Below are 54,914 nucleotides of genomic sequence, written 5' to 3' on the forward strand. Positions count from 1 at the left end.
CCTGTCGGCCAACTTCCACCCCGACGCCCTGGACGGCCTCGCGCCCGACGCATCAACCATGATCTCGGACCTCCACGGCTCAGGAACCTACCGCGCACATCTCGTCACCGTCATGACAAAAAGAGCCCTCAATAACGCGTGAGAAACATACCGCGCCCCGAGAAACGATCGGGGCGGGAACCACCCGAAGGCCTACGACCAAAGGATCATTTGCCAGAATCGGGTCTGTGACTAAGCTGACGGCAAGATAATCTGCCATGGGAGGTAAAATATGGCCTGGACTGCACCGACACTGAAAGAAGTTAACTGCGGCATGGAAATCAATATGTACTCTCCAGCCGAGGGTGAAGGCCGCGAATACGAGCCTGATCTGTACTGAAAGACAACCGCCGCCCTTGACGGGCTGCGATAAAGCATACCACGCCCGGCGCACGGAGATTCCGCTGCCCGGTTTTTTTGTGTCAAAAAGGCAAGAGAACTGCAGAGGCCCCGCTGCCCTTTTGGCAGGTTTGCTTTAGCCGCGACGCCGGCGTCGGCGCCCCCCATCCGTATTGTCGCCGCCGCCGGTGTTGAAATTCACATCCGGCAAGGTGACAACGGTGGCCAGAATCGGAAACGGCTCGACCGCGTTGGGGATGTTGGAGGCGTTGACAAAATGTTCCTGAAAGCGCGGCTCGATCGCGGTTTCGATCTTGTGAATGCGCTGCACCGTCTGTTCGATCTCGGCCCGCGCGTCGGTGTTCAACAGGGCGATCCGCGCGCCGGTGCCCGCGGCATTGCCCGCGCTGGTAACCTTGTCCAGCGGCGCGTCGGGGATCATGCCCAGAACCATAGCATGTTTGGGGCTGATATGCGCACCGAATGCCCCGGCCAGCACCACGCGATCCACCTTGTCGACACCGAACTTATCCATAAGCAGCCTTGCGCCTGAATAAAGTGCTGCCTTGGCCATCTGGATCTCGCGGATATCGCGGTTGGTCACGGTAATGGTTGGCCCAGCCTCGGCGCTGCCATCCCAGACCATGTAGGAATAGGTGCGGCCGTCGAGAAAACAGCGATCCGTACCGGTCTGGTCGGGCGATCCGATCAGGCCGGGGCCATCCACAATCCCTTGCATGCGCATCTCGGCGACCATCTCGATGATGCCGGACCCGCAGATACCGGTGATACCCGAGCCCGCAATTGCCTCGGCAAATCCGTCATCATCCGACCACAAATCGCTGCCAATGACCTTGAACCGCGGTGCTTTGGTGACAGGGTCAATCTCGACCCGTTCGATGGCTCCCGGTGCCGCGCGCTGGCCCGAGCTGATCTGTGCCCCCTCAAAAGCGGGGCCAGTGGGGGATGAGCAAGCCAGTACCTTTTCCTTGTTGCCCAACAGAATCTCGGCATTGGTGCCCACGTCAACCACCAGCACCAGATCTTCGGATTTATCCGGCGCCTCTGACAGGGCAACCGCGGCGGCATCCGCGCCCACGTGGCCCGCGATGCAAGGCAGGATATAGACCCGGGCAGAGGGATGAATTTTCAGATCCAGCTCGGCAGCCGTTAGATTCAGCGACGAAGACGTCGCCAGCGCAAAGGGGGCCTGCCCCAACTCAAACGGATCGACGCCCAGAAACAGGTGATGCATGACCGGGTTGCAGACAAAGACTGCGTCCACGATCAGCCCCTTGTCGATCCCGGCCTCGCCTGCAATCTGATCAAACAGGGTGTTCATGCCCTCGCGCACGGCGCGGGTCATTTCGGCGGCGCCATCCTTGTTCATCATCGAATAACTGACCCGGCTCATCAGGTCTTCGCCAAAGCGGATCTGCGGATTCATGATGCCGGAAGACGCAACAACCTCGCCACTGTCCAGATCGCACAGATGGGCCGCGATGGTGGTAGAGCCCAGATCAACTGCGAGCCCGTAGATTTTGCCTTCGTAGTAGCCCGGCCAGATATGCATGACCTTGGCCGGTTGGGTGGCGTTGCCATGATGCACTGCCACTGTCACCTTCCACTGGCCCTTGCGCAGGGCAGGCTGCATCGTGTGCAATATATTCAGATCGGCCTTGACACCCTCAAGCCCCCACTGATCCTTCAGCGCAAACGCAAGCCTTTCCAGATCACCCGATGGTTCGTGCATGTCGGGCTCCTGCACCTCGACATAATACATCCGTATCGACGGATTCATGATGATTTCGCGCGCCTCGGCTCGTTTGCGCACCACCTGCTTGTGCACCTGGCTTTCTTCAGGCACGTCGATGACCACATCGCCCATGATCTGTGCCTGACATCCCAGACGACGGCCCTTTTTCAAACCACGCTTGTCGTCATAGCGTTGTTCAACCGAATTCCACTCGGACAGGGCATCGTCTGCAACGGTCACGCCATGCTTGGAAAATTCGCCGTAGCTGGGCGTGATCTGGCATTTCGAGCAAATACCCCGCCCACCACAGACCGAATCCAGATCGACCCCCAGCTGCCGCGCGGCGGTCAGAACCGGCGTACCGGCTGGAAACCGGCCCCGTTTTCCTGAAGGTGTAAACACCACAAGAGGATCATTGGACATGCGTGCACCTTGTTCCTAAAATGCCTGTTTCAGGGCGAACATAGGGCGTAATCAGACAGGAAACATCCCGCAACCGGCAGAAAAATGCACCTTGGCGGCATGTTTGCCGACTTGCGCCTAAAGCGTTTCGACTTATTGTTGGTTCAGCACAAAAAGTCGAAATTCCCTGGCCCTATCAATGCTGTGGCTGTTTCAAGTTCAAGCTGCGGATCAACTTGATTTCGAAACGCTTTAATACCAGGGAATCTTCCAGCCAAAGAGCCACACTACCAACGGGACCGGGGCTGTGGCCAGCGCGATGGTCAACAGCGCCTGCGGCACCCGAAAAACCCCCGACATGCCCGATATGAGGGCAATACCCCCACCGCCGCCAATCAATGCGTTACCGGGAATATTGATTAGGATGGCCAAGTTCAGGTAGCGGTATTTCACAACCCATTTGCCCCATCTTCTCGGTACGCGCGAGATCAGGAAGTTCACCCTTTCATCCAACGGCAACTGTTCAAACCGTTCCAGCAATTGACAGGCCCCCGTCATGTGCAGGTCAAGAAACACCCGGTGCAGCCAGCGAAAGGGCACTTTGCACCCAACCATGTAAGCCAGCGACAGGCCCAGAGTGGTTGCCAGCCAGACCGCAGGCGCCACATCTGCCCCGTTGATCATCAATAGGGACAATCCGATCTCGACTCCCGGCACAAACGGAATGGCAATCAGCAGCGCATAGATCAGCAGCACCGCAAACGTCAGCCAGGGCACTGCCCAGTCAAACTGGCTGGCCGCAAGCCACGCTTCAGCCCAGCGCATCAACTGCTGCACTGCCACAGCAAACAGGACGATCGCCAAAAGCCGCGCAAGCGTTCGAAAAACCGCAACCCGCAAGGGCGGCGGCCTGGGAGCGGGCGCAGATTCGGGGGGAAACGCGGATTTGGCCATGTATCAGCCTAGACCGTTGCGCCTACCGGCTCCAAGTGTATTCAACACCATATCACAAGTTATTCACCCATTGCGAGATTTCGTGCCTGTCGCCATCCAGCGTTGGCGCCGGACGTCGCGTGGTTGGATCCGCCATGCCAGACAGCTTGATCGGATTGCCTGCGGCCACGTATTTAGGCATTCCATCCGCCCCCAGAACATCCACCACCATGTTGCGCGCAAGGATTTGTGGATCGCGCAGAACTTCGGTCAGGTTCTGAATCGGGCCGGTGGGTACGCCTGCGGCTTCCAGCACCGTGATCCAGTGTGATTTGGGGTGCTCCAATGTCAACGCCTCGATCAGACGCTTCAGCAGGCGGGCATTTTCGCAGCGCGCCGGGTTGGTGGCAAATCGTGGATCCTGCGCCAAAGGCAAGCCCAGCACGTCGCACAGCCTTGCAAACAGCACATCATTTCCAGCCGCAATCACGAACAGGCCATCCGAGGCATTGAATGTTTCGAACGGCGTAATCGACGGGTGTCGTGCCCCCGTGGGCGCAGGCGGTATACCTGTCACGGTGGTAATTGCGATGGCGTGCACCAGAATGGCCAGCTGACTGTCCAGCATGGCCACATCCACCTTGCGGCCCAGCCCGGTCTTTTGTCGGTCTACCAGTGCCGCCAACACGCCCTGCACCAGATACATGCCCGCCACGATATCGCCGATGCTGGCACCCACGCGCACCGGGTCACGATCCTTTTCGCCGGTGATCGACATCACCCCGCCGCGCGCCTGAACAACCATGTCATAGGCGGGCCGGTGTGCGTCGGGCCCGGTATGACCAAAACCGCTGGCCGCGCCATAGATCAGGCTAGGGTATTTCCGGTGCAAGTCTTCCCAGCCATAGCCAAGCTTTTCCATCGTGCCGGGGCGGTAATTTTCCAGAACCATGTCCGCTCGCGCCAGAAGCTGTTCAAATATTGCGCGGTCCTCTTCGGCCTTCAGGTCCAATGCGATTGACTGCTTGCCATGATTCAATGCCGCGAAATAGGCGCTTTGCCCATCCTTGAACGGCGGAAAGGCGCGCGTGTCATCCCCCAATCCCGGGCGCTCCACCTTGATCACCTTGGCCCCAAGATCGACCAAGGTCATCGAGGCAAAGGGCCCCGCCAGAACATGCGTCATGTCCAGCACAAACAAATCCTGCAACGGGGCTGTCATGGGTCTCTCCTTGTCTAGTCATTTTACAGCCTAAAGGACTGACTGCCGAAGTCTCTGACCAAGATCAAGACGCCGGTCCAGTTAGCGGAATTTCAGCGTGGACTGGTCCACCCGATCCCCATCCGGCAACTTATAGTAGTCGCCTTTTGTGTCAGCATGAATGTGCCTCTCCATCAACAACCCTGTCGGCCCGTCCAGCGTACCCGCCATTACTGAAATATGATCGTTTCCGTCTTCCTGCCAGAATAGCGAAATGCCGCAAGTTCTGCAGAACCCGCGCTGCGCGCCGGGGCTTGAACGGTACCATTTCAGGCCGGTCTTTTCCAACAGATTGCGTTGCGGCAACGTAATGACCAGATGTCTTGCGGCACTGGCTGCAATGACAACCCACAACCTGCCGCAACGGTCCGGCGACCTCATACCGAACGGCACCACACTGGCAACTTCCCCGCATGTATTTCCCTTTCTCTTTTCTGCCAGGGTATAGGCAGCCCTTTTCCGCGCGTCCTCGGCTGCGACCATCCTGGTTTGGATTTCGTCAGCATGACGTTATTTGACAATCAACATGTCAATATGACAACCTATCTGTCATGAGTAAAACCCATACCCTTTATGATTTCATCTGGATGACCCGACCGCTTGTCACCCAGCTTGAAGAGGCTGTGGCGCGCGGTCTGGCAGGCACAGGCCTGAGCGTCCGGATGCGTGCGGTGCTTGAAATCCTTGCCCGCGATGGCTCGCAACCTGTTCCGGCGCTAGCCCAGACCCTGCAGATCAAGCGGCAATATGTGCAGGTGATGGTGAATGAGGTGATAGCAGACGGGCTAGCCGAAAAGCGCCCCAACCCGCGCCACAGCACCTCGCCGCTGATCGTGTTGACCAAGGCAGGCGGCGACCTGATACAGGATGTCATGACACAGGAAATGGCGGCGGTCGAGCGAATCGCTGACCGGCTGAGCGCCAGTGACGTTGATACCGCGCTCAGCGTGGCACAACACGTTCTATCCGGGCTCCGGCAGATAAACGATGGCCGGGAAAAATGACCCCTGCTGCGCTGATTCTTCTAATCTTCGGCGCCCTGACCCTTTGGGTGACGTTCACCATCCGCTACATCCGGCGCCCCACCCAGGGCCCGGCGATCGCGCCGCGCCCGGGCAGCGCCCTGTTACTGGTGGACTTGCAGGGCGTGTTCTGGAACGACGCACACTATGATGCGCAAACCCGCGCGCGGGTTGAAGCCGCAGTTCTGCGCGAGGTCGCGCTGGCACGCCAGAAAGACCAACCGGTGATCGTGCTGCGCCATGAATGGTCAACCCTGAGCACCCGGCTGCTGGCGCGCCTTACGATGAATGGTGAAGCGATACGCGGCACCGCTGGGACCGGTTTGGCCCCGCCCTTTTCCGAAGTTGCCGACCAGTTGGTGATCAAACGCGTGCAAGACGGTTTCGAAACCGGCGAGCTGGATGTGGTACTGCGGGTGCTGCGCATCGGAACGTTGAAAATCGCCGGATTGGACGGTGAACACTGCGTGGCCAAAACCGCACAGGCCGCACTGAACCGCGGCTATGACGTGGCCCTCATCCGCGACGGAATTGCCAGCATACACCCTGACCGGTTTGCCGCAGCAACCGAGGCCCTGAGCGGACAGGGGGCACGTCTGATCTGAGTTGGCGAGGTTTTACCAAAGGGCAAACAAAAATTTTCGCGCCGAGGACGAAGAAGCGCCGCTCACGCCTTAAGCGGCCGCACCCTCGCGGGATTTGCGAACATTGATAGCAATCTCTTTCAAATGCCGTTCATCCGTTCCGCAGCAGCCGCCGAAAATATCCATATGCGGTAGTCGTCGTGCCACATCCGCCATTTGCTGCCCCAGTTCTACGGGATCCCCGTCTTCAAGGTGGCCCAGCTTGCATAAGGCGATTTTCTCCATCGCGGATGCGTTCGGGCGGATGCAACGAAGCCTCTTCATCCAGTCTCCCCCGTCCAGCGCCGGTTCAAACTCCAGCGGGTGGGAACAATTGCAGGCATAAAAATCTGGCCCTGAATCGGTTTTATCATCAATATGAGAAACTGCTTCAGCAAGCGTTGGGCCGGATTTCAGTTTGCAGCTGCTATCAAGGGTCAGCCCCATCGCAAAGGGTAACCCGGCAGACTTTGCAGCACGCGTAACACCGACACTTTCAGGCAGGTTGTTGAATGTCATGGCCCAGGCCATATCAACGCCGGCCTCTTTTAACGTAGATAATTGGACAGAATGGTACTCTTCTGCCTCATCTTCGGTGATTGCCTTGTTAAGTGAATAGGCATCACCGCGCGGCCCTATGGTACCCGAGATATGGATCGTCTCGATGTCGTGTTCGAATTCCTTCGCGATATCGCGCAGAAAATCAATTGAACGATGCTGCATAGCCGCCAGTTCTGCAGGCGAATATCCCAATAATGCCCCCCAATCCGGACTGGCCCGATAATCCAGACCGTTCATGATGGCGCAGCAACCGGTTTCCGCAGCCACCAACAGGGACCGCCGCCAAATGCCTTTCATGGCCGCGACGGCGTCAGGATCATCCAGAAGCGGAAACATCGCAAAATGCGGTAGCTCAAAACCATCTTTGTACATGATTTCAGTCTCAATACCGCCTTCAGTCAGGTAAATGCGGCCAACTCTTTGAGGTGGGAACATATCCAGCAATTTAAGATCCTCCTGAGCTTTTTGTTCTATGTCTCTTGATCGCGCACGCAATTGTAGGCCCGGCCCGCAAACGCGAGCAAGGATCCCAGATTTCAGCCAAAACGTGTTGTTTCAGAATCGGGCTATTCAGCCTTTAATCATCCCTGCCGGATATCGGCCCCCAGGGACGACATCAGCGGTTCGAATATCGGGAAGGATGTCGCAATAGGGCTGCCATCATCTACGCTGACAGGCGCCTGGGTGGCCATGCCCATCACCATGAATGACATGGCGATCCGGTGGTCCAGGTGGCTGGCACAGACCTGTCCGCCGGGCACATTCCCATGGCCGCGGCCATGTACGATCCACCAGTCGGGGCCATCTTCGACTTCGACTCCGCCAGCGCGCAGGCCGGATGCCATTGCCTCGATCCGGTCGCTTTCCTTGACGCGCAACTCCTTTACGCCGCGCATCACGGTCTGGCCCTTTGCAAAGGACGCCACCACGGACAGCACCGGATACTCGTCAATCATGCTGGCAGCACGCTCGGGCGGGACTTCGATACCTTTGAGATCAGGCGAGAACCGGGCACGCAGATCGGCCACCGGTTCACCGCCTTCTTCGCGCTCGTTTTCATAGTTCAGGTCCGCCCCCATCTCGCGCAGCGTGGTAAAAAGGCCAGCGCGTGTCGGGTTCAGCCCGATATTGGGCACCAGCACATCCGAGCCGGGCGTGATGATGGCCGCACAAACCGGAAAGGCCGCCGACGACGGATCACGCGGAACAGCGATGGTTTGCGGCCTGAGTTCGGGTTGGCCGGTCAGGGTGATCACCCGGCCTTCATTCGTCTGTTCGGAAGATATTTCGGCACCAAAACCGGCCAGCATCCGCTCGGTATGGTCGCGCGTCGCCTCGTGTTCGATCACCACGGTCTTGCCCGGCGCATTCAGTCCGGCCAGCAAGACCGCTGATTTCACCTGCGCCGAGGGCACCGGCACCACATAGTGCACCGGCACCGGATCAGCGGCGCCAACAATCGTCATTGGAAGCCGCCCGCCCGAGCGCCCCACCGCCTGCGCACCAAACAGCGCCAGCGGGTCGGTCACCCGTGCCATGGGCCGCTTGTTCAGGCTGGCGTCCCCGGTAAACGTGGCTGTGATCGGACATGTTGCCATCGCCCCCATGATCAGCCTCACTCCTGTGCCCGAGTTTCCGCAATCAATCACGTTTTCAGGTTCGGCAAAGCCGCCGACACCAACGCCGTAAACGCGCCATTCGCCGTTTCCATGATCAGTCACCTCAGCCCCAAACGCCCGCATGGCCTTGGCGGTATCCAGTACGTCTTCACCTTCCAGAAGGCCGGAAATACGCGTCTCGCCTACCGCCATCGCCCCCAGTATCAGCGACCGGTGCGAGATCGACTTGTCGCCGGGGACTTCGGCGGTGCCGGACAAAGGCCCGGACTTGTGGGACGTCATCGGTGTGGGAGTGCCGTGGCCGGACATGGGCGCGCCTTTCTTCAATCGGTGTTACCCGCCTGATAGCGCAATCAAAAGGGCGCGTCCATTGGCCTTGGACGCGCCCCGCGCAGCCCTGATTTCAGGACCATCCTGGCGTTGGTTCAACAAGTTGGGTGCGCTTATTAGCCCGCAGCTGTCACGATGAATTCGACCAGATGTGCCGGTGTGGCCAGCTTGGCCTCGCCTGTGGCGCGGGCCGGGGCATGACCCGGGGCAACCCATCCGTCCCAAACAGCATTCATCTCGGCGAAATCCGACATGTCCGCCAACCAGATGATGGTTTGCAGGATACGCGTTTTATCTGACCCTGCCTCGGCCAGCAGTGCATCAACCTTTTCCAGACAGGTTTTGGTCTGATCGGCCACGCTGTCGCCGGGGTTGCCGACCTGACCGGCCAGATAGACAGTGCCGTTGTGGGTGACGATCTGGCTCATGCGGTCGCCAACGTGGTGGCGGGTGATATCTGACATCTTGGAAATCCTTTGGTTGAGGTTAGTAAAATCGTTCAGGTGACAGGGCCGCAATGGTCCCTGCGTCAAGTTCAGGTTGTTGGCTTGCAACCAGCGCCGCCATCAGGCGCGCCAGTGCCGGGGCTGTTTGTACGCCATAACCCCCCTGCCCTGCCAGCCAGAAAAATCCTTTTGCATCAGGATCAAAGCCAACCACCGGAGTGCGGTCCGGCGCAAAGGTGCGCAAACCCGCCCAACTGTGTTCGACCCGCCTGACCGAAACGGTGACCGCCTGTTCAAACCGGTACAGGCCTTCGGCCAGAACCATATCATCGGGCCAGGCATCGTGCGGGGCGACCGGATCTTCATCGGCAGGGGACACCATCAGTTTACCGGCCTCGGGCTTGGCGTACCAGGTTTCGGCAATTGAGCCGAACACCGGCCAGTTTTCCGAAGCATATCCTTCAGGTGCCGGAATCAACGCCGCCGAGCGGCGTAAAGGTGTCAGACCCACCGAGGCTACACCCGCCAGTTTTGCGATCTCATCTGCCCAGGCCCCCGATGCGTTAACGACAACCGGTGCACTGAAGTCGCCCAGCGCGGTGCGTATCTGCCAGACGCCGCCTTGACGGTGCAGGTCGGTCACTCCTGCGCCAGTGAGCGCCTGCCCGCCACGCGATTTCAGCAGTCGTACATAGCCCTGCAGCATCCGGTCCACATCGATATTCTGCGCCGCGGGCTCCAGCATCGCCGCTGCAATCCGGTCACCACGCAGGATCGGCACAAACTCCACCGCTTCGGCTGCAGTCAGCCGCTCAAGTCCTGAAGAGCCTTGCGCAAAGGCGTCCAGTTTCGGCAATTCGTCCTTGTCTGCCACAAACATCACCCCGCGCGGTGACAAAAGCGATGTTTCGCTGATTCCGGTGGGGGTCATGAAAACCGGCTCGGCCGCTGCATTTATCGCGCGCAGCGTGGCATTGCCGTAGTTGCGAATGAAAACCGCAGCCGAACGGCCGGTTGAATGATAACCAAGCTGCTTTTCACCTTCCAACACCACAACTTTGGCATGCGCCGCCAGTTCCGCCGCAGCCGAAATACCGGCAATGCCGCCCCCAATTACAATGACATCTGCTAGGGTCATGCGCCCGACTCTCCTTGGAATTCAGGTCAGGTTCACACCCGGCAGGTCACCGTGGCAACAGAATATTTGAATATGGGCGGATGTTAACCTGCCGTGTAATCTCTGATCACAAAATGCTTGGTTGTCGTTTCAAGAACATGCCAAAAGCCGCGAAACCCGTTGGGGATCAGAAAACTGTCACCTTTGCGGAATTCCTGTTCCGTGCCTTCTTCCGAGATCAGCTTGACGTGGCCCGTCAGCAGCACGCAAAACTCATCGCGGTCTGCAAAGGCGATCCATTTGCCGGGTGTGCTGGTCCATGTCCCCGCCAGCAAAGTCCCGTCCGTGCTGGTAAATCGCATTTGTGTTTCATGGTGCGGATCCCCTTCAACAACCCGGTCCGGCAGGTCTGCAAGGCGGCGTTTGGCGATGGGGCCCTCGTCTTTGAAATCAATCACGCGCATGGTGGTATATCCTTTCCGGTTTAGCTGGCGAAATGAGTGATGCCATAAAGAATGAACCCAGCGATAAAGATGGTCTGAGCGACGATCAGAACAATCGCCTGCCCGCCCACATCAAAGATCGTCTTAAGCGATGTTTTCATTCCCACGGCGGCGATGGAAACCAACAAAGCCCACTTTGACACATCCGCAAGGAAAGACTGAGCGAACTCTGGAATAAACCCAAAGGAGTTGATTGCGGCCAGCACCAGAAACATCACTACGAAAAAGGGCATCAATGGCGGGCGTTTGCCATCCTTTCTTGCGTCATCTTCGGCAAATGCACGGATCAACAAGGCAAAGGTCAATACAACGGGCGCCAACATAGTAACCCGGATCAGTTTGACCAAGGTAGCTGTCTCTCCGGTCTCATTGCTTACGGAAAAGCCCGCGCCAACCACTTGTGCAACGTCGTGAATCGTGCCGCCAAGGAATACACCTGCCGCAATGTCATCAAGCTCAAGTGCGGCGGTGATGATGGGGTAGGCAATCATGGCTATTGTCGACAATACCGTCACGCTGAGGACGGTAAAAATCAGGTTTCGCTCGGAATGCTCATTCTTGGGCAGAACGGCCGCGATTGCCATGGCGGCGGAAGCACCACAGATGGCAACCGCGCCGCCCGTCAGCAGCGCAAATCGCCAACCACGCCCCAGAAGTCTGGCCCCAAGAAGGCCAAAAAGGATGGTCAGGATGACACCGGCCACGACAAGCCCGATCAGTTGCGGACCCAGACCGATCAGCAACTCGACACTGATGCGCGCGCCCAGCAGGGCAACGCCAATGCGCAGTACCGTCTTTGAAGTGAGCGCGATACCCGGCACACAGCGCCCTTCTTCAGCAAGAAAATGGAAGGCGATGCCCAATAGCAGGGCCATCAGCATCGCGGGCGCACCGTAATGATCGGACAGGAATTGGGCCGCTGCTGCGACAACAACCGAAACTGCAAACCCGGGCCCATTTTCGGAAAGGAACGTCGGAATGCGACCAAAGAAGTCACTGGGAGAGGTCAATGGTATGGCCATCGGACAAAAGCTCCTTGGCCGCGCGCATGGTATGCGTCGCGGCACTGATAAATGGTGGAAGTTGGATCGGACGTGTAAAGAGGACGCGGTTTACGCGTCCCCTTTGTTTTTTGCAATTAGCCGATCTGTTGCTGCTGCATGTCAGCGGCGCTGATACCGGCGACAGAGACCGGCTTTTTCATCGCGTCGCGACGGAAAGGCTCGCCCAGTTCCTGGTTCAGGATGACCTCGATGAAGGTGGTTACACCGTCTTTCATCTGCTCTTTGACAGCGGTGTTCAGTACCTCTGTCAGCTGTGCCATCGACGTCACCTGCACCCCTTTAAGGCCACAGCCTTTGGCAATCTCGGCATAGTTGACGCCTTCGTTCAGCTCTGTCCCGACAAAGTTGTCTTCGAACCACAGCGTGGTGTTACGCTTTTCAGCGCCCCACTGGTAGTTGCGGAAGATGATCATCGTGATCGCTGGCCAGTCGCCACGACCGCATGCCGTCATCTCGTTCATCGAGATACCAAAGGCGCCGTCCCCGGCAAAGCCGACAACGGGTACATCCGGGCAGCCAATTTTAGCCCCCAGGATCGCGGGCAAGCCATAACCACATGGGCCAAACAGGCCGGGTGCCAGGTACTTGCGCCCTTTGTCAAAGGACGGGTACGCGTTGCCGATGGCGCAGTTGTTGCCGATGTCAGAAGATACGATCGCATCCTTGGGCATCGCCGACATGATCGCGCGCCAGGCTTGACGGGGCGACATATGGTCGGGCTGACGATTGCGTGCCCGCTCGTTCCATGTGACGCCTTCGTCCGCGTCATCTTCATGGTCCATTGACGACAGTTCCTGAGCCCAGCGGGATTTGGTCAAACCGATCAGATCAACCCGCTCCTTGCGGCCCTTGTCACCCGCGCCATCTCTGAGTTGCGCCAACAACTGCTCGGCCACAACCTTGGCGTCGCCCTGAATTGCAACGTCGACCTTCTTGGTCAGGCCGATACGGTCAGAATTGATGTCCACTTGGATGATTTTCGCATCCGTTGGCCAATAGTTGATACCGTATCCGGGAAGCGTGCTGAACGGGTTCAAACGGTTGCCAAGGGCCAGAACAACGTCGGCTTGCCGGATCAGTTCCATCGCTGCCTTCGAACCATTGTAGCCCAACGGGCCAACAGCCAGCGGGTGCGAACCGGGGAACGCATCGTTGTGCTGATAGCCACAGGCCACAGGAGCATCCAGTGCTTCTGCCAGTTTGGCAGAGGCGTCGATACCACCAGACAGGATTACGCCCGCGCCGTTCAGGATTACGGGGAACTCTGCCTCGGACAGCAGTTTTGCCGCTTCCTTGACCGCTTTCGTGCCGCCTTGCGGGCGCTCAAGACGGATGATCTGCGGCAGTTCGATGTCGATGACCTGTGTCCAGTAATCGCGCGGGATGTTGATCTGTGCAGGGGCACAGCCGCGCCATGCTTTTTCAATCACACGGTTCAGCACTTCGGCCATGCGGGACGGATCGCGCACTTCTTCCTGATAGCAAACCATGTCTTCGAACAGTTTCATCTGTTCGATTTCCTGGAAACCACCCTGACCGATGGTCTTGTTCGCGGCCTGCGGTGTCACCAGCAGCATCGGTGTGTGGTTCCAGTAGGCGGTTTTGATGGGCGTCACAAAGTTGGTGATGCCGGGGCCGTTCTGCGCAATTGCCATCGACATCTTGCCGGAGGCGCGCGTATAGCCGTCCGCGATCATGCCGCCGGATGTTTCATGCGCACAATCCCAGAACTTGATGCCTGCAGCAGGGAAGAGATCAGAGATCGGCATCATCGCGGAACCGATGATCCCAAAGGCGTTGTCGATGCCGTGCATTTGCAGGACCTTAACAAAGGCCTCTTCAGTGGTCATTTTCATTTTGGTTATCCAATTATCAGGGGTGTCAGAGAATTTCGTCGCGAAGATGGTAGTAGGGGTACATCATCCGTTGGCCCAACCGCCGGAAAGGCGTCAGGATGCCGTGGCTTGGCAGAGCCGAGGTGAAGATCGGCAGATCGAGCTCTTTTCCTTCGCCGGCGACCAATTGTGCTAAACGCTTGCCGGCCTGGGCAGAATACATCACGCCGTTGCCGCCATAGCCCAAGGCATAAAAGATCGTCTGCTTCTTATCTGGCTGGAAAATACGCGGCATCATGTCATGGCTGACATCCACCCATCCCCACCAGGAATAATCAAGGTCGATGTCCGTCAGGGCCGGGAACTTGCGGTATAGTCCGTTTTGCAAAAGCGCCAGGTGCTTGGGGTTCTCGGCGTCCAGACCCGTGATTGCGCTGCGGCTTCCGATTTGAACGCGGTCGTCAGGCAAAAAGCGGTAATAGTGGCGCAGGGTACGCGTGTCGGTCAGCGGCGATTTTGTCTGAAACCCGCACTCGGCCTTTTCGTCTTCCGTCAGCGGGCGGGTGACGATCGAGTTTGACAGGATCGGCATTAGCCGATGCTTTGTCTTTTCGTTCAATCCCGGTGGTGTGTATCCCGCTGTCGCCAAGGCCACGGCACGTGCGCGAACGGTGCCGCCGGGCGTCGTCAGGTGATGCACGCCGTTCTTGATCTTCCAGCCCATAACGGGACTGGCCGTATGGATCGTCGCCCCCAGTTTGCGGGCAAGACGCACATAGCTGAACGCCAGTTTGGCGGCATGGATCGAGGTGCCGTCCGGTTCCCACATCGCACCATGCGCTTCTTGATCGCGCACGTGATGTTCGTGCAGTTCTTCGCGCCCGATGATCCGCGAGCCATAGCCGAACACCTCGTTCATCAAGGCGCTCTCTTTTTCAAGCTTCGGCATCACCTTGGCACGGTGGGCTATGTAGAAGTGGCCACCGGTTTGCGGATCGCACTCGATATCCTCGGATCCGATCAGATCGTTGAACAACTCAAAGGCTTCGGTCACTTCGCCGTGCATCTTCTTGGCGACATCGACGCCCCAGCGTTGAATCCACTGGGATCTTTTGAGACGCCCGGACGAGATCTGCGCCTGGCCGCCGTTGCGTGTGGAACAGCCCCACGCGACGGTATTGGCCTCTAGAACCGTCGCTTTGATGCCGTGTTCCTTGGCCAGATGGATCGCTGTAGACAGTCCAGTGTAGCCTGATCCGATCACGACGACATCCACATCCATGTCACCGGACACGGGCCCATCATCTTCGGGCGGTGTCCCGGCGGTGCCTATCCAATAGGTTGGCGCATAGTCCCGGTTATGGCCGGGGCCTGCATCTATGATGGGATCATAGCGCGGATCATAGCTGGCCTTGGGCCAGTGGCGGGGTCTCTTTGAATCAGGCATCGAAATGCTCCGGTAACCAGTTGGGTGTTATGCTTTGAAGGGAGGGCGGGACTTGCGCAGCGCCTGTTTGACGATAATTTTGCCATCTCTCAGCGTGAACAGGTCGGCCCCCTGCGCCTCGACGCGCATTCCGTCTGCGCCGGTGCCGGAAAAGGTCCATTCCGATACGGCGCGATCCCCGTGCACAAAGTGGCTGTGGTGATCCCAGTGGGCGTCCTTCATACCGGCCCAGACTGCTGAAAATGCTTTGGCGATTGCAGCAGCACCTTCAACTTTGCCGCCATATACTTCGTCTCCACCGACGGTGTAGAAAACGCAATCATCAGCAAAATGGGTCATGACGCCGTCAACGTCGTGGCGGTTGAACGCATCGAATGTATCGGACAGGTCTTGCGCAGTAAGGGTCTTGGACATTGTAGTCTCCGAAGTTTTGTAAGGGTTAGGAATGAGCATCGTCGTCCCGGTAAGGAACGACCAGTGTTGGAATAGATGAACGGCGCAGCACACGTTTTGCGACGGTGCCAAGGAAAGTCTGGGAATAGCCGTGCTCATGCGCGCCAATGACGATCAGATCGCACTTAAGCTCAGCCGAACGGCGCAGGATCACTTCGGCAGGATAGCCATCGATTAGTTCGATGGATTCGACCTGCTTTTGTACTTCCTGGTCTTCGTCATGTACGTGCGCCCAAAATGCCTTTTGCCGCTCGGCCATCACCGCTTTGGCGTGGTCATGTCTGGCCTTCATCGCTGTTTCGCCTGCACCGGTGGTCTGCATAAACATCTGCAAGGTGATCTTGGCATCGTCACTCATTGGCTGCACGGCATGCACCATGTGCAACTTGGCCCCGGTTGCGGCGGCCAGGCTGGCAGCATGGCACATCGTGTAGGCCGAATGTTTGGACAGATCCGTGGCGCACAGAATATGTGTGATAGTCGATTTCATGGGAAACTCCTTTCCGACCTGCGATCAATATCCAAGGAGCCTGGGCAGCCAGAGCGATATCTCGGGCACAAAGGCAATGATGAAAATCGCGATCGTATTGATGAAGGCGAATGGCAGGGCTGCAACAGATATGTTTTCAATCGAGATGTTCGAGATTCCCGATGCGATGAACAGGTTTTCACCCAGTGGTGGGGTTTGAAAGCCAATCCCTAGGCAACATATCATGACCACGCCAAAGTGGATCGGGTCGATGCCAACGCTGTAGGCAACCGGCAACATGACCGGTACCAGGATCAGGATGGTTGCGAGCGTTTCCATGAACATACCAACGAAGAGAAGGAAGAAGATCACCAGCGCCCAGATGATGTAGATGTTGTCGGTGACCGACAGCATGCCGTTTGCAATGACGGCCGGAATCTGATTCTCAACCAAAAGACGTCCAAACACGGTTGCGGTGAACATGATCAGCAAAACCCGGCCCGTGAGCCATGTTGTGGTCTCAAGCGCTGTGAACAGTTTCTGCCAGTTCAGTTCGCGGTAAATGAACGTACCGACGATCAGGGTGTAGAAGATCGCGACAATAGCGGCTTCTGTCGGCGTGAAGAAACCGGAATAGATTCCACCCAGAATGACCACAGGAGCCATAAGCGCCCAGAAGCCCCGGTACATTTCGCACCAGATTTGGCGCGCAGACCAGCCTTCGGCGGATCCTGTATAACCACGCTTCTTGGCGATGATATAGTTCATAAGCAGCAGGCTGCCCGCGATCAGGAAAGCAGGCATAAAACCCGCAATAAACAGTTTTGGGATCGAAACGGTTTGAAACTGGCCAAATTTTTCCACAGCTTCCGGCGGGGCCGGCATGCCCAGGGCTGCAATGCCAAAGATGATCAATGGGATCGACGGAGGAATAACGATGCCCAAACCACCCGACGAAGCCGTGATCGCAGCTGCATAGGGGCGGCCGTAACCGCGTTCGATCATGGCAGGGATCATCAACATGCCGACAGCGGCCGTGGTTGCCGGACCAGAGCCCGAGATGGCACCAAAGAACAAGCACGCAAAGACTGTCGCTGCGGACATTCCGCCTGTAAATGGTCCCGCGAAACTCTCAGCCACATTAATTAGCCGTCGTGACAGCCCTGCGGCCTCCATCAACGCACCGGCAAGAATGAAAGCAGGGAGTGCCATAAGCGGGAAAGATCCCACCGACGTGAACGCGATTTGGACAAACTTGATCGGGTTTTCGTCAAGGTAGAGAAACGAGATCAGCGTAGAGACACCAAGGGCAACCGTAATAGGAGCCCCGATGACCAGCAAAAGAAAAAAACCGCCAAAAAGGATGAGGATGATTTGGGATTCCATTATTTAGTCTCCTGCTCAATATCTACAGTTTCAGCACGAATTTCTTCCAGATCGACGGCATCAGGGTCACGAAGGTTTTCACCCAGTACGATCTTCTTGTAATTCACTTGCAGGACCCGGAACGTCATCAAGGAAAAGGCGATGGGCAGAACGATGTAGACCCAGCTGAGGTGAAACCCCATCGTCTGGGACGATTGAAATCTGTTCATCTTGTTGAAGATGAAATCGATCGACAGATAAACGAAATAGACGTTGAAAAAGACCCAGAACAAGTCGGCAAAGGCCTCGATGTATTTGATGGCACCGGGGGGCAGGAATTTGAATTGAAAGGTCACCCGGTTATGCGCGCCCATCTTGGCCGCATAACTCGCCCCAAAGAACACAAACCAGACGAACATATAGATCGACAGCTCTTCGATCCATGAGAACGAGAAATCGAACAAGGTACGAACGATCACCTGCAAGAACAGCAGGCATACAAATATCGCAAGTAAGGTGCGACAGATGTAGCTTTCTATATTGTCGATTACGTGCCAGAATTTCGTCATGAGCCCCTCCCTTTCAGTCAAGGGAAGCGCCAATAGACGCCTCCCTTTTTCTTGATTGCGAATTATTCAGAGACCGGGTCGCGTCCGATTTCTGCAAGGACAGCGTTCAATTTTTCGATGCCGCCGATGCTGTCGTAAAATTTGGGCCACACAGCTTCGGTTGCCAGCTTGATGAACTCTTCCTCGTTGTTCTCGGGGTCAGAGATCTCCATGCCTTCGTCGATCAGGATTTGCTTGATCTCGGCTTCTTTCTCACGCAGGAATTTTGCCGAGGCTGCTGTCGCCGCCTTGCCTGCTTCCAGAACGATTGCCTGATCTTCGGCTGACAGTTCCTGGAAGACCTGTTCAGAAATGATCAGCGGCTCGATCGAGAAAATATAGCGGATGTTCGTGACGTACTTTTGTACCTCATAGAATTTCATGGCGTTGATGGTGGTGTAAGGATTGTCCTGACCATCAACAACCTTGGTCTGGAGACCTGCAAAGGTTTCGGACCATGCCATCGGCGTCGGGCTGATGCCCCAGGCCTTGTAGGTGTCGATCATGATTTCGTTCTTGGGAACGCGGATCACCAGACCCTGAAGGTCAGCCACGGATTTGACCGGCTTCTTGGAGTTCGTCAGAACCCGGAATCCTGTGTAAGTCCAGGCGATGATACGCACACCCGCGTCGTTGATCGTATTCTCGGTCAGCTCTGCGCCGATGGGGCCCTGTGTCAGCTTTTCCGCATCTTCAAGGCTCAGGATCACGTAGGGCAGTGAAAACACGCCGACAGTTGGTGAAAACGGCGTCACGTTGTTGATCGCGAGGAGCGACATGTCCAGCGTGCCGATCGCGGCTTCGTTTACAGTGTCCTGCTCGGAGCCGAGTTGCCCGTTCAGGAACATGGTCGCCGTGTGCTTGCCGCCGGACAGCTCTTCGAGCGCCGCAATGAAGCCCTTGCCCGTTGCTTCCTGGCTACTGCCACCGCTGTCGCCCACTGCAATCTTGAAGTTTTTCGCATCGGCCATGCCAACACTCATGATTGTTGCACTTAGCGCGATCGCTGTCGACGCCAGGATCCGTGAAAAATATGTCATAAAGTACTCCCATTGTTGCTTGCGCTTCTGAGCGCGGCTTGCAGGTAAGGATTGGCCCCACCCCCAAGCTGGATGTGCGATAGATGGAGTCTGCGACCCAGTGTTAGGGCCAGAATCTTTATTGACTTAGACCAGTTTTGCCTGAAACATTCGGGGAATGGCCAAAATTCGCATCGCAGCTGACGTTTTCTTTCTTGACCGCACCTCAAAACGGCCTTTGCAGACGCAAATAAGAGAGGCCGTCATCGCGTCGATCCTTTCGACTCAGGCCTTGCCCGGCTCTATCATGCCATCTTCGCGCAAACTTGCTGAGCATCTTGGTGTTGCGCGCATGACAGTGACCTTGGCCTATCAGGATTTGGTCGATCAGGGGTACCTGGAGACCAAGAGCCGTAGCGGATATCTCGTTGCTGACACTGATGCGATACCGCGACTAAAGATCGGGGATTTCAAGGAACCGATCACAAACAGCGACGTCTGGAAGGATTTGCTTTCGGAAAATCTCGCAGAGCGCCGACGCATTATAAAACCCAAAGATTGGCGGACGCTGCCGTATCCATTTGTTTTTGGAGAGATGGACAGCACTATTTTCAAGCACTCGGCTTGGCGTGAATGCGCGCGACAGGCCATGGGTAAACGCGATTTCGATCTTATGGCAAGTAACGAAGCCACCGATGACCCGGTACTCGTAAACTACATCTTGTCCAGGATGCTGCCTCGCCGTGGTATTACGGCAATCCCGAGCCAGCTTTTGATAACTGTCGGTGCACAACACGCGATCTGGCTGGCCATTGAACTTCTGACCCGCACGCCTTTGAAGGCGGTTTGTGAAAATCCTGGCTATCCTGACACCCTCCAAGCCCTGCGGTGGTGCGGTGCTGATGTGACAACGGTTGACGTCGATCAACATGGGTTGCCACCCGATGACATTCCGGTTGGGACCAAGGCCGTATTTGTGACGCCCAGTCACCATGCGCCAACAGGGACCACGATGTCGCGTTCGCGGCGTGCCCAACTACTTGAGCAAGCCCAGGCCCGCGATTTCGTGATTGTTGAAGACGACTACGAGTTCGAAATGAGCTTCATCGAACCGCCGAGCCCAGCCCTCAAAGCAAACGATAAAGACCAGCGTGTGCTGTATGCAGGCAGCTTTTCCAAAGCGCTGTTTCCGGGCCTCAGGCTGGGGTACCTTGTCGGACCCGAACCGGTCATCGCGGAAGCGCGGGAACTGCGCTCGATGATGCTGCGTCATCCGCCAGGTCACCTGCAACGCACAGCCGCATATTTTTTGGCGCAGGGGCACTATGATTTGCTCATTCGCGATATGCGCCGGAAATTTGCGCAACGTCGGAAAGCAATGATTGAGGCGCTCGGTAAGACCAATCTGGAGATCGCTGGCGCCGCCCAATTTGGAGGGTCCAGTCTTTGGATCAGGGCGCCCTCAGGGATTAACACGGAAAACCTGGCCAGAGAGCTGATAAACGACGGAGTCGTAATCGAGCCGGGCGCGCCATTTTTTAATGGCGATAACGCTCCCACGGAATTTTTCAGGCTGGGCTATTCTTCGATTCCGGTCGAACGGATCGAGGACGGTATTCGCCTGATCGCCGAACGCATCCAGAAGAGGTAGAAACTCAGGTATCGAACAGTGCACTTTTTCCTCAGGCAGCGATGCCAAGATTGCTGATCCTAGTGCGCGCGTGCAAATTGCGTATTGTTTCGTTGAGTTAACTTCTGGCCAGCAGTCGCGTGCCCTGCTTGAACAGGCCGGAAAAACTTCTGCTTCTGATCATTGCTGGATTTCTGTAAAAAGTCTTGCTGTGCGGGAGCGACCCATAAAGATCACATTTGCAAGGCGGAGCAAATGGATCGTGCGGATATGTGCCAGTGAAAATCTTGATGATTCAAATTCAGTGACCCAGCCGGGCGTACATGGCGAAACTATGTGTCGACCCACACCTGCCTGAAACTGGTGATGCACAGCCATCCCTGCAGATTTCAACGTCATAATAACGTTACGTCACCCAGAGTAATGCGGACAATCCAGCGCCGTCAGAGCGGCCCGCACCACGTCTTGCGCTTGTCCGATTCGCAGACGTTTCAGACGGATTCCTCTTCCAGGTGCAGCTTCATGTCGATCAGCACCTGCTGCAAATTTGTCGTCTCGCGCAGCAACCGCTTGGCCTCGTTCACGGTAATGACTCCATCCTCGATCGACTGCTGATACTCGGCCATAAGCATGGCAAACCGTTGGGAAAGCGCGATGACATCGCTGTTCACGCTGGCCTTTTCATTTGCGTTCCGGCGGCGTTCGTCAAACGACAGGCTGATGCCCTTCAACTCGGCCAAAGCGCTTGTTACATGGGGGTATGAGGCCGCCTCTTCCAGCGCTGCCACGGCATCTATTGGCATGAAGCGATCCGCATGCTCTGCGTGATCGGAATAATACCGCCCCAGCGTCGCCTTGGACTTGCCGGTCAAAACGCACGCTGGTTCGATACCCACGTCCTTGACCAGTGCCTCGGTGTGCTTTTTCAAATAACTACCCATCGTTGACATACATCCATCCCTGTAAAGGGCCCGCCGTGAAGCGGGGAAATCCCAAAGTCTTTTCCCATTAATCGCTTTATCCCGAAATGTCATTTGTAAAGCAATCCCGGTGTTTTCGGGGGGGTAACAAGTGTTCTGCGTCCCCAGCGCGGGACAAAGGGTGAGACCGGATACAACAAGAGTGTCCTTTACTGTTGTCAAGCAGTCGGAAGCGGTGCCATCGCATTCCATCCCCGGAAGTTCGCTTCCAACCGGTGGCGCCAGGCAAGCTGCAACGGTCTCACCCGTCCGTTTTCTTGTCATCGCAACAAAACAACGCCTTCGTTAAAGCGTTGGCGGGGCTCAGGCTCGTTCAACCAACACTGACCCAACTGAATATCCCGCACCGAACGAACAGATCAGACCGCTATCACCCAGCTGTAAATCATCCGAGTATTTGGAAAACGCGATGATTGAACCGGCAGAGGATGTGTTGGCATAATCCTGCAGAATATTGGGCTGCTCTCCCGGTTCTGGCGCCCGACCCAGAACCTTTTTACCGATAAAATCATTCATCGCCTTGTTGGCCTGATGCAGCCACAGGCGCTTGAGTTGATCTGGCTCGATACCTTCTTCGGCCAGATGACTGGCGATGTGTTTCGATACCAGCGGCAGCACCTCTTTGAATACCTTGCGGCCTTCCTGCATGAACTGCATATCACGCCTGTCCACCACCCCCGCCGGGCGGGTGCGGCGCAAATAGCCGTTGTTGTTTCGGATGTTATTGGAAAACTGCGTTGCGCAACGGGTGGACTGGATCAGAAAATGGGCGCCTTGCGCATCTTCGGCCCGCTCCAGTACGGCGGCCGTGCACACATCGCCAAAGATGAAATGACAATCGCGGTCACGCCACTCAAGATGGCCTGAACATATCTCGGGGTTCACCACCAATGCACAGCGAACGCTGCCCGACCGGATCATGTCGGCGGCCGCCTGCATCCCGAATGTGGCCGACGAACAGGCCACGTTCATATCAAAAGCAAAGCCGCCTGCGCCCAGCAGTTCCTGTATCTCAATGGCAATCGCCGGATAGGCGCGCTCGTGGTTTGACGCGGCACAAATCACCAGATCAACCTCGGCGGCGGTCCTGCCCGCCTTTGCAAGTGCCTTCTGGCAGGCTTCCAGCGCCATTTCTGCCATGATCCCCGGTTCGTCATCGCTGCGCTGGCGCAGATGCGGATGCATGACATCGGGGTCCAGCACTCCGGTCTTGTCCATCACATAACGCTGATGGATCCCCGACGCATTGACAATGAATTCAGACGATGACGGCTGTTTTGCCTCGATCTGACCTGCCGCAATCGCCGCCGCATTCCGGGAGTTGAACTTTTCGGCATAGGCATTGAAGGCGGCAACCAGTTCGTCATTGGTGATGACCTGATCGGGGGTGAAAACCCCGGTGCCTGTGATGGCGGGTTTATGCATGTTCTGCCTCCAATGCGTTCCAGCCAGATCAGCCCAACGCGGCCCCCGGGTCAAGACTGACGGCGCGGCACAAAATTCCGGGCCCGGGCGGAGCGACGGGCGGGTGGGTGGGGTCGCTCTGCCCGGGCCTTGCTCAGTTCACCTTGTTCGGCGGCGCCTTGCCTGCAAAAAAGGTCCGCAGATTCCGAACCGCCATCATCCCCATCGCTTCTCGCACTTCCAGCGCAGCCGTTCCCAGATGCGGCAGCAGGGTCACGTTGTCCAACGCTTTCAGTGCATCAGGCACTTTTGGTTCGTGTTCATACACATCCAGCCCGGCCCCGCCGATCTGACGGGCCTGCAATGCCCTGATCAACGCGGCCTCATCCACCACGTCGCCGCGGGCGATATTGATCAGATGCGCATGTGGCGCCATCAGACCCAGTGTTTCGGCATTCATCAGATGATGTGTTTCGGGTGTTGCCGGAACACTTAGAACAACAAAATCCGACCGCGCCAGAAGCTCTTCCATTCCTGCGCGCTCGGTTGAAAAGTTCAATTCCTTCTCGCTGCGGTTCATGTAGATGACCTGCATGTCAAACCCATAATGACAGCGCCGCGCGATGGCCTGCCCGATGCGCCCCATGCCGACGATTCCGACCGTCTTGCCAGTCATGTGCAGCCCCAGCATCTGGGTCGGGTTCCATCCGGCCCAGCGGCCTGCGCGCACCATCCTTTCGCCTTCGCCAGCGCGGCGGGCAGACATCAGCATCAGAGTCAGGGCAATATCTGCCGTGGCGTCGGTCACCGCCCCGGGCGTGTTCGTGACAATCACCCCTGCCGCCGCAGCCGCCGTGGTATCGATATGGTTATAACCCACACCAAAATTCGCCAAAATCTTACAACGGGAGTTTTCATTGCCCGCGAAAACCTCGGCCGAGAACTGGTCGCCCAGCGTTGGTAAAACCCCATCATATAGCGCCAGTGCGGCACGCATCTGGCCCACTTTCAATGGCGCAACTTCGTCGCGCACTTCCACTTCAAAGCTTTCGCGCGCAGCCTTGATCACGCGTTCCGGCAAAGGCCGGGTCAACAGCACTCGTTTCAATGCATTCGTTCTCCAACAGGGACGTCCTGATCGGGGCTTAACAGAACGATATCGCCCTGACCATCGGACAACCCCAACACGAGAACTTCGGACATAAACCTGCCGATCTGGCGTGGTGGAAAGTTGACAACGGCAATCACCTGACGACCCGTAAGGCTTTCGGGTGTGTAATGGGCGGTGATCTGCGCGCTGGTTTTTTTCTCGCCAATTTCAGGTCCGAAATCGATCCACAACTTGATCGCAGGTTTGCGTGCCTCGGGATAGGGTTCGGCACGCACAACCCGGCCGACACGGATATCCACCTTGAGAAAATCATCGAACGTGATCTCAGCCATTTGCCAACTCCCTTGAGCGATCCGAGGCAGCGGCTACCGTTTTGGCCATCAAAGGGGGCAATCCGGATTCTTCATTCATCAGCACCTCTAGCCCGGCTTGCGTTGTGCCATTGGGACTGGTCACATTCACCCGCAACTGTGCGGGGCTCTCTTCGGCAGCCTCAGCCAATGCGCCTGCGCCCGCAACGGTGGCCTGCGCCAATTGCATCGCCAATTCAGGTGGCAACCCCTGCGCCTCTCCTGCTTTGGCCAGACATTCGATCATGTGAAACACATAAGCCGGCCCTGATCCCGAAACCCCGGTGACGGCATCCATCTGGCCCTCGTTCTGCAACCGCACGACCTGCCCGACGGCGCATAGCAACGCCTCGGCCAGATCCATCTGTGCATCACTGGCGCAGGAGTTGCCGATGATAGCCGTGATACCGCGCCCTACAGCGGCAGGGGTATTGGGCATGGCACGGATGATCGGGCTTTCTGCCCCCAGCGCCGCTTCGTAAGCCGCAATGGGCGTGCCTGCTGCTACCGAAACGAACAATGTGTCGCCATTGCCCATCGCGGCAATCGCCGGCAAGGCCGCGCCCATCATTTGCGGTTTCACTGCGATCAGTACGATAGCAGGAGACTTGGGCAGATCCGCGTTGATATGAACGCCTGTTGATCGCAGCCAGTCAGAAGGGTTCGGATCAATAACCCAGACCGATGTGTTCGGCAAACCATCCTTCAGCCAGCCTTGCAGCATGGCCGACCCCATCTTGCCACAGCCCAGCAATACCAAGCCACTTTCGGCCACATGTCTCATGTCCATCAGAAATTTCCCCGTACCTGTCTTGGATTACGGGGGACAGTGTTACGCGCGCCCGTACGCCTCTGCAATGGCGACCTGAAGCGCGTCCTGAGGGGTTTTGTCACCCCAGACCACAAGCTGGAAAGCCGGATAGTAACGCTCGGCGCTCATGACGGCCGCGTTGATCATTGTATTGATCTGCTCTGGGCTGGCATCCTGCCCGCCGGCCATCACCAGACCATAACGATAGACCATCAGTTTCTGTTCGGCCCAGTAAGTAAAGGCACCTGCCCAGCAGTGATCGTTCACATCGTTCAGCATGTGATACAACACCGGCAGCTTGTCTTCAGGGGGCTCCATTTCAAAGGTGCAAACCATGCGCAGGGTTTCGTCATAGCCTGACCAGGCAAGGGTGATCGAGTAGGTGCGCCACTGCCCTTCCACGGCCATGGCGATCTGATCGTCGCCGATACGATCAAAATCCCAGTCGTGATGTTCGGCAATATGCTCGACGATATCGATGGGGTGAAGGTCTTCTTGCAAAAACTGCTCTGACAGTGCCATAGCGCCACCTCGTTTTTTGTTTTAGCGCCGGGGTCTGGCAGCGCCCCAAGCGCTAGGTGCCTGCTCTACAAGCGGGGGCTGATCCCCTCGCCCATACAAGATATGGTGGAACCTTTCCGGCGACCTGTAAAGCTATTTGTTGGGGATAGCCGCAATAAGTTGTGGATAGACTTGAAATTTAATCAAGATGGGCACGTGCCGCGCAAGCCCGGTTTTCAGACGACAAACACAGGCTGTAAGCCTGCGGTAAGTTTCAGGTCCCATCCCCCGGTTTCTGGATCAGAGCACTTTCACAGCGGAAATACGCATGCGCTTAGCAACAGGGATTGCTGGATTTTCCCCGGCGCTGGCCAACCTGCGAAAGGCCGCCTTGCCCCCCGCTTTGGGCCGTGAAGACGATATTGCATATATGCCTGTAAGGTCGGATGATCGTTCAACCGTGGCATACCTTTTGAATTAGGACCCTGGATGCGACTTCTTTATGTTGAAGACAACGAGAAACTGGCGCTGAACACCAGCATCAGTTTACAGCAGAACGGTTTTACCGTTGATGCTGTCACCACAGGCGAAGATGCGTTACATTCGGCAAAGACCTATGATTACGATGCGATCATTCTTGATCTGGGGCTGCCGGATATCGACGGGCTGTCGGTGTTGGAGGCCATCAAGCAGGCCAACAACGAAACACCCGTAATCATCTGCACCGCGCGAGATGCGTTGGAAGACCGGATTACCGGCCTGAACGCCGGGTCAGATGATTATCTGGTCAAGCCATTCAATGTGTCCGAACTGGTTGCGCGGATCAAAGCAGTCTTGCGCAGACCCGGCGGGGCCCTGGGCGTCAAGCTGTGCGCAGGCAATATACGCTTTGACACGATCGACCGCTCGGTCCAGATTGATGATGAAACGGCGCGCTTCTCCCGCCGCGAACTGGATTTGCTGGAACTTTTCATGCGACGCAAGGGCCGGATCCTGTCAAAAGACGCGATTGAAAATGCGCTTTATGGCTTTGATGAACCTCCCACCCCAAACGCGATCGAAGTTGCCACCCACCGCCTGCGCAAAAAGCTGATTGATAGCAATGCATCCGTCGGCATTCATACGCTCAGGGGGATCGGGTACATGCTGGAAGACGACGGCAAGTGACTATTTTCTCAGCGGTTTTCGGCAAGCGCTTGTCGCTCAGGCGGAATCTTATCTTCAATATTGTCACGGCGCTTAGCATCTGCATTGGCATTGCTGCAATTGTCATGATCTCGGAGTTTTTCGAGCATCTTGAAACAAACCTGGAAAATGCGCTGATAGCTGAGGCGTACGAGGTGGCCGGGCAAATCGACCCGGAGGAAAAAGACCTTGGCCTAAATCTGGATGGGCTGCGTTTTTCCGGGGCGGAGGGCATTTATCGTTACACTATTTTTGAAGATTCAGGCGCAATGCTGGCGGGGGGCGAAAGATACGACCATCTGCCGCTGTTGCTAAAATCGCTGCGTCCCGGGCGCACGGCAAAAATCACGATGCCATCTGGCCGGATAGGCGTGATTTTGAGAGCGCCGGTCGAGGGGCAGGATTTTTATATTCTCGTAACAACCTCCAAGGCCGAAACCGAGAGCAAGAAGCTGCCCGAGTTGCTACATGAGATAGAGGAGCAAATTCAATGGATTCTTTTGGGAATAGTAACCGTCATTGTGGCCGCAGTACTGGCGGCGCGCCGATCGCTTAAACCATTGGATACGATTTCAAGGCAGGCACACGATATAGGGCCCAATACCACCAGGCAACGCTTGTCAGTCGAACGGCTCCCTGCTGAAATTGTACCTCTAGTAGCTGCCGTGAACGGTGCATTTGACCGTTTGGAACAAGGATACAAGGCTCAACGCGAGTTTTCGTCAAATGTAGCCCACGAGGTGCGTACGCCATTGGCGGTGCTTCGTTCCAGCATCGACCGCATTGAGGACGCTGAACTGCGAAAAGGGCTGACAGAAGACATACAGCGCCTTGATCAGATGTTTGAACAGTTGATTGACCTTTCGCGGGCGGAATCCCTTGGGCCCACTTTGTTCGAACCCGTAAATCTCCATGATATTGCGGTGCGCGAGGCGACCGAGAGGGCCAGCTCCGCGATCCGCAGCGGCAAGATGCTGGCAGTCACCGGGGACACCGACGCTATGGTTATGGGGCATCTGGGGCTTTTGTCGATTGCCCTTGGCAATCTGGTCAGAAATGCGCTGAATTATTCCCCCGAAGGCACAGAAGTTGAAATCGAGGTGCTGTCAGGCCCTCCCGGTTGGCGGGTACTGGACCGGGGTATCGGGGTGCCTGAGAAAATAAAAGAGGGCCTGTTCGAGCGCTTCAATCGTGGCGAAGACTCTTATGGAAAGATCCAGGGATCGGGGATCGGGCTGGCGATCGTCAAATCGGTGGCCGAGGCCCATGGCGCGGTAGTCGACATAAGTGATCGTGACGGCGGCGGAAGTGTTTTTAGCTTCCGGTTCAACGCCTGAATCGCGGCGAAACCTTGCCCGACCCTGACAAATAATAAGTCCGGTAAGTCTGCTGTAAGGCAAGGACTGCCCAATGCGAATCTTAAGACAGCAAATCGGGCAAAATATGCGAGTAGAATTTATCACCGGCAATTGCGCCGAACGGCAAGAAGCGCAAAACCATATCTCCAGAGTTTACCATGATGTTTACGGCGCGTCGCTGACCAGCTTTGCGCCCCTTCTGGTGACAGCGCGAAACGTGCATGGAGAGATTGTTTGTGCCGCTGGGGTCCGTACCGCAAAAGACGGGTTTTTCTCGGACACCTATCTGGGCAGCGATTTTGGCAAAGCGCTGATCGGGCCCGATAACACGACTGTTCCGCTGACCCAGGTGATGGAAGTCGTCTCGCTGGCGTCGACAACGCCGTTTCCGGTGTTGCCAATGCTGGATACGGTTATCAGCTGGGGCCGAGCCCAGGGTATGACCTGCGGTGTATTCACCGCAACCGCGCCTTTGCGCCGGTTGTTACAGCGTACAGGTCTGGCCTATATTGCGCTTTGTCCGGCGGACAAGGTGCAAGTGGCGGACCCCAAAAGCTGGGGCAGGTATTATGACCAGGATCCGTGGGTCTGCGCCTGCACCGATGATGTTTTCACGCCAATTTCCCTGTCTCCGCGCAGTCAACGTGTTTCAACACCGCTGCGATCCGAGGCCTGTTGATGCACGCCGTATTCGAGGCTTTGTCGCGCAATGCCGCCGCGACTCCCCAAGGTGTCGCGTTTCGCGATGATGCCACCCAGATCACCTGGGCCGGTCTGGCCGCAAAGGTAACGCGGCTGGCCGCAGTGCTGAAGGATGCGCCTGATGTGGTTGCCATCGCGCTGACTGGTGGCGCTGACTGGTGGCGTTGACTATGTCGTTGCAGATCTTGCCACAACGCTTTGCGGAAAGCGTCAGGTCCCGCTGCCGTTCTTTTTCAGTCATACACAAAATGCACACATCCTGATGGATGCTGGTGTCGGGGCGGTGGTTACCAGCACGCCCGAGCTTTTCACCGCCTTGCCGAAATTGCAGATTATCGATCCGGTCGACATCCCGGACGGCCCCCTGTCCTTTCCAGACTACCTGGGAGGAGCCGACCGGGTGATCTATACGTCCGGATCATCCGGTCGGCCCAAGGGGGTTATCATAGGAGACCCTCAGTTATCGGCCTCACTGACGGCTCTGGCGTTGGTGATTAATGCCGGGCCACAGGATCGGCATCTGTCGATTCTGCCGCTGGCGCAGTTGCTGGAACAGATATGCGGCATCTTCCTGCCTATTCTGGCGGGCGCGGAAACCGTCATGCGGTTTGAGGCGACGAAAGCCCTTTTCGGCGCCCCCATAGCCGCGCTGACCGACGCCTTTGAGGAAGTCCAGCCAAGCACAAGCCTGCTGGCCCCTGGCCTTTTGGGCCGTTGGGTGCAGGATTTGAAAGCCGCATCCCGGCATGCACCCGCAAGCCTGCGTTTCGTGGCCGTCGGCGGCGCGTCCTCGTCCCCTGCGCTGATTTACAAGGCGGCGTCCGTACGCATTCCCGTGCACGAAGGCTATGGCCTGTCGGAATGTTGCGCGGTGGTGGCCATGAACCGCCCCGGTCAGAACCGCGCTGGCAGCGTCGGGCAGGTGCTGGACGGGCTGGAGGTTGAAATCATCAACAACGAAATCACCGTGACCGGACCAACCATCATGGCCGGTTACCTGAATGGCACGCCTGCACCCGAGCGTTGGTACACCGGTGATCTGGGGCATTTCGACGGTGACCGCCTGGTGATCGATGGGCGCAAGTACGCGCTGCTGGTCACTCCTGCAGGGCGCAACATATCACCCGAGTGGATTGAATCGCGCGTCAATGCTGACCCGCGCATTGTCAGTTCGGCCCTGGCGCTGCGGCAGGACGGCACGCTAATTCTAATCGTCGTGGCCGTGGCCCCCATCACCGGACCCGAGATTGTGGCCTGCCTGTCGGATGTTCCCGCCTACACCCAGCCCGACGGCCTGATCCTGACCGATCCGTCGCACCCCGACCTGGTGTTTGCAGCGGGCACCCCCAACCGGGCGGTGGCCCACCAACTGGTCAACACCGCAGACGCGCTGCCATTGGCGCCATTTCAAACCAAAGAAAGCCTTGCCTCATGACCGCCCGTTTCAAAATCGCCCTAATCACCGGTGCAGGATCCGGGATCGGCCGGGAAATGGCCCGGCACGCGGCAAAACTGGGCCTTGATCTGATCCTTGTCGGCCGGACCGAGGCCAGCCTGATCGAAACCCGGGAAATGGTGCCGGAAGCACGCGTTTCGCTTGTGGTGGCTGATGTCTGCACGGTGGAGGGGCGCGCAACGATCGTAGCGGCCGCCGGGGACACACTGGACTATCTTGTCAACAATGCAGGCACACTGAAAGTGGGCCACCTGGCGGATCTGGACGACGACGCGCTTGCACGGATGGTAAACACCAACCTGTTGGCCCCCATTGCCCTGACTCGTGATCTGATCCCCGCCCTGGAAGCCGCGCATGGGCGCATCGTCAATATCGGCTCGGTTTTCGGGGATATCGCTTATCCGTTCTTTGCCGCGTATTCGGCCACCAAGTTCGGGTTGCGCGGTTTTTCCGATGCCCTGCGGCGCGAGCTTTCGGGCCGGGGCATTGGGGTTACCTACATCGCGCCACGGGCCACCCGCACCGCAGCGCAGTCCGAGTTTTCAGCGCTGGTCGAGCCGTTGGATATGGCGCTGGACTGTGCCGAAGAGGTGGCGCGTGACGCCTGGGCCGCCATTCTTGATGGCAGGCGCGAAAGTTTCCCCAAGGGTAAAGAGCGGTTTTTTGTGAAAGTGCAGCGACTGTTTCCGTCTCTCGTAGACAAATCCGTGGGGGCTCAGGCACGCGCGCCCCAAACACTGGCAGCTTTGAAATCTGTAAGCGAAATGTAAGGCCGCGGTTTTATCCGGCACACCCTACAGGTTGATACCCCCAAAAGGAAAACCCATGAGTTACAATGTCATCCGTGCCTCCGAAGCGGGGCAGTGCGACATCACACCCGAGATCATCGGCAAAGTGAAACAACATCTGAACGACGATGGTTGGGCGCTGCTGCGTGGGTTTGATATCGATATGACCGCTTTTAGTAAGCTGACCGCGCAGATGTGCAAGACCATCACATTTGATCCGGCCCGCGAAAATACCGAAAAGAACACCCAGAAGGTGGATGCCGGTCTGGGCCCCATCGGCTTGCATATCGAAAACGGCAATACACCGATCTGCCCGGATGTGGTGGCGTTCTACTGCACCAAAGCCGCATTTGAAGGGTCGCAGACCACAATCTGCGACGGAAGAGAGGTATTTGCCAAATTCGATGACACACAAAAAGCCCGGTGGTCCCAACCCATGACCGTCAAACGCAACCTGCCCGAAGACCTATGGAAGCGATACCTGGCAAATGAACACCCTGCCATCAGCGACCCCGGCGAGGTCACGATGGAACACGTGCTGCAATTCAAAGCGGCAATCCCCAATCAGGATTTCGAGCTGTGTGATGACGGATCGATTGACTATCAAATCAAGGTGCTGCCGGTGCGCCCGTCTTCCTTGTCCAATGGACGTGCCTTTGCCAACGCCATCCTTGGCCCTTCACACAATTACGAACCACCGGTTTACACACTTGAAGACGGCTCTGTTGTTTCATCCGACGAAATCGAGGCGCTGCGCGATATTGCCGAAACCTGCACGGTAGAAATTAACTGGCAGGACGGGGATGTTGCTGTGATCGACAATACCCGCATCATGCATGGCCGCCGCGCCATCAAAGACGCCGACTGCCAGCTGTTTATCGGCATGGGGCGGATCTGAACAAGGCTTTGCCCTGAACAGCCTTTTATGTCGCCTTTTTCTCAAGCATGTCCAGACGCGCCTTAAGCGCTGCGTTCTCTTCGCGTGCCTTCTGGGCCATGGCGCGCACGGCGTCAAATTCTTCGCGGGTGACAAAATCACGATCAGCCAGCCAGCGGTCGATCATCGACTTCATTGCATTTTCCGCCTCGTCCTTGGCCCCCTGGGCCACGCCCATGGCATTGGTCATCAGCTGCGAAATATCGTCGAGCACTTTGTTACGGGTCTGCATGGGTCTTCTCCGACGTTTCATTTGCCCCCTATATGGGCTGCAAAAGGACACATCACAAGGTTGACTTCCCCCCTTTGCCAGAGGCACAGAGACGCATATGCAAGCCATGATCCCCTTCCCCGACATCTCACCCGAGATTTTCACCATTTCCCTGTTCGGGATCGAATTCGCGCTGCGCTGGTATGCGCTGTCTTATATCGCGGGCATCCTGATTGGGTGGCGTGTGGTCGTGGCCACGGTCAGGCGTGTGCATCTTTGGCGAAATGAAACCGCCCCGATGGTGCCTGCACAGGTTGAAGACTTGCTGACATGGGTGATTCTTGGGGTGGTTTTGGGTGGTCGGCTGGGTTTTGTGCTGTTCTACAAACCGTTGCACTACCTGCAAAACCCCGGCGAAATTCTGACGGTCTGGCAAGGGGGCATGTCATTTCATGGCGGTCTTCTGGGGGTGGTCGTGGCCTGTATCGTTTATTCGCGACGGCAGGGTATCCCTTGGCTATCGGTGGCCGATGTATTGTGCATGGTGGCCCCCATAGGTCTGTTTCTGGGCCGGGTTGCCAACTTTATCAATGCCGAGCTTTGGGGCCGCCCCACCGACCTGCCCTGGGGTGTGGTCTTTCCCGGCGCTTACGCACAAGACTGCCCCGATGTTATCGGGGCTTGTGCCCGCCACCCTTCGCAGCTTTATGAGGCAGCACTTGAGGGGCTGATTCTTGGCGCGGCGCTGATCTATCTGGCCTACCGGCGCGGGGCTCTGAAATGGCCAGGACGGATCACCGGTGTGTTTTTCGCAGGCTACGGACTGTCCCGCTTTGTTGTCGAATTTGCTCGTCAGGCCGATTACCAGTTTATCACGCCCGACAATCCGATGGGCTATGTCCTGCATAGCGGCGGCTATGGCCTGAGCATGGGACAGATGTTGTCGCTGCCGATGATCGCCTTCGGCGTCGGGATGGTTCTTTATGCGAACCGGCGCGGCGAATGACGGACCTTCGGGACCTTCTGATTTCCCGAATCCGGGCTGACGGGCCGATCACACTGGCCGAATATATGGCCACCTGCCTTATGCATCCCGACCACGGCTACTATGCCACCCGGGACCCGCTGGGGGCAGCCGGAGATTTCATCACAGCGCCGGAAATCAGCCAGATGTTTGGTGAATTGATTGGCCTCAGCCTTGCACAAAGCTGGCTGGATCAGGGGGCGCCTGTGCCCTTTGTGCTGGCCGAAGCCGGACCGGGGCGTGGTACGCTGATGGCTGATATCCTGCGGGCCACCCGGGCCGTGGCAGGCTTTCACGACGCCCTGCAACTGCACCTGATTGAAACCTCTGCCACCCTGCGTAAGATACAGCACCAGACCCTTTGCCGGGATGACATCATCTGGCACGACAGGGCGGATACCCTGCCTGCCCTGCCTCTTTTCATTGTCGCCAACGAGTTTTTTGACGCCCTGCCGATCCGCCAGTTTCAACGCGAGGGCAATCAATGGCGTGAGCGCTGCATCGGCTTGCAGGACGGTCACCTGAGTTTTGGCCTGTCTGACCTTCTGTCGCTGCCGCACCTAGACGACCGGCTGGAAGACACCGCTGAAGGGGATCTGGTGGAAGTCTGCACCGCCGCCACGGCAACAGCCACAACCATCGGCACTCATATTCAGACCCACGGCGGCATCGCCCTGATCATCGACTATGGCGACTGGCACGCCTTGGGGGATACGTTTCAGGCCCTGAGCCAGCACAAGAGTACCGATCCGCTGGCAAACCCTGGCCAGGCAGACCTGACCGCGCATGTGGATTTTGAAGCGCTGGCCCTTGCCACGCCGTCACGCTACAGCCGCCTGACCCCACAGGGAGTGTTTCTGGAACGGCTGGGCATTACGCAACGCGCGCAGGCACTGGCCAAAAAACTGGATGGCAGGGCGTTGGAAAATCACATTGCCGCACATCGGCGCTTGACCCACCCACAGGAAATGGGGACGCTCTTTAAGGTAGTTGCCTTTTATCCTGACGGAGCAGCCCCGCCACCCGGATTGGACCCATGACACTTGAAATTCTGACCGCCGACAGCCTGATGCCGTTCCGCCACGGGTTCTTTACCCGCAAGGGCGGGGCGTCTTCAGGTGTGTTTGGCGGTCTGAATTGCGGTCAGGGATCATCTGATCAATCCGAGATCGTCACTATCAACCGCGCTCGGGTTGCCAGGGCCATGCAGGTGGCCCCCGATCACCTGATCAGCGTCCATCAGGTGCATTCGCCTGACGTGCAGACCGTGACCGAGCCGACAACCGAACGCCCCCGTGCCGACGCAATGGTTACAGCCACACCCGGACTGGCGCTTGCCATCCTCACCGCTGATTGCCAGCCGGTTCTTTTTGCCGATGCCAAAGCGCAGGTCGTCGGCGCCGCCCATGCCGGATGGCGGGGCGCACTGGATGGCGTGCTGGAGGCCACAATTGATGCAATGCAAGCTCTTGGCGCCGAACGCAAAAACATCCACGCGGTGATCGGTCCCTCGATCAGCCAAACGGCTTACGAAGTCGGCCCCGAGTTTCTTGAGGACTTTATGGCAGACGATCCTGACAACACCCGTTTTTTCGCCAATGGCGACGGGAATCGGTATCAGTTTGACCTGCCGGGATATGGTCTGAAACGACTGCGCCGCGCCGGGATCGGCAGCGCCGAATGGACGCGGCATTGCACCTATTCCGACCCGGAACGGTTTTATTCCTACCGGCGCGCCACCCATGCAGGAGAGGCGGATTATGGGCGCCTGATTTCTGTGATCCGTATCTGAATGCGGCAAGAAGACGACGGTTTTTCCTACCCACAGCCTCAATTCAACAAAGACAGCTAAAGCCGAACCAAAATCTTTACGCGAATTTTTTTAAATTTCTCATATATTTTAATAACTTAATGAAACTTCAGACTCTCACCATAATTCACCCGAATGGCTGCGGCACTTTATTTCACCTTGTTTCAAATGGACAAAACAAGGCCCTAAAGCAACGCCATACTGGATATCAGGCCAAACTGAAAACCGGCCCCAGAAGACAAAACTTACGAGAGGACGGTAAGATGCAAAGGCGTTGGATGAAAACCATAGTTGACACCAGCAAGCAGCAATCACCCGTGCTGCCCTATCACCGATCACTTCGACTGACGCATGAATTTGCCCTGGTCAGAACATCGTTTCCAAAGGTCTGTTCCGCGTAAAGGTAGCCTACATTGGTATTGTTGATTAGTTGATTTAAGTACTAGTTCATAAAAACGGGCCGCTTCTGAAATGAGGCGGCCCAATTTGATTCGGCTGAATTTGACCGGATTGTGGCGTTGCGTTCCTGTTCGGGCAACAAAGCCAGAAGACTACCCGGGATTACCCTCATGTTAACGACAATTTCTTTAAAAACTTGACTAATATCATGGATTTATGCCAATTTGTTTTCAGTAAAATGTTAATAGTAATTGTCCTTCTGTCGTTGTCGGTGGGGGCCGGCGCGGTTGTGACAACCTGGTAAAGGTGACACAGCATGACGACCCCTATGATGACGTCCAGAGCGTCAAGCCTTATTCAATCACAGGCAAATAGATCACATTACAACCAAACTTCACTCGCAGCGAACCCGCGAAAATCGCTGGTTATGCGAAAATACCAGATTTCCTACCTGAAACCTGATGGCAGCATCGCCCAATCGGAAAACATCGGGCCTGCCACCCCTGCATTTGAAGCCGCGTTTTCCGCCTTTGCCCGTGGCACACTGATCCAGACGACCCAGGGCCCCATCGCGGTTGAAGACCTGGTGCCCGGCATGAAAATTTTGTCCTCAACACGCACGCCCTCCCGGCTGCTTTGGATCGGCTCGATGGCGCTGATACCCAACGCCCGCAATCCCTTGCAAAACCAGGCAAAGCTGACTCGTTTCATGGCCGACTCGCTTGGCATGGGCCGACCGATTTCAGATTTCATGGCGGGCCCCAGCGCCCGTATTCTGACACGCCCGTCCGACATGCGCTGCGTAGAAGGTGACGGTCGCATTCTTGTCCCTGCCCGCGATTTGGCGGATGGCATGAATATCATCGAACTCTCACCGCCACGGCCCGTAACCGCTTATCACCTGTGCCTGCAGCGACACGCCACTGTGTCAGCAGCCGGGTTCGATGTTGAAACCTTCCATCCGGGTCACGGCTTTGAACGAAATATGGGGCACAACATGCTGTCGCTGTTTCTGTCGTTCTTTCCGCATGTCAAAGAGCCCCGGGATTTCGGCAGTCTGTCGCATCCACGTCGGCCGCTGATTTCCCCGTCGGGAACAGAACTGCCTTAAACCTCAGGCCGACTTGTTCAGTCGCGCTTCGAGAACTTCAAACGGAACGCCGGGATCGTCCTTGGCGCCGCGGATCACCAACGAGGTTTTGACACTGCCGACATTGTCGGCAGCTGTCAGTTCTTCCGTCAGAAACCGTTGGAAAGTGCTGAGGTCAGGGGCCACGCATTTCAGGATGAAATCGACCTCGCCGTTCAGCATATGACACTCGCGCACCAGCGGCCAGGCGCGGCATCGCGCCTCAAACGCGCTCAGATCTGCCTCGGCCTGACTTTGCAATCCGACCATGGCGAAAACCTGAACCTCGAATCCCAGTTCGCGGGCGTCCACTTCGGCGTGGTAGCCCCGGATAAAACCCGATTCTTCCAGCGTACGCACCCGGCGCAGGCAGGGCGGCGCCGAAATGCCCACACGCTTGGCAAGCTCGACGTTGGTCATGCGACCATCGGCCTGCAACTCGGCCAGAATTTTACGATCAATCTCGTCAAGGCGGGTTGCCGACATGCTGCTCCCTCATGGAAAATTTTCAGTTTGTTATAGCACCTGCGCCAGTTTGAGCAATTATATTTCAATGCCGAGCAATATTATTGAATGTTGGAAACTCAGCCCCCGGCAACCTTCTTAAATGCCGCGTAAATTTCCAGTAACAACTGAGAAACCACACCAACTATTGCAATTGCTCACGTAACCGCTTTGCTTTGGCCGCCGCCGCATGGTTGGCCGGTGCAACTTTTGCAAATCGGTTAAGAAGCTCAAGGCTTCTTTCTTTGGCACCAACCTCGGCCTCCACAACAGCAAGGTGAAACAGAATATCCGGATTCTGAGATCCAGATCGGCGATTCGCTTCTCGCAGCGGTATCGCTGCAAGATTTGGGTCCCCGTTCAGGTAGTGAAGCCATCCGATGTTGTCGAGGATGCTGGCGTTTCCCGGTTGCAGGGCGTCGGCTGTATTTGCGAGATCAAGTGCCTCTTCCAGACTGATTTCGCGCTGAATAAAAACCCAAGCCAGTTGATTGTACCCAATATATGACTTTGGAAAAAGAACGATAAATCTGCGCAAAGCATCTTCAGCTATATCTGCCTTGCCAAGAGTGTCCGCGAGCACACCAATTTTCAGCAACGCACCTCCGTCTTCGACGATTTCAACCGCTTTTCTGTAACTATCAAGAGCTTCAGGCATTCTGCCGAATTTCAATTCCACTTCACCTAGTAGAATATGTGCCGAATAATACTGTGGAGCTTCGGAAGAAGCCGCCAGAAGTTTTGATCGGGCACTCTGCATTTCTTCCAGTCTGATGTCGGCAATTGCCGCAAAATATCGCAACTGCTGAACAACAGAACTTTCCAGAACCTCATTAAATTCAGCACGCGCCGTAAGATCGTATTCGCGCAACAACCACAGCATACCCAGTGCAGCCTTCGAACGATTTCGGGCATCCGACAAGACAGCCCAGTCGCTTGATGGCACCCCTTTAAACGATACCCCTGGAAGCAGACCATCAGCGCGAATTGCCGCCGAGGCCGCAGCGGCCGCACCCTGAGATGAAGCGGCGGCTAGAGCATCAAACCAGGCCAACGGCGCGTTCAAACTCTCTTCTGCGTTGATCGTCGCTCTTGTTTCAGGGCTTATGGGGACACCCAGGGCAACCGAAAGGGCGGCTTCTGCCATCGCATTCGCCGGTGTCTGCGTTCCCGAGGACGCTCGAATAGTTTCGAACTGGTTCAATGCAGATTGCAGGTCGCCGCTCATGGCAAGTGCAAGTGCCTTTTGGACACTCGCCTTGTGGTTTTCAAGTCCATTCAGCGCTACGCGTGGCCGGTTCATCATAAGGTTGATTTCGGCTTTTACTGTCTCGGGTCCGACAAGAACCGACGCGTAACGTTTCGCAGTTTCAAGTGCCGCTTCAAACCTGTTCTGGGCCAGCTGCATTCGGATCAGATAGGCAGCAGCCCGCCCCTCGCCAGCGTTTGATTTCAGACAACGACCGATAAGTTTTTCAGCCTCGGAAAAGCGCTGCGATGCCTCGTTAACCTGCGCCAGGGCGATTAGAGAAACGCAATCGTTCGCATCAAGTTCAAGGGCCTCTTCAAGCGCTTGTGCTGCTAGTTGAATGCGGTCCCGGGCGAATTCGGCCAAACCAAGGTTTCGAAGATAAATGGGGGACTCGGGCGCGTAGCGAACGGCCTCAACAAAGCTTTTTCGCGCGGCTTCCATGTTATTCAGCCGACCCTCGATCGTGCCAAGCAAATTGTGGGCGTAGGCGTGTTTGGGATCACGCTTCAGGGCCTGCTTTGCCTGTCGTGCAGCCTCATCCGTGTTTCCACTGCGCAACGCCAGCATTGCAGCGGCCAAATGGGGTAATGGGCTTGTTTCAAAAACATCAGCCGCTGCATCAAGCGCAAGCACTTCCCGGGCCTCATCCAGAGCCCCGGTAGCCGCAAGCGCCAAGGCATGCATCCAAAGCAATTTCTGATCATCAGGCAAGTATTTACGCACTTCCGGCGCGAGCTTCAGGATGCTGGCATAGTCGGCGCGAAGCGTTAGTTCTTCGTTCAGAATCGCGACAACTTCACTAAATTTCTTTTGCGCATTTTGTAATGCGAGTTGTTCCGGCAATTTTAAATAATCAAGAGAGCGGCCTTTTGTGCCCGGGTCCATCAGGTCCCTCGCCTCAAGATCGGGAAGAATATCGTCGGTCAGCGTTGCCGCCTGCGATGAACTGGCGAAAAATCCAATGGCAGCAACAATTAGGGCAAGACGCGTGCGTTTCATACTTTGGCACCTTTTAAACTAAAAGACCATTTTCTGCTGGTATGTAAATACTAGGGCGCCGGAAACCCGGCGCCCCAATTGAGCTTAGGCGTAACGCAAGTCTTGGCGTCACGGCATCAGGACTCAGCTTTTGCGGCGCAGGCGAAGTGCACCAAATATACCCAAACCACTTAGCAAAAGAGGTAGACCTGCCGGAAGTGGAACGACGCCATTTTGTGTCCTGCCATTTACAGTCACAGTGTCCGAGGCCGTTGTGCCGTCAGAGAAGAAAGCCTGCACTGTCCAAGTGTTCGGACCGGCAGCGATGTTGAAAGGGCTGTCGACGGTAAAGGCGCCGATACCCGAGATCGAGTTGGGATCGATCACTGTGCCGTCGGGCAAAGTGATGACGATCTTATCCACGCCGACAAGGCTGCCGCCAGTACCTTGGAAGAGCGCGATCAGGCCGCCAAGTCCGGTGGTTGTCAGGTCAACAAACGTACCATTACCGCTAGTCGCAATGGCTTGCATTGTAGCGATGCTGGCACCCGGCAGAGCCACTGAATGCACGTTATCCACACCAGCAGCAACCGCCGCTGCTGCGTTGGTAGCTGGATTACCAGCCGTGAAACCGTCCGACAAAACGACCATCTGGGTCGAGCGGCCAGCGGTTGCATTGGCGCCAGTCAACTCTGCGGTCGCAGCGTCAATACCGGATCCAATGAAAGTACCGCCACCCGCTGACAATCCGTCGATTGCGGTTTTCAACGCCGCGATGTTTGTCGCCGGAGTAAGCGGAGTCAGTGTTGTGACCGTGCTCGCGGAACTGTTAAACGCGATGATGGTCACCGACGAAGTCGCGGCAGGCAGCGCGTCGATCAGCGCCTTGGCCGCGTCTTTTTCCGCCTGAATGCCCGCACCAGATGTGGAGCCCGAAACGTCGATCACGATGGCGAGGTCAAGACCTGCCCCACCGGTTGTCCCGGTGCCGCTGGCGATACCAGTCGGTGTGATCGCAGTGCCCACTGGAGCCGTTGACCCATCTGGTGGAGACGTGAACGTTACGGTGCCGGCCGCACTCGCGACTGAAGCACCGAACATCCCGACAGAAAGCATGACTGCTGCAATAAAAGCCCATAGCCTGGACCAAAGTGGCAGTGGTGTTTTTCTGTCGGGAAAAGAAGAAGTGATTACCATGGTAATTCCCTTTCCCAGAACACAAAAAAACGTTAAGCCGCGACTTCTAAAAAGTGATATCGCAAAATGTGTCGCGATATACGCTCCGGGGTTTACCGAACAAGCGCAGCACCCTCAGATGCTACGAACTTAACCCCTTGATATTAACACATCTTTCAAGATCACGCAATCGTTACCGGTTTACAATGTGACCTCAATGTGGCGAAAATGTGTTTTTTACTTCACGTCGAAAACTCTTGGCATGCCCGGTAGGTCTTGGCATATCGCAAACAGAAGACCACGCGACACCACACCCGAATTTCCCGCATGGAGTGACTGAAATCCACTCCACTCTCTCGCATCTCTCACGAAATGTTGATTTGGCAGTCACAGGAACCACAAATTGCAGTGGTTTTCCAATAAAGGTGGCTAAACTTCTGCGCATGGCCTTTTGCCTTCTCTTTTCGGCGGCTATATCCACAAAAGTAAATTCAATGGAGTGCCCAAATGCCTGACGCCCGACACACCAAGGTTCTGATCATCGGCTCCGGCCCTGCGGGTTATACTGCCGGTGTTTATGCAAGCCGCGCCATGCTGGAACCGATTCTGGTGCAGGGAATCGAACCGGGCGGGCAGCTGACGACCACAACCGAAGTCGAGAACTGGCCCGGCGATACCGAAGTTCAGGGGCCCGACCTGATGGTGCGAATGGAAGCCCATGCCAAGGCAATGGGCTGCGAGATCATCGGCGACATCATCACCGATCTGGACGTTTCCAGCCGCCCGTTCACCGCCAAGGGTGACGGCGGTACAACCTATACTGCCGATGCCGTCATTCTGGCCACCGGTGCCCGCGCCAAATGGCTGGGCTTGCCGTCAGAAGAGGCCTTCAAGGGTTTTGGTGTTAGCGCCTGCGCCACCTGTGACGGCTTCTTTTATCGCGGTCAGGAAATTGTTGTGATTGGCGGTGGCAACACGGCCGTGGAAGAGGCGCTGTTTCTAACCAATTTCGCCTCAAAAGTGACGCTCGTCCATCGCCGCGACGAATTGCGCTCTGAGAAGATCTTGCAGGACCGGTTGTTCAAACATCCCAAGGTCGAAACTCTATGGAATCACGTTCTGGAAGAGGTGACCGGTACCGAAAACCCCAAGGGTGTTGAAGGCGTCCGCGTCAAACATGTGGACACCGGTGAAATCACTGAAATCCCCTGCAAAGGTGTTTTTATCGCCATTGGCCACGCCCCGGCCAACGAATTGGTCAAGGATACGCTGGAAATGCACAATGGTGGTTACGTCAAGGTTCAGCCCGGCAGCACCCGCACATCGATTCCCGGTGTTTTTGCCGCGGGCGATCTGACCGATCACGTCTACCGTCAGGCCGTCACCTCGGCCGGAATGGGGTGCATGGCCGCGCTGGACGCTGAGAAGTTTCTGGCTGAAAAAGAGGGATAAAATCCGGATTCGCTGCAAATTCGCGTCACTTTGGCCTCTTTTCGCCATTTCGACCAAGAGCGGCTTGAATCCTGACACAAAGCGGGGCTATGGCGCGTGAAAGGTGTTGCACGTCGTAACGCCATTATTGATTCAGTTTTATCCGAGAGTACCCATGCCCCAGCAAAACCTTGCCCCAGTACCCGAGCTGTATGTTTCTTACGAAAGCGCTCAGAAACTTAAAGTAGAAGCTGCCGACCTGATCAGCCATGATCTGACACCGCGCCAGATCTGCGATCTTGAACTGCTGATGAACGGTGGCTTCAACCCTCTCAAAGGTTTTCTGAACGAGGCAGATTATAACGGCGTGGTAGAAGACATGCGTCTTGCAGATGGCACTCTTTGGCCAATGCCTATCACATTGGACGTCTCCGAGAAATTTGCCGAGACTCTTGAGATCGGACAGGATATTGCGCTACGCGATCAGGAAGGCGTGATTCTTGCGACCATGACCGTCACTGACCGCTGGGAGCCGAACAAAACGCGCGAAGCCGAAAAAGTATTTGGTGCTGATGACGATGCGCACCCGGCCGTCAATTACCTGCACAACACCGCTGGCAAGATCTATCTTGGTGGCCCTATCACCGGCATCCAGCAACCCGTGCACTATGATTTCCGCGGTCGTCGCGATACCCCGAACGAGTTGCGCGCCTATTTCCGCAAACTGGGCTGGCGCAAAGTGGTTGCCTTCCAGACCCGCAACCCGCTGCACCGCGCGCATCAGGAACTGACCTTTCGCGCCGCCAAGGAAGCACAGGCCAACCTGCTGATCCATCCTGTCGTCGGCATGACCAAACCGGGCGACGTTGATCACTTTACACGCGTGCGCTGCTATGAGGCGGTTCTTGACCAATACCCCGGCTCGACCACGACAATGAGTCTGCTGAACCTTGCGATGCGCATGGCCGGCCCGCGCGAGGCTGTCTGGCACGGGCTGATCCGCGCCAACCATGGCTGCACCCATTTCATTGTCGGCCGCGACCACGCAGGCCCCGGCAAAAACTCGGCAGGCGAGGATTTTTACGGCCCCTATGACGCGCAGGAACTGTTCCGTAAGTATCAGGATGAGATCGGCGTCGAGATGGTTGATTTCAAACACATGGTCTATGTACAGGAGCGTGCCCAGTACGAACCGATGGACGCGATTGCCGACAAGGACGACGTGACCATCCTGAATATCTCGGGGACCGAGCTGCGCCGCCGGCTGCAGGAAGGTCTTGAAATACCTGAATGGTTCTCGTTCCCCGAGGTGGTGACCGAGTTGCGCAAAACCCGCCCGCCACGCGCCGAGCAGGGCTTTACCGTCTTCTTCACCGGCTTCTCGGGTTCGGGCAAATCCACAATCGCAAACGCGCTTATGGTCAAGCTGATGGAAATGGGGGGCCGCCCGGTCACACTTTTGGATGGCGATATCGTGCGGAAAAACCTGAGTTCTGAGCTGGGTTTCTCAAAAGAGCACCGCGATCTGAACATCCGTCGCATCGGCTATGTTGCCTCTGAGATCACCAAAAATGGTGGCATTGCCATCTGTGCGCCAATCGCGCCCTATGCCACCACCCGTCGCGCAGTTCGCGAAGATATCGAAGCCTTCGGCGCATTTGTCGAGGTACATGTTGCGACCTCGATCGAGGAATGCGAACGCCGCGACCGCAAGGGGCTTTACAAGCTGGCCCGCGCAGGGAAAATCAAGGAGTTTACTGGTATTTCAGACCCTTATGATATACCGGCCAATCCCGAACTACGGGTTGAAACCGAAGGCACCGATGTTGATAACTGTGCCCACCAGGTGATCCTAAAGCTTGAACAGATGGGCCTGATTGCGGGCTGATCACCCTTGACTGCCGGGTGTTGCCGACGCGCGACACCCGGCAGATTATGTTATGCACTTCGAATTTACATGACGCTACGTCAGCCAATTCCGACGTATGCTTTTCCCAGTCCCTGTTGGCGCTTGGGAAGCGCAGTTTCTCAACCTAAGATTCTTTGTCTCCGTGTGTAGTTCAGGGATGCAAATTCAGTCGGTCACAGCCGGCACGCAGGGGAGAACACTCCATGACCAAATTTTTCAAAATGATTTCTACAGCCATCGCCACAATGGCCTTGTCGGTCACCGTTGCAACGGCCGATACAGCTCAGAAACCTGAGCGGCTTGAATTTTCCAGCGTTTCCACACAAAGTTCAGCGCCCTTCTGGTTTCCGGCCTTTATCGCTTTCTCACTCGCAACGACCCTTGATGATGACACCCGGGTTCAGGGCGGATCGGGCAAGGAAAGGGTACTGTCTTCTGACGACCTGGATGCTCTTCGTGTCGAGCTGGGCTGGGCTTTGGGTGGCAGCAGCGCTGCTTCGTCCTTTAGAGGCGGCTCTGCGGGCAGCCTTGTCCCATATGCGGTTCTTGGCGCGGTCCTGGTATCGAACAACATCAATTCGTTCACCGACGCTAATGGAAATTCTTTTCCGACCGACGGAAAATCCAAATTCCGCGGTATCTACGGAGGCTTGAATTTCAACCTTCTGGGCAGGGCCTCGGCCAGCGCGGCCAGCAGCAGTGCCGCGGTTCTGGTGTGGGATGCTTTTTTCAATGTGGGTTGGGGCCGGGCAGAAGTTGATGCCTTCAATGGCAGCTTCACCCGCAACGAAACAGGCGCGTTCTACGAAGTGGGTACGTCCTTACAAACCGATTTTGGCGGTGTGCTTTTCGGCCCTGAACTGACGTATCGGATGTTTGATCAGTCTGTCATTGAACGCGATGAATGGACGGCTGGCCTGAAATTCACATTCCCGCTGGACAAGTGATTGTGGACTGATCGTAAAGCCAGCAGCTCAGGGCATTTCGCCGGGCGCTGTCAGCTTGGACTGCTTTCCAGAACCGCGCGCGCAGCCCTTTCGTTGGTTTCCCCAAAATAGGCTGCTTTTTCCCTCAGGGTCTCGATGTCAGGCACGCGTGCTGCATAGTCCGCCTCTGACATATTTTGCATTGCCTTATGGATGTCTTCAGCGCTTTCGCACAGGATCAGTCCAGACGTATCAAAGAAATCACCGACATTTGGACACCCCCAATAAATCGGCACAGTTTTGCACAGTAATGCATCCAACAGTTTTTCAGAAAAGTAATTCCGTTCCCGTACATTTTCGATCACCACCGAATAACGATAGGGCGCAAGCCCATCAGACTTGGCGCCAAAGGGTATGTAGCCGCCACCGATCGCATCAATCGTGACCCCCTGGCTGGCGGCCCACGCTATTGTTTCGTGGCGCAGAATATGGCCCTCTTGCGAACGTTTGGCAGACGCAATCAGAGAGCACATCCGGCTTTTGGTCACATCAAGTGTGCGCCAGTTGGGCACCCACGCCCCGCCTGCCGGAAAAAACACCCCGTTGGGAATATCGGCCAGCAGTGCCTCGTTGCAGGTCAACACCCGGTGAAACCGCCGCCAGGCCCAGCGCAGAAGCTTGATATGATGGCCGTGAATGGCACCCGGTTCCAGAACCATCACTGAAACGCGTGCGCGGGTGCCAAATGTAGGTCGCGTATACATCGTGTCCCGGGGGTGAATGATCAGATGATCGTCAGGACCAAGATCAGCCAGACACTGCCCTTCAGTACCGGCAGGGCGCCCAAGCGGCCAATCCAGTTGATCCAGCGCAATGCGCCCCGGACGCGTACCAAGTTTTTTGGAATAGGGCAGAAGGGCGATGTTTGCAGACATCAGGGAAGGCCTCACTTTCAAGGCAGCGTGATAGGGCGATAACAGGAGCAGGGCAATCCACCTTGTTACCCTCGTGACCGCTGAAATGGGTAAAGCTGAACTTCACCTGACATCAAAACCCATGCCTGTCCGGCAACGCGCACCCCGGTGATGGCGTCGCGCGCACCCAGCACTTCAACCTGTGCCTGACCCGGACGGTCCAGCCAGTGACCCTGTTCTGCAATGAACCGCGGTGACTTGATCAATCCATGATGCCACAGGTAAGCCGCCATTGCCCCCGTGGCCGATCCTGTGAACGGATCCTCTGGCGGGTTGGGAGGTGGTAACACCAAACGCGAAAACGTATCGCCCGCCTTGGTCGCGCCTTGCAGCGTCACCCAGAACGGCTCGATCACATCTTTGTTTTCAGCCCCCAGATGGGCCACCATACGGGCCAGGGCCGCAACATCCAGCACAACCCGGCGCAAAGTGTCGTGATCTTTCAGCACCGTGATACAAAACGGCAATCCGGTTGACGTGATCTGGGAAGGCGCCACAATATCATCCGCATGCAACCCACCCACAGCGGCCACCAGCTCGCGAGGTAGCTCTGCCCCAAAATTTGGGGCAACCTGCGTCATGCTGATCCAAGCCGGGCCGGCACCTGAGGTATCAATTGCAATCGGCACGATCCCGGCACCGGTTTCCAGTTTCAGCGAATTGCCCGTGACCGCCCCCCGGTTCAGCAGGGACGCCACTGTGGCGATTGTCGGGTGCCCGGCAAACGGAATTTCCCGCCCCGCCAGAAAATACCGCACTTTGACATCCGCCACATCAGAAGGCTCGAGAAACGTGCATTCCGACAGCGAGGTTTCCCTGACAAAACGCATGCAGGTCTCGGGTGACAAATCACCTGCTTCGTGCAGCACGGCACAACCGTTGCCGCCTAAGGGTTGGCTGGTAAAGGCATCGACCCAGTCAAACTGATAACTCATGATCCTTGCTCATATCTGGGGCGGAAGATTGACCGGACTATACCCCGATTTCTGCCTCTCGCGTACACTCTCGTGTATCTCTGAATCATTTGCAATCCGGCGCGGTTCCTTGAGCGGCAGATAAAAGCCCAGCACATCTTTGCGTTCTGGCCATTCCATACGTTTTGCCCGTTTCGGCAGGTATTCCAGTATCTTCCAGGCCCATGTCATTGAATCGTGCAGCTTGCCGTTGGCATCGGGCTTGGCATATTTGCGTTTGCTGTTTGCGGGGTTCCTGCCTTCGACAAGGCGTTTTGCCATTTCCTTGCGAAACCGCAAACCGTGGCTTGCGGCTTCGTCCGTCATCCATTTCAACGGATGCTTGGCCAGCCCGCTTTCCGGTTCGGGATAGCTGCCGCCAATGTCCGCGTGAACGCCCGCGAACCAATGCTGACCAATATCCTGATCCTCGGCTTGATCGTCGGGAACAAACGGGTTTGGCTTGTATTTCTGCGGCTCGCTCCATTCGGCCAGCCGAAACATCCGGCGACGCTCGTCAATTGCCATGGCATGACGAAAAGTTTTTACGCTGGGATTGGTACGTGTGTAGGGCAACGACTGCAGCGACGGCAGATACATCCTGTCCCGCCGCGGGATGATAACCGACCCGACTGTGTCCCAGCACCCCATGAAACGGATAGGGGCCCGACGCGTGCGCAAAACCTCCTGCACTCGCCAGGCGATGGTAAAATCATCCTTGTCCGAAGCCTGTTTATAAGCCGTCAGCGCATAACCGCACAGATGTTCCTGATCACGCTCCAGCAATCCCACCAGATGCATGAACCCGGCCAGCATCCGCACGGTATAGGCACCCCGGCTGAACCCGAAAAGGTAGATATCATCACCCTCTTCGTAGTTGCGCAAAACAAACTGGTAGGCCTCCAGCACATTGGCATCCAGCCCATATCCAGTGGCCAGCCCGAAAACCCCTTTGGCCTTGTTCTTGAAAGCCTCCCACGCACCACTATTGCTTATCGTGCCAACGCCGGGATGGTAAAAGGCGATCTGTGCCGCATCACGTTCCAGAATCCGATAGAACTTGAGGACGTTCGACTGGTTTTCCTTGATCTCGTTGCCCGTCCCATCGCAACAGACGACAATGGATTTAGGCGATTTTTTATTGGCCGCTTTTGCATTGACAGGTTTTTTTGAGGGTCGCGCCATCGCTTTGATCCAATCCGATCAGCCATGGCATCGATGTTATGCGCAGTCTCTGCATTTCACAACCTTAGCTGGCACCTCTTGTCGGCGCCAAACCATTTTGCCGGTCGGTCTTAGGATTGCGGGCAGGCGCAGACCGTTAGTGGACCGTTACTGGTTCCAGATCATTTTGCCGCGCCAGCACAAAGGCCAAGCGACGATCGCGCACCAGTGCCAGACGTTCACCATCGGCGGAATGCACTGCGTACAGAATCTTGCTGCCCATGGCCTGCTCTTGCATTTCTTCGGGCAGGTCCTTCACATCGACAGCCCGGACATAGACGATAGGACGGCCTGCATCGTCACCGAAATCATATCTTGTATCCATCTCACTTACCCCTTGTTAATCTTGATCTTCTGCACGACCATTTCAGGCTGGGCGCGGGTCAGGTCCACATGCAGCAGACCGTTTTCCATGATCGCTTCGCCCACCTCGACCCCATCGGCCAAAACAAAGGACCTCTGGAACTGACGTGCCGCGATACCACGGTGCAGATAGATACGTTCATCACTGTCGTCACGCTGACGCCCGCGAATCACCAGCTGCCGGTCCTCAACCGTAATGGCAAGGTCGCCCTCGCCAAAACCGGCCACGGCCAGCGTAATGCGATAAGAGTTCTGTGAGGTCTGCTCGATATTGAAAGGCGGATAGCCTTCATTGCCAGATTTGGCGCTGCGTTCCAGCATCCGCTCCAGCTGTTCGAACCCCAGCATATAGGGGTGTGCCCCCAGAGTAAGTTTCGTCATCGACACGTCCTTGACTTATAAGCGACAGCCCATTGTGCAAGACCCCATTCTGGCGGCCTGCAGAAAGAAATATGGGAACTTCGGAGCGCGGGTGCAAGACCTTTGCGATAATCCCCACATTCAGTATGTTACAGGCCTTACGCCTAAGGGAATCATCCGGATATGAACGTTTATCGAGATCTTTCGATGAAATCGGACGAGGTTTTGCTGGTTGAATTGGTAGAATTTCGCCGCCAGCACCGCGATCTGGACGAGGCGATTGAGGCGCTACAGGAAAAAGGCGCGCGCGATCCTTTGACTATCAAGCGCCTGAAACAACAAAAACTACGCCTCAAAGACATCATCGCCCGGATCGAAGATCGTTTGATCCCTGATATCATTGCGTAAAGTCACGCGACGGGTATAGTGCGCGCTCAAATATAAAGGGCGCGACATGGCTAAGGCAAAAGTAGGCATCATAATGGGCAGTCAGTCAGACTGGTCCACCATGCGCGGTGCCGCCGAAATCCTGGATGAACTGAATGTCGCCTATGAGGCAAAGATCGTCTCGGCCCATCGCACCCCAGACCGGCTGTGGGCATATGGTAAATCTGCCGTGGAACGCGGCCTTCAGGTGATTATCGCAGGCGCTGGCGGCGCGGCACATCTGCCCGGCATGATGGCAAGCAAAACCCGCGTGCCAGTGATCGGCGTGCCGGTTCAGAGCAAGGCACTGTCGGGTGTCGACAGCCTTTATTCCATTGTGCAGATGCCAAAAGGCTTTCCGGTTGCAACCATGGCAATAGGCCCGGCGGGCGCTGCCAATGCGGGCCTGATGGCTGCCGCTATCCTTGCCACGGCGGATACCGATCTGGCCACCCGGCTGGACGACTGGCGCACTGCGCTTTCCGCCTCGATTCCGGATGAACCACAAGATGACTGAACCTCTTTCCACAGGCGCCACTATCGGCATTCTGGGTGGTGGGCAACTGGGTCGCATGTTGTCGGTCGCGGCCTCGCGCCTTGGCTTCAGAACCCATATTTTCGAACCCGGCGCCAACCCGCCAGCAGGCGATGTGGCCCATGTTGTGACCACCGCTGCCTATGAGGACGAGGTCGCACTGCGCGCCTTTGCCAACGGCGTTGATATCATCACCTACGAATTCGAAAATATCCCGACTTCGGCCCTTGATATCCTTGAAGCGCTTAAACCAGCCCGCCCTGACAGGGTGGCCCTGCGGGTCAGTCAGGACCGGCTGGTGGAAAAAGCATTTCTCACTGATCTGGGCCTTAAGACCGCACCGTTTGCTGCCATCGATGACGCGGTTGATCTGGCCGAAGCCATGGCCGAAATCGGCTTGCCCGCCATCCTGAAAACCCGCCGTTTTGGCTATGATGGCAAAGGGCAGGCGCGGATTAATACCCCAGATCACGCCGAGCAGGCGCTGGCCGATATGGCAGGCGCCCCCGCAATCTTTGAGGGCTTTGTTGATTTCAGCCATGAAGTTTCCGTCATCGCAGCCCGTAACGCCGCAGGCGAGGTCGCCTGCTATGACCCGGGTGAAAACGTTCACAGGGACGGTATCCTGCATACAACGACCATCCCTGCCCGTCTTACCGCATCACAACGTACCGATGCCGTTCTTCTGGCCGCCAAAATTTTGAACAAACTGAACTATATCGGCGTAATGGGGGTCGAGCTGTTCGTTACACCCAAGGGCCTGATCGTCAACGAAATTGCCCCGCGCGTGCATAACTCCGGCCACTGGACGCAACAGGGGTGCGCCGTTGACCAGTTCGAGCAACACATCCGCGCCGTCGCGGGTTGGCCACTGGGCGACGGCAGCCGCTATACCGACGTTGTAATGGAAAACCTGATTGGCGACGACATGGACAGGGTGCCCGAATTGGCAGCCGAGGCAAATACATCGCTGCATCTTTACGGTAAATCGCAGGCGAAGCCGGGCCGCAAGATGGGCCACGTAAACCGCGTTACAAGGGGCGGCAGTCACAAATAGCGGGCTGCCAACCGCTCAGGCTTGCAGGTGCGCAACCGGGCGCAAGAATTACGACGCCCCCACAAACCTTGCAGCAGCTTCACCACTCATATAACTGACCCGTCCGCCTGCGATCGTCGCAGCCACGGTACGGGTCTTGGCATCCATTACTACAAGATCGGCACGTTTTCCGGGGCTTAGCTCTCCACGGTCCGCCAATCCCAGCACCTGCGCGGGGCCACTGGAAATTAGTGCCCAGGCAGCCGTCAAATCCGTCACGCCACTGTCGGCCAACAAAAAAGCCGCGCGGCGCAGCGACGGATAATGATAATCCGAGGCCAGCGCATCCACCAACCCCATCATTACCATCTCAATCGCGCTGACATTGCCGTTGTGCGACCCGCCCCGCACGACATTGGGCGCGCCCATGATCACTGGATCTTTGCCGGCACATGCGGCTTCAATCGCTTCCGCCGTCTCGGGGAATTCAGCAATCGTCACGCCCCTTGCACGCGCTGCTGCGCGGCCTTCAACCGTCCGGTCATCATGGCTTCCCAACAACACGCCTTGGGTCAAAAGGTCTGCGCTCAACTTGGTTAGCGCGTTTGGTACATCACCCATCCTCGCATGCAGCCCCTGCATGAATTCCAGATGTTTTTCGGGGTTGCGCCCGATGCGCAGCGCCTGCCCGGTCAGGCGTGGCGGGCGCTTTCCTTTTTCCAGCGCCTCATGCGGCAGGTGATCGTTGAACACCACATACCCAATACCATGCCGCGCAATCATTTTCTGCACCAGGTCATAGTGTTCCAGCATCGACGTCTCGAACCGGAGCTGCGCCCGCAGATCCGTCATCACGCCGGCACCGATCGCAGTTATTGCCGTAAACACCTGTTCGGCAAATTCGGGCCCGCGCATGCCCCCTTCCCAGCTGTAGAACTGCGCCAGCATGGCCGTGGTGATGCCATTGGCTGCCAATTCGGCCTCGGCGGCGATCAACCCCTGATCCAGATCCTTCATAGCCCCACGGCGGGGTGCCAGATGGCGCTCAAACCCGTCGCCGTGCGCGTCAACGATTCCAGGCAACACCAGAAATCCGCTCAGATCCACTTCGCGCCCGGTGCTATCGTCAACAATCTGCCCTTCGGCCAATGACAATGGCATGTCACCCAAGCCTATGGGAGTCAGCACCTGAGCGCCAACCAGCCGCAACTCCAGTTTATTCATTTACTACTGCCCCAGATCAGATCGCCATACTCCAGATCGTGATCAAATTTGCCGTCCCGCAGAAATGCCTCGACCTGAGCGATTACCAGCGGATTGTTCATCATGAACGTGTGGGTCACAGGCAATTCAATATGGTCAGCCATGCCATCCACCTTGGTTGATTCAACCGATACCTTGCCGTCGTCCGGCCCCTCTATCAGCGAGGAAAAATAGGGGTTGAGTGACCGGTTTCCGGCAATCACCCCCAATTCAAAATCAATGGGTGGAAGATGCGCAGGCAACCCTTCGGGACCGGTTTCAAGCTGCAGGCCTGCAGGGCCGTTCAGCCATTCAAACAGCTCAAGCCCCCCCAATTGGTCCACCAACTGGCTGCCGTGGTTCGGCGGTCCCAGCATTACGACGCGGCCCATATCCTCGGGGCGATTGTCGCGCAACCAGAACCGCAACAAAATACCGCCCATCGAATGGGTCACAAAATGCACTTTTGTTTCTCCGCAGACGCGCACCGCAAAGGGTAATGTCTCATCCGCCAGCCGCGCGATGCGCTCCTGTGTCGACGGGTAATCCGGGCTGATCACATCATAGCCCTGACGCTCCAACAGTTCGGACATCACCAGAAGCGAGGCATCACTGCGCGCCAGCCCGTGCAGCAGCACAACGCAGTCAGCCAGCGCTGGTGCAGGCAAAAATAGGGCAAGGGCAGCAATCAACGCTTTCATGCCCTTGAGATAGTGCCATTCGCCTCGTTACAACAGCCCCATTGTCACGCCTGAAAGGCCCACCATGCCCATCCGTATCGCCACCCGTGCCGTCATTGTCATCGAAAACCGCCTGTTGCTTGTCAACGCCTTCCCCGGAGAGCAAAGCGATCTTTGGTGCGCGCCGGGCGGCGGGGTTGAACCGCATGCCTCACTGCCTGACAATCTGGCACGTGAAGTGCATGAGGAAACCGGATTGACCATCAAGGTTGGCCCACCCTGTCTGGTTAATGAATTCCACAATCCAGATACCGGTTTTCATCAGGTCGAGGTGTTCTTTCGCTGCACCGTGACCGACGGTGTGCTTAGCGACAACTGGCTGGACCCCGAGGCGATTGTCACCCGGCGCCGGTTTGTAACCCACGAAGAAATGCAGTCCCTGCGGTTCAAACCCGACAGCCTGCCACATGTCGCGTTTTCGCGCGGCATGGGCTATGACCCGCTGGAGCGACTGGTGAAATGAAACCCATACCCATTAAGCCGTTGCAAAAAATTGCGGCCGAAACAGTTGCAAGGCAATTGCGCCAATCCCGACCAGCGTAAGCGCAAGAACGAACAACCACCCAAAGAACGGGATCAAGCCGATCAAGCCAGCCAAAACCGCGCCAACCACGGCGGCAATGGCTTTTTCGCTCCATTTTTCAGGAAGCCCCCGGCCCACGCGCTGCATGATCCCCACGCCAAAGGCGTAGACGCCAACAATATAGCCCGCCAACCCGGATAAAATTGCCAGCAACACCGTTGCAGGGCTTACGAGAATGCCGATCAACGTCATCGCCAGCAATACCGTCGCCCCGATCAGCGCCGCCTGGGTCAAAAACCCGAACCACAATGCCCTCAATGGCTGCTCCAAAAGACGCTGCCGCACGTTGGCCAGTTGCTCGGGTAATAAAGCAGCCGCCAGTGCTGCCATGCCTGCCACAACGATCAACCCCAACAGGAAACGACCCAGAACAGCCCACCAACTGACCACACGGTACGACGCAATGTCATGATCCCATTCACTCAGGTTGCGTCGCTCGATACGATCGGCGGGCACCACAGTTTCGGGAATTTTCAGGCTGCCAACGTTGCGTTCATAAAGAACCAACTGGCCCTCGATCTTTGCCCCGGGGTCAAAGCTGATCTCTTCGGCCGCGATATATGCGTCGCCACCAATGGCCCCGCCCATCTGTAACTCCTCTGTGGCCACGAGCGCATAGCCGCCAATATCACCCGTCAGGGCCACGGTTGAGCCTGTAGCGCGCAGATCGCCCGCGACCGGCCCGACTTTAACGTTGTAGCCCGCCACCGTGGCGTCCCCACCGATCGCCCCGGTTGAGGTCACTCTCATGCCTGCGGCATATAAATCTTCTCCCACGGCACTACCCTGTTCAACCCGGCGTCCAGCCAGATGGGCCGAGCCCGAAATTTCTGAATTTGAGCGGACAGTTTCCCCAGCCATAAACAGATCATCAGCGCCGCTCTGGTCGTGCACCACCTCCTGACCTGCGCGGAATACGTCATCTGAAATGCGCAGGCTTGCCTCTTTTTCTTCGGCCGCCAGTGCCGCGCCAAACCCTGTCAGCGCCAGTACAAAAAGCAAAAGTCGCATGGGTGCCCCCTTCTGATTTGCAGATAAATTCATAAACGGAACTTAACACGTTGCCGGGCAAGATGACTTGAGCGAGATTAATTCGCAGGCCGGATTCTGGTTACGCCTTGCTGCGCCCAACCGAGATTGCCACGCCCCCCAGCACAAGGGTCGAGGCCAGCGCGAATTGCCATGTCAGCGCTTCGCCCAGAAACACCATGCCACCCGCCATGGCGATCACCGGCACCGTCAGTTGAGACACCGCCGCCACCGACGAGGCCAGTCGTGGCAGAACGCTGTACCACAACGCATATC

59 protein-coding genes and 1 pseudogene (1 of these 60 running past the window's edge) are annotated in these 54,914 nt (G+C 56.7%); 24 read left to right on the forward strand and 36 right to left on the reverse strand.

The genetic code is table 11. The features are described from left to right. Both PEL8287_RS20370 and pqqA read left to right on the forward strand, forming a co-directional pair. Positions 1-142: pseudogene (locus PEL8287_RS20370) on the forward strand (FAD binding domain-containing protein); the annotation flags it as partial. Between the two features lie 129 nt (positions 143-271). Then, entirely contained in the window at positions 272-379 is a 108-nt protein-coding gene (pqqA, locus tag PEL8287_RS17770; protein WP_085893787.1) for a pyrroloquinoline quinone precursor peptide PqqA, read from the forward strand. Between the two features lie 135 nt (positions 380-514). On the opposite strand, the gene PEL8287_RS17775 is transcribed toward pqqA, so the two are convergent. The 4 genes from PEL8287_RS17775 to PEL8287_RS17790 all read right to left on the reverse strand — a co-directional run bounded on the left by PEL8287_RS17775 (position 515) and on the right by PEL8287_RS17790 (position 5,145). After that, a complete protein-coding gene (locus tag PEL8287_RS17775) occupies positions 515-2,557 on the reverse strand; it encodes an ASKHA domain-containing protein (RefSeq protein ID WP_085893788.1) in 2,043 nt (680 codons plus the stop codon). A gap of 231 nt (positions 2,558-2,788) precedes the next feature. After that, the gene (locus PEL8287_RS17780; RefSeq protein WP_085893789.1) at positions 2,789-3,490 is read right to left on the reverse strand and encodes a hypothetical protein; all 702 of its coding nucleotides are present in this window, start codon (positions 3,488-3,490) and stop codon (positions 2,789-2,791) included. A 52-nt stretch (positions 3,491-3,542) separates the two neighbouring features. Beyond that, a complete protein-coding gene (locus tag PEL8287_RS17785; RefSeq protein ID WP_085893790.1) occupies positions 3,543-4,691 on the reverse strand; it encodes a CaiB/BaiF CoA transferase family protein in 1,149 nt (382 codons plus the stop codon). 151 nt (positions 4,692-4,842) lie between these two features. Then, positions 4,843-5,145: a GFA family protein gene (locus tag PEL8287_RS17790; RefSeq protein ID WP_442475962.1), complete on the reverse strand. Its 303-nt coding sequence runs from the start codon at positions 5,143-5,145 to the stop codon at positions 4,843-4,845. Between the two features lie 136 nt (positions 5,146-5,281). On the opposite strand from PEL8287_RS17790, the gene PEL8287_RS17795 reads away from it, so the two are divergent. Together PEL8287_RS17795 and PEL8287_RS17800 are read left to right on the forward strand one after the other, a co-directional pair. Then, complete coding sequence (locus tag PEL8287_RS17795) at positions 5,282-5,734, forward strand: MarR family winged helix-turn-helix transcriptional regulator (RefSeq protein ID WP_085893791.1); 453 nt, start codon at positions 5,282-5,284, stop codon at positions 5,732-5,734. After that, positions 5,731-6,357 (forward strand): cysteine hydrolase family protein, encoded by a 627-nt coding sequence (locus PEL8287_RS17800; RefSeq protein WP_085893792.1) that lies wholly within the window; start codon positions 5,731-5,733, stop codon positions 6,355-6,357. Before PEL8287_RS17795 ends, PEL8287_RS17800 begins: the two co-directional genes overlap by 4 nt. Before the next feature lie 69 nt (positions 6,358-6,426). On the opposite strand, the gene PEL8287_RS17805 is transcribed toward PEL8287_RS17800, so the two are convergent. The 13 genes from PEL8287_RS17805 to PEL8287_RS17865 form a co-directional block, all read right to left on the reverse strand. Continuing rightward, a complete protein-coding gene (locus tag PEL8287_RS17805) occupies positions 6,427-7,371 on the reverse strand; it encodes a homocysteine S-methyltransferase family protein (protein WP_085893855.1) in 945 nt (314 codons plus the stop codon). 146 nt (positions 7,372-7,517) lie between these two features. Next, a complete protein-coding gene (gene aroA / locus PEL8287_RS17810) occupies positions 7,518-8,864 on the reverse strand; it encodes a 3-phosphoshikimate 1-carboxyvinyltransferase (RefSeq protein ID WP_085893793.1) in 1,347 nt (448 codons plus the stop codon). Between the two features lie 137 nt (positions 8,865-9,001). Further along, positions 9,002-9,349, reverse strand: coding sequence for a RidA family protein (locus PEL8287_RS17815; RefSeq protein WP_085893794.1), 348 nt, complete (start codon positions 9,347-9,349; stop codon positions 9,002-9,004). A gap of 22 nt (positions 9,350-9,371) precedes the next feature. Beyond that, positions 9,372-10,469, reverse strand: coding sequence for an NAD(P)/FAD-dependent oxidoreductase (locus PEL8287_RS17820; protein ID WP_085893795.1), 1,098 nt, complete (start codon positions 10,467-10,469; stop codon positions 9,372-9,374). Between the two features lie 83 nt (positions 10,470-10,552). Beyond that, positions 10,553-10,912, reverse strand: coding sequence for a cupin domain-containing protein (locus PEL8287_RS17825; RefSeq protein WP_085893796.1), 360 nt, complete (start codon positions 10,910-10,912; stop codon positions 10,553-10,555). Positions 10,913-10,932: 20 nt separating this feature from the next. Next, a complete protein-coding gene (locus PEL8287_RS17830) occupies positions 10,933-11,973 on the reverse strand; it encodes a YeiH family protein (protein WP_085893797.1) in 1,041 nt (346 codons plus the stop codon). Between the two features lie 116 nt (positions 11,974-12,089). Continuing rightward, on the reverse strand, positions 12,090-13,871 hold the full coding sequence (xsc, locus tag PEL8287_RS17835; protein WP_085893798.1) for a sulfoacetaldehyde acetyltransferase: 1,782 nt from the start codon (positions 13,869-13,871) through the stop codon (positions 12,090-12,092). A 25-nt stretch (positions 13,872-13,896) separates the two neighbouring features. Further along, complete coding sequence (locus tag PEL8287_RS17840) at positions 13,897-15,297, reverse strand: NAD(P)/FAD-dependent oxidoreductase (protein ID WP_085893799.1); 1,401 nt, start codon at positions 15,295-15,297, stop codon at positions 13,897-13,899. Positions 15,298-15,324: 27 nt separating this feature from the next. Beyond that, entirely contained in the window at positions 15,325-15,711 is a 387-nt protein-coding gene (locus PEL8287_RS17845; RefSeq protein WP_085893800.1) for a nuclear transport factor 2 family protein, read from the reverse strand. A gap of 25 nt (positions 15,712-15,736) precedes the next feature. Next, positions 15,737-16,240, reverse strand: a complete 504-nt coding sequence (locus tag PEL8287_RS17850) for a universal stress protein (protein WP_085893801.1) — start codon at positions 16,238-16,240, stop codon at positions 15,737-15,739. A gap of 24 nt (positions 16,241-16,264) precedes the next feature. Beyond that, positions 16,265-17,605 carry a TRAP transporter large permease gene (locus PEL8287_RS17855; RefSeq protein WP_085893802.1) on the reverse strand — a complete coding sequence of 447 codons (1,341 nt, stop codon included), beginning with the start codon at positions 17,603-17,605 and terminating at the stop codon, positions 16,265-16,267. After that, the gene (locus PEL8287_RS17860) at positions 17,605-18,153 is read right to left on the reverse strand and encodes a TRAP transporter small permease (protein WP_085893803.1); all 549 of its coding nucleotides are present in this window, start codon (positions 18,151-18,153) and stop codon (positions 17,605-17,607) included. Before PEL8287_RS17860 ends, PEL8287_RS17855 begins: the two co-directional genes overlap by 1 nt. 62 nt (positions 18,154-18,215) lie before the next feature. Beyond that, positions 18,216-19,232 carry a TRAP transporter substrate-binding protein gene (locus PEL8287_RS17865; protein WP_085893804.1) on the reverse strand — a complete coding sequence of 339 codons (1,017 nt, stop codon included), beginning with the start codon at positions 19,230-19,232 and terminating at the stop codon, positions 18,216-18,218. A gap of 157 nt (positions 19,233-19,389) precedes the next feature. On the opposite strand from PEL8287_RS17865, the gene pdxR reads away from it, so the two are divergent. Then, entirely contained in the window at positions 19,390-20,862 is a 1,473-nt protein-coding gene (gene pdxR / locus PEL8287_RS17870; protein ID WP_085893805.1) for a MocR-like pyridoxine biosynthesis transcription factor PdxR, read from the forward strand. 470 nt (positions 20,863-21,332) lie between these two features. Here the strand turns inward: pdxR and PEL8287_RS17875 are convergent, their stop codons facing one another. The 6 genes from PEL8287_RS17875 to PEL8287_RS17900 all read right to left on the reverse strand — a co-directional run bounded on the left by PEL8287_RS17875 (position 21,333) and on the right by PEL8287_RS17900 (position 26,019). Beyond that, positions 21,333-21,791, reverse strand: coding sequence for a hypothetical protein (locus PEL8287_RS17875; RefSeq protein ID WP_085893806.1), 459 nt, complete (start codon positions 21,789-21,791; stop codon positions 21,333-21,335). Positions 21,792-22,124: 333 nt separating this feature from the next. Next, a complete protein-coding gene (locus PEL8287_RS17880; protein WP_085893807.1) occupies positions 22,125-23,246 on the reverse strand; it encodes a beta-ketoacyl-ACP synthase III in 1,122 nt (373 codons plus the stop codon). Between the two features lie 133 nt (positions 23,247-23,379). Beyond that, positions 23,380-24,333 carry a 2-hydroxyacid dehydrogenase gene (locus tag PEL8287_RS17885; protein WP_085893808.1) on the reverse strand — a complete coding sequence of 318 codons (954 nt, stop codon included), beginning with the start codon at positions 24,331-24,333 and terminating at the stop codon, positions 23,380-23,382. Further along, positions 24,330-24,668 carry a tRNA-binding protein gene (locus PEL8287_RS17890; protein WP_085893809.1) on the reverse strand — a complete coding sequence of 113 codons (339 nt, stop codon included), beginning with the start codon at positions 24,666-24,668 and terminating at the stop codon, positions 24,330-24,332. Before PEL8287_RS17890 ends, PEL8287_RS17885 begins: the two co-directional genes overlap by 4 nt. Next, positions 24,661-25,476 (reverse strand): pyrroline-5-carboxylate reductase, encoded by an 816-nt coding sequence (gene proC / locus PEL8287_RS17895; RefSeq protein ID WP_085893810.1) that lies wholly within the window; start codon positions 25,474-25,476, stop codon positions 24,661-24,663. Before proC ends, PEL8287_RS17890 begins: the two co-directional genes overlap by 8 nt. 42 nt (positions 25,477-25,518) lie before the next feature. Next, on the reverse strand, positions 25,519-26,019 hold the full coding sequence (locus tag PEL8287_RS17900; RefSeq protein ID WP_085893811.1) for a type III secretion system chaperone family protein: 501 nt from the start codon (positions 26,017-26,019) through the stop codon (positions 25,519-25,521). Between the two features lie 307 nt (positions 26,020-26,326). Here PEL8287_RS17900 and PEL8287_RS20115 point away from each other — a divergent pair, with 307 nt between their 5' ends. From PEL8287_RS20115 to PEL8287_RS17935, 8 genes are all read left to right on the forward strand, one after another. Beyond that, a complete protein-coding gene (locus PEL8287_RS20115) occupies positions 26,327-26,479 on the forward strand; it encodes a hypothetical protein (RefSeq protein WP_176228690.1) in 153 nt (50 codons plus the stop codon). Between the two features lie 8 nt (positions 26,480-26,487). Further along, positions 26,488-27,165, forward strand: coding sequence for a response regulator transcription factor (locus PEL8287_RS17905; protein ID WP_085893812.1), 678 nt, complete (start codon positions 26,488-26,490; stop codon positions 27,163-27,165). Then, positions 27,162-28,520: a sensor histidine kinase gene (locus tag PEL8287_RS17910; protein ID WP_085893813.1), complete on the forward strand. Its 1,359-nt coding sequence runs from the start codon at positions 27,162-27,164 to the stop codon at positions 28,518-28,520. Before PEL8287_RS17905 ends, PEL8287_RS17910 begins: the two co-directional genes overlap by 4 nt. A gap of 106 nt (positions 28,521-28,626) precedes the next feature. Then, positions 28,627-29,220: a thermostable hemolysin gene (locus PEL8287_RS17915; RefSeq protein ID WP_176228691.1), complete on the forward strand. Its 594-nt coding sequence runs from the start codon at positions 28,627-28,629 to the stop codon at positions 29,218-29,220. Beyond that, positions 29,220-29,411 carry a hypothetical protein gene (locus PEL8287_RS17920; protein WP_085893815.1) on the forward strand — a complete coding sequence of 64 codons (192 nt, stop codon included), beginning with the start codon at positions 29,220-29,222 and terminating at the stop codon, positions 29,409-29,411. Before PEL8287_RS17915 ends, PEL8287_RS17920 begins: the two co-directional genes overlap by 1 nt. Further along, complete coding sequence (locus PEL8287_RS17925) at positions 29,389-30,678, forward strand: AMP-binding protein (protein WP_085893816.1); 1,290 nt, start codon at positions 29,389-29,391, stop codon at positions 30,676-30,678. The genes PEL8287_RS17920 and PEL8287_RS17925 overlap by 23 nt, the downstream gene beginning before the upstream one ends. Next, positions 30,675-31,469, forward strand: a complete 795-nt coding sequence (locus tag PEL8287_RS17930; protein WP_085893817.1) for an SDR family NAD(P)-dependent oxidoreductase — start codon at positions 30,675-30,677, stop codon at positions 31,467-31,469. The genes PEL8287_RS17925 and PEL8287_RS17930 overlap by 4 nt, the downstream gene beginning before the upstream one ends. Before the next feature lie 55 nt (positions 31,470-31,524). Next, a complete protein-coding gene (locus PEL8287_RS17935) occupies positions 31,525-32,385 on the forward strand; it encodes a TauD/TfdA family dioxygenase (RefSeq protein WP_085893818.1) in 861 nt (286 codons plus the stop codon). 25 nt (positions 32,386-32,410) lie between these two features. Here the strand turns inward: PEL8287_RS17935 and PEL8287_RS17940 are convergent, their stop codons facing one another. Further along, positions 32,411-32,656, reverse strand: coding sequence for an accessory factor UbiK family protein (locus PEL8287_RS17940; protein WP_085893819.1), 246 nt, complete (start codon positions 32,654-32,656; stop codon positions 32,411-32,413). A 97-nt stretch (positions 32,657-32,753) separates the two neighbouring features. On the opposite strand from PEL8287_RS17940, the gene lgt reads away from it, so the two are divergent. The 4 genes from lgt (at position 32,754) to PEL8287_RS17960 (ending at position 36,979) form a co-directional block, all read left to right on the forward strand. Next, positions 32,754-33,641, forward strand: a complete 888-nt coding sequence (gene lgt / locus PEL8287_RS17945; protein WP_085893820.1) for a prolipoprotein diacylglyceryl transferase — start codon at positions 32,754-32,756, stop codon at positions 33,639-33,641. Beyond that, positions 33,638-34,699, forward strand: coding sequence for a class I SAM-dependent methyltransferase (locus tag PEL8287_RS17950; protein WP_085893821.1), 1,062 nt, complete (start codon positions 33,638-33,640; stop codon positions 34,697-34,699). Before lgt ends, PEL8287_RS17950 begins: the two co-directional genes overlap by 4 nt. Then, positions 34,696-35,451, forward strand: a complete 756-nt coding sequence (gene pgeF / locus PEL8287_RS17955; RefSeq protein ID WP_085893822.1) for a peptidoglycan editing factor PgeF — start codon at positions 34,696-34,698, stop codon at positions 35,449-35,451. Before PEL8287_RS17950 ends, pgeF begins: the two co-directional genes overlap by 4 nt. Before the next feature lie 844 nt (positions 35,452-36,295). Next, positions 36,296-36,979: a Hint domain-containing protein gene (locus PEL8287_RS17960; RefSeq protein WP_235862335.1), complete on the forward strand. Its 684-nt coding sequence runs from the start codon at positions 36,296-36,298 to the stop codon at positions 36,977-36,979. Between the two features lie 3 nt (positions 36,980-36,982). Here the strand turns inward: PEL8287_RS17960 and PEL8287_RS17965 are convergent, their stop codons facing one another. From PEL8287_RS17965 to PEL8287_RS17975, 3 genes are all read right to left on the reverse strand, one after another. Next, complete coding sequence (locus tag PEL8287_RS17965; RefSeq protein ID WP_085893824.1) at positions 36,983-37,483, reverse strand: Lrp/AsnC family transcriptional regulator; 501 nt, start codon at positions 37,481-37,483, stop codon at positions 36,983-36,985. A 163-nt stretch (positions 37,484-37,646) separates the two neighbouring features. Further along, positions 37,647-39,752 carry a tetratricopeptide repeat protein gene (locus PEL8287_RS17970; RefSeq protein ID WP_085893825.1) on the reverse strand — a complete coding sequence of 702 codons (2,106 nt, stop codon included), beginning with the start codon at positions 39,750-39,752 and terminating at the stop codon, positions 37,647-37,649. 123 nt (positions 39,753-39,875) lie between these two features. After that, complete coding sequence (locus PEL8287_RS17975) at positions 39,876-40,928, reverse strand: VWA domain-containing protein (protein ID WP_085893826.1); 1,053 nt, start codon at positions 40,926-40,928, stop codon at positions 39,876-39,878. Between the two features lie 486 nt (positions 40,929-41,414). Here PEL8287_RS17975 and trxB point away from each other — a divergent pair, with 486 nt between their 5' ends. The 3 genes from trxB (at position 41,415) to PEL8287_RS17990 (ending at position 45,194) form a co-directional block, all read left to right on the forward strand. Then, positions 41,415-42,359 carry a thioredoxin-disulfide reductase gene (gene trxB / locus PEL8287_RS17980; protein WP_085893828.1) on the forward strand — a complete coding sequence of 315 codons (945 nt, stop codon included), beginning with the start codon at positions 41,415-41,417 and terminating at the stop codon, positions 42,357-42,359. A gap of 154 nt (positions 42,360-42,513) precedes the next feature. After that, entirely contained in the window at positions 42,514-44,226 is a 1,713-nt protein-coding gene (locus tag PEL8287_RS17985) for a bifunctional sulfate adenylyltransferase/adenylylsulfate kinase (RefSeq protein ID WP_085893829.1), read from the forward strand. 224 nt (positions 44,227-44,450) lie between these two features. Then, on the forward strand, positions 44,451-45,194 hold the full coding sequence (locus tag PEL8287_RS17990) for a hypothetical protein (protein ID WP_085893830.1): 744 nt from the start codon (positions 44,451-44,453) through the stop codon (positions 45,192-45,194). 50 nt (positions 45,195-45,244) lie between these two features. On the opposite strand, the gene PEL8287_RS17995 is transcribed toward PEL8287_RS17990, so the two are convergent. From PEL8287_RS17995 to PEL8287_RS18015, 5 genes are all read right to left on the reverse strand, one after another. Next, positions 45,245-46,108, reverse strand: a complete 864-nt coding sequence (locus PEL8287_RS17995; RefSeq protein ID WP_085893832.1) for a hypothetical protein — start codon at positions 46,106-46,108, stop codon at positions 45,245-45,247. A gap of 65 nt (positions 46,109-46,173) precedes the next feature. Further along, positions 46,174-47,082, reverse strand: coding sequence for a PhzF family phenazine biosynthesis protein (locus PEL8287_RS18000; RefSeq protein ID WP_085893833.1), 909 nt, complete (start codon positions 47,080-47,082; stop codon positions 46,174-46,176). 9 nt (positions 47,083-47,091) lie between these two features. Next, complete coding sequence (locus PEL8287_RS18005) at positions 47,092-48,285, reverse strand: T6SS phospholipase effector Tle1-like catalytic domain-containing protein (protein ID WP_085893834.1); 1,194 nt, start codon at positions 48,283-48,285, stop codon at positions 47,092-47,094. A gap of 136 nt (positions 48,286-48,421) precedes the next feature. Then, positions 48,422-48,649, reverse strand: coding sequence for a DUF1150 family protein (locus PEL8287_RS18010; RefSeq protein ID WP_085893835.1), 228 nt, complete (start codon positions 48,647-48,649; stop codon positions 48,422-48,424). 5 nt (positions 48,650-48,654) lie between these two features. Further along, entirely contained in the window at positions 48,655-49,068 is a 414-nt protein-coding gene (locus PEL8287_RS18015) for an Hsp20 family protein (RefSeq protein ID WP_085893836.1), read from the reverse strand. A 162-nt stretch (positions 49,069-49,230) separates the two neighbouring features. On the opposite strand from PEL8287_RS18015, the gene PEL8287_RS18020 reads away from it, so the two are divergent. Genes PEL8287_RS18020 through PEL8287_RS18030 form a run of 3 tightly spaced genes read left to right on the forward strand, consistent with a single transcriptional unit; the run spans position 49,231 to position 51,065 of the window. Further along, positions 49,231-49,455: a YdcH family protein gene (locus PEL8287_RS18020; RefSeq protein WP_085893837.1), complete on the forward strand. Its 225-nt coding sequence runs from the start codon at positions 49,231-49,233 to the stop codon at positions 49,453-49,455. Positions 49,456-49,501: 46 nt separating this feature from the next. After that, the gene (purE, locus tag PEL8287_RS18025) at positions 49,502-49,990 is read left to right on the forward strand and encodes a 5-(carboxyamino)imidazole ribonucleotide mutase (protein ID WP_085893838.1); all 489 of its coding nucleotides are present in this window, start codon (positions 49,502-49,504) and stop codon (positions 49,988-49,990) included. Next, the gene (locus PEL8287_RS18030) at positions 49,983-51,065 is read left to right on the forward strand and encodes a 5-(carboxyamino)imidazole ribonucleotide synthase (protein WP_085893839.1); all 1,083 of its coding nucleotides are present in this window, start codon (positions 49,983-49,985) and stop codon (positions 51,063-51,065) included. The genes purE and PEL8287_RS18030 overlap by 8 nt, the downstream gene beginning before the upstream one ends. Before the next feature lie 48 nt (positions 51,066-51,113). On the opposite strand, the gene PEL8287_RS18035 is transcribed toward PEL8287_RS18030, so the two are convergent. Continuing rightward, a complete protein-coding gene (locus PEL8287_RS18035) occupies positions 51,114-52,268 on the reverse strand; it encodes an alpha-D-ribose 1-methylphosphonate 5-triphosphate diphosphatase (protein ID WP_085893840.1) in 1,155 nt (384 codons plus the stop codon). Then, a complete protein-coding gene (locus PEL8287_RS18040; protein ID WP_085893841.1) occupies positions 52,265-52,987 on the reverse strand; it encodes an esterase/lipase family protein in 723 nt (240 codons plus the stop codon). The genes PEL8287_RS18035 and PEL8287_RS18040 overlap by 4 nt, the downstream gene beginning before the upstream one ends. Positions 52,988-53,051: 64 nt before the next feature. On the opposite strand from PEL8287_RS18040, the gene PEL8287_RS18045 reads away from it, so the two are divergent. Further along, the gene (locus PEL8287_RS18045; RefSeq protein WP_085893842.1) at positions 53,052-53,489 is read left to right on the forward strand and encodes an NUDIX domain-containing protein; all 438 of its coding nucleotides are present in this window, start codon (positions 53,052-53,054) and stop codon (positions 53,487-53,489) included. Positions 53,490-53,501: 12 nt separating this feature from the next. Here PEL8287_RS18045 and PEL8287_RS18050 read toward each other — a convergent pair whose 3' ends face one another. Beyond that, positions 53,502-54,620 (reverse strand): DUF8173 domain-containing protein, encoded by a 1,119-nt coding sequence (locus tag PEL8287_RS18050; RefSeq protein ID WP_085893843.1) that lies wholly within the window; start codon positions 54,618-54,620, stop codon positions 53,502-53,504. 100 nt (positions 54,621-54,720) lie between these two features. Continuing rightward, on the reverse strand, positions 54,721-54,914 hold the 3' end of the coding sequence (locus tag PEL8287_RS18055; RefSeq protein WP_085893844.1) for a DMT family transporter. Its footprint extends 655 nt past the window's final position; the window shows 194 of its 849 coding nt (coding positions 656-849); the start codon falls outside the window, past its right edge — the gene reads right to left on this strand; its stop codon occupies positions 54,721-54,723.

Source organism: Roseovarius litorisediminis, assembly GCF_900172295.1.
GTDB lineage: Bacteria > Pseudomonadota > Alphaproteobacteria > Rhodobacterales > Rhodobacteraceae > Roseovarius > Roseovarius litorisediminis.

Bases quoted from the DNA above. Each gene is read 5' to 3' on its own strand.
- pqqA (WP_085893787.1), top strand. From the start codon at position 272: ATGGCCTGGACTGCACCGACACTGAAAGAAGTTAACTGCGGCATGGAA.
- PEL8287_RS17775 (WP_085893788.1), bottom strand. From the start codon at position 2,557: ATGTCCAATGATCCTCTTGTGGTGTTTACACCTTCAGGAAAACGGGGC.
- PEL8287_RS17780 (WP_085893789.1), bottom strand. From the start codon at position 3,490: ATGGCCAAATCCGCGTTTCCCCCCGAATCTGCGCCCGCTCCCAGGCCG.
- PEL8287_RS17785 (WP_085893790.1), bottom strand. From the start codon at position 4,691: ATGACAGCCCCGTTGCAGGATTTGTTTGTGCTGGACATGACGCATGTT.
- PEL8287_RS17790 (WP_442475962.1), bottom strand. From the start codon at position 5,145: ATGCGGGGAAGTTGCCAGTGTGGTGCCGTTCGGTATGAGGTCGCCGGA.
- PEL8287_RS17795 (WP_085893791.1), top strand. From the start codon at position 5,282: ATGAGTAAAACCCATACCCTTTATGATTTCATCTGGATGACCCGACCG.
- PEL8287_RS17800 (WP_085893792.1), top strand. From the start codon at position 5,731: ATGACCCCTGCTGCGCTGATTCTTCTAATCTTCGGCGCCCTGACCCTT.
- PEL8287_RS17805 (WP_085893855.1), bottom strand. From the start codon at position 7,371: ATGTTCCCACCTCAAAGAGTTGGCCGCATTTACCTGACTGAAGGCGGT.
- aroA (WP_085893793.1), bottom strand. From the start codon at position 8,864: ATGTCCGGCCACGGCACTCCCACACCGATGACGTCCCACAAGTCCGGG.
- PEL8287_RS17815 (WP_085893794.1), bottom strand. From the start codon at position 9,349: ATGTCAGATATCACCCGCCACCACGTTGGCGACCGCATGAGCCAGATC.
- PEL8287_RS17820 (WP_085893795.1), bottom strand. From the start codon at position 10,469: ATGACCCTAGCAGATGTCATTGTAATTGGGGGCGGCATTGCCGGTATT.
- PEL8287_RS17825 (WP_085893796.1), bottom strand. From the start codon at position 10,912: ATGCGCGTGATTGATTTCAAAGACGAGGGCCCCATCGCCAAACGCCGC.
- PEL8287_RS17830 (WP_085893797.1), bottom strand. From the start codon at position 11,973: ATGGCCATACCATTGACCTCTCCCAGTGACTTCTTTGGTCGCATTCCG.
- xsc (WP_085893798.1), bottom strand. From the start codon at position 13,871: ATGAAAATGACCACTGAAGAGGCCTTTGTTAAGGTCCTGCAAATGCAC.
- PEL8287_RS17840 (WP_085893799.1), bottom strand. From the start codon at position 15,297: ATGCCTGATTCAAAGAGACCCCGCCACTGGCCCAAGGCCAGCTATGAT.
- PEL8287_RS17845 (WP_085893800.1), bottom strand. From the start codon at position 15,711: ATGTCCAAGACCCTTACTGCGCAAGACCTGTCCGATACATTCGATGCG.
- PEL8287_RS17850 (WP_085893801.1), bottom strand. From the start codon at position 16,240: ATGAAATCGACTATCACACATATTCTGTGCGCCACGGATCTGTCCAAA.
- PEL8287_RS17855 (WP_085893802.1), bottom strand. From the start codon at position 17,605: ATGGAATCCCAAATCATCCTCATCCTTTTTGGCGGTTTTTTTCTTTTG.
- PEL8287_RS17860 (WP_085893803.1), bottom strand. From the start codon at position 18,153: ATGACGAAATTCTGGCACGTAATCGACAATATAGAAAGCTACATCTGT.
- PEL8287_RS17865 (WP_085893804.1), bottom strand. From the start codon at position 19,232: ATGACATATTTTTCACGGATCCTGGCGTCGACAGCGATCGCGCTAAGT.
- pdxR (WP_085893805.1), top strand. From the start codon at position 19,390: ATGGCCAAAATTCGCATCGCAGCTGACGTTTTCTTTCTTGACCGCACC.
- PEL8287_RS17875 (WP_085893806.1), bottom strand. From the start codon at position 21,791: ATGTCAACGATGGGTAGTTATTTGAAAAAGCACACCGAGGCACTGGTC.
- PEL8287_RS17880 (WP_085893807.1), bottom strand. From the start codon at position 23,246: ATGCATAAACCCGCCATCACAGGCACCGGGGTTTTCACCCCCGATCAG.
- PEL8287_RS17890 (WP_085893809.1), bottom strand. From the start codon at position 24,668: ATGGCTGAGATCACGTTCGATGATTTTCTCAAGGTGGATATCCGTGTC.
- proC (WP_085893810.1), bottom strand. From the start codon at position 25,476: ATGGACATGAGACATGTGGCCGAAAGTGGCTTGGTATTGCTGGGCTGT.
- PEL8287_RS17900 (WP_085893811.1), bottom strand. From the start codon at position 26,019: ATGGCACTGTCAGAGCAGTTTTTGCAAGAAGACCTTCACCCCATCGAT.
- PEL8287_RS20115 (WP_176228690.1), top strand. From the start codon at position 26,327: ATGCGCTTAGCAACAGGGATTGCTGGATTTTCCCCGGCGCTGGCCAAC.
- PEL8287_RS17905 (WP_085893812.1), top strand. From the start codon at position 26,488: ATGCGACTTCTTTATGTTGAAGACAACGAGAAACTGGCGCTGAACACC.
- PEL8287_RS17915 (WP_176228691.1), top strand. From the start codon at position 28,627: ATGCGAGTAGAATTTATCACCGGCAATTGCGCCGAACGGCAAGAAGCG.
- PEL8287_RS17920 (WP_085893815.1), top strand. From the start codon at position 29,220: ATGCACGCCGTATTCGAGGCTTTGTCGCGCAATGCCGCCGCGACTCCC.
- PEL8287_RS17930 (WP_085893817.1), top strand. From the start codon at position 30,675: ATGACCGCCCGTTTCAAAATCGCCCTAATCACCGGTGCAGGATCCGGG.
- PEL8287_RS17935 (WP_085893818.1), top strand. From the start codon at position 31,525: ATGAGTTACAATGTCATCCGTGCCTCCGAAGCGGGGCAGTGCGACATC.
- PEL8287_RS17940 (WP_085893819.1), bottom strand. From the start codon at position 32,656: ATGCAGACCCGTAACAAAGTGCTCGACGATATTTCGCAGCTGATGACC.
- lgt (WP_085893820.1), top strand. From the start codon at position 32,754: ATGCAAGCCATGATCCCCTTCCCCGACATCTCACCCGAGATTTTCACC.
- PEL8287_RS17950 (WP_085893821.1), top strand. From the start codon at position 33,638: ATGACGGACCTTCGGGACCTTCTGATTTCCCGAATCCGGGCTGACGGG.
- pgeF (WP_085893822.1), top strand. From the start codon at position 34,696: ATGACACTTGAAATTCTGACCGCCGACAGCCTGATGCCGTTCCGCCAC.
- PEL8287_RS17960 (WP_235862335.1), top strand. From the start codon at position 36,296: ATGCGAAAATACCAGATTTCCTACCTGAAACCTGATGGCAGCATCGCC.
- PEL8287_RS17965 (WP_085893824.1), bottom strand. From the start codon at position 37,483: ATGTCGGCAACCCGCCTTGACGAGATTGATCGTAAAATTCTGGCCGAG.
- PEL8287_RS17970 (WP_085893825.1), bottom strand. From the start codon at position 39,752: ATGAAACGCACGCGTCTTGCCCTAATTGTTGCTGCCATTGGATTTTTC.
- PEL8287_RS17975 (WP_085893826.1), bottom strand. From the start codon at position 40,928: ATGGTAATCACTTCTTCTTTTCCCGACAGAAAAACACCACTGCCACTT.
- trxB (WP_085893828.1), top strand. From the start codon at position 41,415: ATGCCTGACGCCCGACACACCAAGGTTCTGATCATCGGCTCCGGCCCT.
- PEL8287_RS17985 (WP_085893829.1), top strand. From the start codon at position 42,514: ATGCCCCAGCAAAACCTTGCCCCAGTACCCGAGCTGTATGTTTCTTAC.
- PEL8287_RS17990 (WP_085893830.1), top strand. From the start codon at position 44,451: ATGACCAAATTTTTCAAAATGATTTCTACAGCCATCGCCACAATGGCC.
- PEL8287_RS17995 (WP_085893832.1), bottom strand. From the start codon at position 46,108: ATGTCTGCAAACATCGCCCTTCTGCCCTATTCCAAAAAACTTGGTACG.
- PEL8287_RS18000 (WP_085893833.1), bottom strand. From the start codon at position 47,082: ATGAGTTATCAGTTTGACTGGGTCGATGCCTTTACCAGCCAACCCTTA.
- PEL8287_RS18005 (WP_085893834.1), bottom strand. From the start codon at position 48,285: ATGGCGCGACCCTCAAAAAAACCTGTCAATGCAAAAGCGGCCAATAAA.
- PEL8287_RS18010 (WP_085893835.1), bottom strand. From the start codon at position 48,649: ATGGATACAAGATATGATTTCGGTGACGATGCAGGCCGTCCTATCGTC.
- PEL8287_RS18015 (WP_085893836.1), bottom strand. From the start codon at position 49,068: ATGACGAAACTTACTCTGGGGGCACACCCCTATATGCTGGGGTTCGAA.
- PEL8287_RS18020 (WP_085893837.1), top strand. From the start codon at position 49,231: ATGAACGTTTATCGAGATCTTTCGATGAAATCGGACGAGGTTTTGCTG.
- purE (WP_085893838.1), top strand. From the start codon at position 49,502: ATGGCTAAGGCAAAAGTAGGCATCATAATGGGCAGTCAGTCAGACTGG.
- PEL8287_RS18030 (WP_085893839.1), top strand. From the start codon at position 49,983: ATGACTGAACCTCTTTCCACAGGCGCCACTATCGGCATTCTGGGTGGT.
- PEL8287_RS18035 (WP_085893840.1), bottom strand. From the start codon at position 52,268: ATGAATAAACTGGAGTTGCGGCTGGTTGGCGCTCAGGTGCTGACTCCC.
- PEL8287_RS18040 (WP_085893841.1), bottom strand. From the start codon at position 52,987: ATGAAAGCGTTGATTGCTGCCCTTGCCCTATTTTTGCCTGCACCAGCG.
- PEL8287_RS18045 (WP_085893842.1), top strand. From the start codon at position 53,052: ATGCCCATCCGTATCGCCACCCGTGCCGTCATTGTCATCGAAAACCGC.
- PEL8287_RS18050 (WP_085893843.1), bottom strand. From the start codon at position 54,620: ATGCGACTTTTGCTTTTTGTACTGGCGCTGACAGGGTTTGGCGCGGCA.